This is a genomic window from Nocardia sp. GCM10030253 (genome assembly GCF_042675075.1).
Lineage (GTDB): Bacteria > Actinomycetota > Actinomycetes > Mycobacteriales > Mycobacteriaceae > Nocardia.
This window is the reverse complement of the sequence record NZ_JBHTDL010000012.1, coordinates 452,187-509,196: the sequence shown is the minus strand read 5'-3', so window position 1 is coordinate 509,196 and position 57,010 is coordinate 452,187. Positions and strand designations below refer to the sequence as shown.

The window sequence follows — 57,010 nt, the reverse complement described above, 5'->3', positions numbered from 1 at the left end:
TGAGCATTTTGCGTCGCACAAATGCATCATATCCACGCCGCAGAGTCTGTGGATCACATCACATTTCGAGAGCAAGCTGGCTACGCGTCCGGTTGAGAACCCTTTCCCTCTCGTCCCTGGCTCCACCGCAGACCGAACCAGGGCCGGGCGCACCTACTCCCCATCGATGCGACTCGAGGTTCCGCATGGACCGCATAGCTTTCGGCGACACACCCGTGTCCCGATGCCGGTACTACCGGCAGGTGTGCGACCTGCCCGCGATCGTGGATCCACCACAGCTCGGCCGGATCATCGTCAGAGCAGGACTTGTGTGGGCGTTGATGATGCCCACCGATCTCGGGCACGCCGTGCGGCTGGAACTACAACGCCGCCAACAAGATATCGGCCCGATCATGTCGCATCCCCGCTCGAGCAGATGGAGCTACCTGGTCCGCCCGGATCTTCCTAACGACGACAGCTTGTTCGCCGAGATGTTCCGGCTCAACGTCTCGATCGTGCGAGCGGGTGGCGCTATCGCGCTTCCATCCCCGAGCGATCGGTGCGCGCAGTTCCGGTGCTGGGTCGAGCCACCGCGCTGCGCATTCCGGCCTTCCGGGCTGATGGTCATCGCATCGATACGCGCGACTGCTCAGGCGCGCGAACAGTGACACTCAGTGAACCGCTGCCCGGGAAGAACCCGATGCTGGCCGCATGTCGTGGCGACGCGAACAACGACCATCCGCTACTGCGTTCGGCCAGAGAGCTGGCCGAACTACACGAACTACGACTCGGCGCCAGCCGAGAGCGAGCCGACGAGATAGACCACGAACGCACGCGCCTGGTCCGCGAAATCGACTGCTGGGTCACCGGGCAACTCCCGCCGTCCCTCGGCGCGGCACGCGTGCATACCGAAACCATCGGAGCGGTGGTCGATCGGCTCGGGCAGTTCACCGCGTGCGCCTTCGCGGCATTGGCAAGCGGTTCGAACTGGGAACTCGGCGACGCGTGGGAAAGGCTCGCGGAACTGGCGATCGGCTACGAAGATTTGAAAGATGAAGTGTCCGTTGGGCGCCGCCGCCTACCTGGCGGCCCGTAAGGCGCGGTGCGAGCAAGACACTCGGCATGACGCTGTCGACGGGTAACCGCCCACCCCTCGGATGATAGCCGCCGCAAGAACGAGAGTATGGTCCCTCGTCCGCGATACGCGCTCCTGGAGTCCCGCATCATTTCTCGGGATCCGCGCCTCTTCGGCACCCGCAGCTGGTGCGGATCCCGAGACAGGTGCGGCTCTGAGGTGACTCTGGACCGGTAGACAACTACCAACCGACGAGGTGCGGTTGCACCGCCCGTCTAGCGGCCAGTACCGTCAACGGGGAGCTGACAGGGGGCGGAGGAGCCGGTCCGGCCCCACCGACATGGCACGCCACCGGCGGTGAGGAACCGATGACAAGCAGGGGGAATGTGCTGCGCGGTCTTGCCGTCACGATCGGCACCGTGTTGGTCTTGGCCGGGTGTGAGGACTCCACCAGCCAAGTCTCGACCGCAACGGGCGTAGCGGGTACGACGTCGACGGCTGCGGTGACGACATCTGCGGATCGCGACGCGGCTCTGTGGAATCCATGCGATCTGCCAGATTCGGCGATATCGGCGACCGGGCTCGACCCAGCAAGTAAAACGAAGGACGTCGGGGGTGTGGATTTCGATGGCTGGCAGGTGTGCAGTTGGCGTGCATCCGCGCGGTGGTACGGCCTGACGATACTGTCGGGGACCGCAACGCTGGCGGAGGTCGAACAGCGTCGTGACTTCGAGGCATTCGCACCTCAAACCGTCGGGTCGCGCAAAGCGGTCGAGTTCCTCGATGTCGGGGATAAAGAGCGCCTCAAGTGCGCAATTGCGGTCGAAATGCCTTATGGCTCAGTTCTGTTCCGTGTCCTCACCCGCTATTCGGTGGGTAAGCAGGGTGAACCGTGTGTCGAGGTGCGTCGCCACGTCGACGATCTAGCCAAGTACCTTCCGGGTAGCTGAGGAGGTGACTATGGAGTTCGGTGTCGACCCGGCGGAGTGGCGCAAGGTACTCGATCTGGCCAATGCTGGCGAAGTGTCCCTGCATCCAGACGTCGGCCACGGGCTGGACAAGGTGTGCGATGACTATCTCGATCGGCTCGACCGTATTGCAGAAGTTGTCGATAACGTGAAGCTCATCACTGGGTTTGGGCCGTTCCCGTCGAGTAAGGCATTGGAAGAGAAGTTCAGTCTGAAGGCTACGGGTACCGACCAGTCGATAGACGCGGTGCTCAAGCAGCACGTTGAGACGGTCAAACTGGCGAAAGAAGTTGTCGCCAAAGCAATCTCGAACTTCGTCGAGCTCGACCAAACCCGCGCCGATCAGCTCGCCGGAACGGAAGTCCCCCAATGACCTCCTACGAGGACTACCGCAACCGGATCATCGCCGCCCAGGAGCAGTGGAACCGCGACCGGGAATCGATCTACACCAGCACGAACTCGTTGTCCGGCAACTTCGTCGGCGAGTTCGATCCGCCGAAAATCCCGGGTCCGGACAACTACGACAGCATGACGCTGGCGCAGATGGTCGAAGCCGTCGACGCGATGCGGCCGGCCGCCGCTCGGCAAGCCGGGGAAGCATGGCTGAATATCGGGGCACAGCTCACTGCTGCGACAACACTGTTCAACCTGCGCTTCGCTCGCACCGTCAACGGCGATGGCGGGCACGGTGGCTGGACAGGGCAGTCCGGTGCGGCGGCGGCCTCGGCAGTGAACAACTACGCCGAGAAGTCGGAAAACCTTTCCGGGGCAGCGGCATTGGTGAGCTACAAATTGCTCGAGCTGCAAACGGGGCTGGAGCAAACCCAAGCCCTGATGCCGCAGGCCACGCAACGCCCGGAACTACAGGGCAAGACGCTGCCGCAAGAAGGTGTGATGAAGAGCGGCGACTACACCGAGGAGGAGGCCACGCAGGAGGCGCGCAGGGTGCTGCGCACAGTCTTCGGCCAGGTGGTCAACCAGACCGACCACGGCGTACCTGTCTTGCCCGCCGCACCACCTATCGTCGACCCGACGCAGCCGCCCGTCTCACCACCCGGTGGCACATCCCCTGGTTCACAAGGGCCGACCGGTTCCGGCGAACCGGGAGAAGCGGGTGAAACCCCCGATGGCACCGAAGAACCTGGACCCGACGAGCAGGGCGTTAACCCTGGACAGCCAGCCGGTACCGATCCGGCCGCGACGACACCCCAGTCGGTAGAACCGGCGAGCGCGACCCAGCAACCCAATTCGCCTGCGAACACCCCTGGCAGCCCGGCGAACACGCCGAGCGGCACCGGCACCCCGAGTCCGACAACCCCGACTCCAACGATTCCGCCGCGCTCCACCGGCGCACCGAGTACACCCGGAAGGCCCACCAGCCCAGGCATTCCCAACACGCCGAGCACCCCAGCCCCGGGACGCAGCGTTTCCGGCGTGCCTCAGCAACCCGCCGCGAACCCACTCGCGGCATCCACAGGTACCAACAACCAGGCGAGGGGCGCTGCTGGCACGTCCGGCATGGCGCCAGGCGCGGCAGGCAAGGGCAAGGACGACGAACGTGAGACCTCCGGCGTCAAGGATTACCTGATCAACAAACAGAATGGCGAAGAGGTCACCGGCCTGGATTCGATGCCGAAATCGGTGCCGCCGGTCATCGGTGGGGACCATGGCTGATTGGCGCTTCACGGGCCAAGAGTTCGAGCTGCTCTGGGCCGCCTATGGTCGCGACAGGCTGCCCTACCCGCTCCAATTCCGGCCGGAGGAAATGGATTTCAGCGCGCTGAAACGGCAGCGGGAGGCCGCGGTAGACGCACTGCTCGGCAAGTACGCCGTTGATCTGGAACGAGCACTGGACGTGCTCTTGGAACCGGAAACCAGAATCGAGTTGAAGGGTTTCGACAACCGAGACCCCTTGGCCATCTATCGATTTCACGGTGCGGTGCGCGGCGGCGTGGGTGCCACGCTGGTCCAGTTGCCGGGCAGCGCCTCCGACACCGGCAGCGATGTGATCGTAAGCTACTGCACCGCAAGGCAAGTCGCGGAACGTGCGGTCGCCGCGCTGCCGAAGATGCCCGCCGGAACTCGCGATCCCCTAGAGGTGCGCCGCGAAGCACTCGCCGCCGATCGGGAACGCCCGGTCCGCGCCCCTTACGAAGTCGGCCTCGTCGAACAACTGGACCGCCTCTTCAAGCGCCCCCGCCTCGCTATCGGCGAGATCACCGTCTTCTCCGGCCCGGCCCTGGACGCCCGCCCCGGCTTCGGCCGCGGTTTCTGGTGGATGGACTACGAAGACGGCCGCTACTACGTCAAAACCGGCGACCCCATCATCGCCAAACCCCTTGCCGCCCCGGCCATGGCCGCCGAAATCCACCGCCTCGCCACCCTCGCCCAGCGCTACTACCGCGAAGACTTGGAACACGACGAATACCTGCGCACGCGGCGGTAAGGCTTATTGATCCCAGGGATCTGCCAGGCTGGACAATCACAAACCCGACTACACCACCGCTCAACCCGTCGCCGCATGACATCAGACGAACGTACGAGCGGGACCGCCTGGGATAAGCCCCAGCGATCCCGGCTACATGGGTGGCCAGCGGTGACCCTCGGGTGCCTATTGCGCAGCCCGACGGCGGCGCACGATTGTCCTATCAGCCCAATCGGGCCCCGAAAAACACCGGAGGCATTCCATCGTTCAAACCACCAAGACCCGTATCGCAATCGGCGCAATTGCCGCCCTCACGATCGCCATGGCCGGTGCAGCCGTCATTGTCTTTGCCAGCGGGGTAACCGATGGAACCCCGGCTCCTTCGGACAAGGGCACCACAGTGCAGGTCGTACCGGGTAGCGGTCCGATTCCCGAAGGTGGCACAAGCGGTTCCGGTTCCGGTGGCAACGGTGGTTCCGGCGTGAACTCCGGGGGCAACACGGGTGGCAAGGTGGACTCCGGCTCCAATACCCCCGATTCCGCCCCAGTGGCACCGCCAACGACCGCACCTCCGGTTGTCGAGCCTCCTGTCGTTCAGCCCCCGGTCGGCCCGAAGCCTCCTTTCGCGGGTCCGGGCAAGGTCGAACCGGGCGTTATCGGTCCGACCAGTCCCTACCCGGCCGGCGGCGGTCCGAAGACCCCGCCGAAGCCGCCTGTCGCGCCGGGCGGCGCGGTTCCCGGCGGCACCGGCGCTAGCGGTGCCGGTGCGAGCGTCGGCAAGTAGCACCGCGGCAGAAACAGGAATGCCCCCGCGCAGGCGGGGGTGTTTCCATGTGTGTGCGGAAATTCGCGGAACCCGAGTATGCCTACGGATGAGCCATTCCACGCCGGTGAGCGGTTGAACGTGCTCGCGCAGGAATGTCGGTCAGCCCGTGACTGTCGATGATCGGTATGCCGTAGCGGTGTTCGAACTTGGTCCGTTGTTCGACGTCGGCCCGCACCGCGCCGCTGATGGCGAACCGCACCGACGAGGTGTTCGGCCGTATCTGGGCGGGCAGATCGGACAGCGCTGTGTACATGGTCGGGTCCGCGGAGAAGTAGGTGGCATGGCTGCGTTCGATCCGGTCGAAGAACGACGTGGGGCTGAACCGGCCGGCCATGGTGGCGCGGCCACCGGCGAGCAGCGGCGACAAGGTGCCAACCACGATGCCGTTGATATGGAACAGCGGCATGATCAACAAGCTGTGGTCGGCGTCGGTGAGTGCGAATGCCTCGATCGCCAATCGGCACACGGCGTTGAGGTTCATGTGGTCGAGCATCACGCGGTTCGGCTTGATGGTGCCCCCGCTGGTGTGGATGATCAGCGCTAGTGCGTCGTCGCCTGGCTGCGCCGCTTCCAAGACAGCGTGGTCTGTCGCGGTGAGTTCGTCGGCAGATATGACGGCCTGGACCGGAGCGTCGAAGGCGGGCCGCTGCGCGGCAACCAGCACCTTGGCGCCCGCCTCGGCCATCTGGTTGCTGGCCTCCTTGGCGGTCAGCGACGGGTTGATCGGGGCGGCTGTGGCGCCCAAACGCCATGTGGCGAACAGGGATACGACGAGGGCGGCGGTATCGGGCAGCATGATCGCGACTACGTCGTCCGTCGAGACGCCCGCGGCGCGCAGGGAGGCGGCGGCCCGCCGCACGGCGGCCAGAAATTCGGTGTTGTTCAGGTCGATGTTGTCGTCGGTAACGGCGGGTGCGTCCGGGGCGGCGGCGGCGCGACGGTCTGGGAGGGTCGAAAGAATCAAGGGCGGTCCTCAGGAGGAGGTGTGGTGCGGGGAATGACAACAACGGTAGAAATAGCGGTGCGGCTCGACATCGTCGTGCATTGACGAAATTTGTCGCGTGCTTTGTCGCCGGAGAACAATGCCGACCTCGTATTCGTCGCCGCGGGTCACCGCGGGGTAACTACCATTGGGTGGTGACGACTTTTCGTCGCGACGGTGATGTCGATGTGAGCCGCTCTATCGCGAAGATCGCCGCCCGCATGAACGCGCGGGTGACGGATATCAACGTGAATATCTCGCGCGGAATCGAGGACGAGATACCCGAGTTGCGCGCCGACGTCCACACCGTCGAACTGCTCGGGGCCAGCGTGGGGGGCAATATCGACACACTGCTGCACGCGCTGCAGCACGACATCCCGGCGGCGCGGATCCACGCGCCCGTGGCGGCCATCGAGTACACCAGGCGCTTGGCCCAGCACGAGGTTCCGCTCAATGCCCTGGTTCGCGCTTACCACGTCGGCCAGCGGCGTTTAACCGAGCTGGTTTTCGCTGAACTGCGGGCCACTGATACCGCGCCGGTGGATCAGATCATCGTCATGGAGGCGATCACCACCAGGCTGTTCGAATACCTCGACCGGATCATCCAGCAGGTCGTCGTGGTCTACGAAGGCGAGCGCGAGCAGTGGCTGGACGACCGCAACAGCGCCCGTGCGCTTCGCGTCCGCGAAGTGCTGGCGGGGAAGGGGACCGTCGATATCGACGCCGCCACCGAATCGATCCATTACCCACTGCATTGGTTCCATCTGGCACTTATCGTTTGGTATCCGGACGCCCGCGCCTACGGTGACGAGCTGGCCGGGCTGCAACGATTCGTCCGCGAATTGGCCGAGGTGGCAGATACCGGCGCGCGCCCGCTGTTCGTCGCCGACGATCGGATGAGCGCCTGGGCGTGGCTGCCATATCGGTCGGCGCAGCCCGACGCTGTCGCCAGGGTCCGTGGGTTCGCGGCCGCGTGTCCGGATGCGCCGCGGGTGGCGATCGGCACGGTGGCCTCCGGAGTGCCGGGGTTCCGCCGGTCGCATCGGCTCGCCCAAGGTGCGCGCTCGGTCGCGCTGGCGCAGGGAGACGCGGAACCGAGCATTATCGCGGCCAGCGACCCGGGGTTGTCGGTGGCGGCCCTGCTCAGCGGCGGGATCGCGGAGGTCGGGGAATGGGTTTGCGAGGTGCTCGGCGACTTGGCCGCCGACAATGAGAACGACGCACGGCTGCGTGAGACGCTACGGGTGTTCCTGCACAGTGGGTCTAGCTACAAGGCGGCCGCCGCAGAACTCGATCTGCACTCCAATTCGGTGAAATACCGGGTCGAGCGGGCGGTATCGCGGCGCGGCAGGCCTATTACCGAGGACAGGCTCGATGTCGAGCTGGCGCTGCTGGTTTGCCACTGGTACGGGTTGCCGGTGCTGCGGCCGGATACGGCGTAACTGCCCAACCGGCCGTCCCGGGTTGAACTGGGCTCGATCGAGTGCGCCCAGGACGCGTTGGTCGGAGATGAATTCGGGGCGTCTTGTTCGCAGAGGTTGTCGCAAATCACGCAGACCAGCTTGGTGACACCCATCCGCCTGTAACTCCCGACCAGCTCCGCGTTGATCACAACTGGCGCACATTCCTGGCCTGCGATGACACGGCTGACGAGAATGGCGACGGCACGCCTCGGGTCAGGTCCGGGAATAGATCGCTGAGGGCCCAGGTTGAGCTGTTCGGCAATGTTGAGTATGACTGGCTCAAGTTTGAGTTGACTCCCGACCGCAAATCGGTGCAGGATTGAGCCGACCACGCTCAGCGTTGCTGGGACCGTGCTCCGTGAGGTGCTTGGGGCGAGGTCTCGCGGCACAGGAACAACTGGCCGCAGGGCGAGCGTTCGCCCAGCACCGACACAAGTAGTTACGTCAACTAGGAGGAAAACCATGGCTCGTGCGGTCGGAATCGACCTCGGGACCACGAACTCGGTCGTCGCCGTTCTCGAAGGCGGAGAGCCGGTCGTCGTCGCCAACTCGGAAGGATCGCGCACCACCCCCTCTGTCGTCGCATTCGCGAAAAACGGCGAGGTACTGGTCGGTCAGCCGGCCAAGAACCAGGCGGTCACGAACGTCGACCGCACCATCCGCTCGGTCAAGCGGCACATCGGCACCGACTGGTCCGTGGAGATCGACGGCAAGAAGTACACCCCGCAGGAGATCAGCGCGCGCACGCTGATGAAGCTGAAGCGCGACGCCGAGGCCTACCTCGGTGAGGAGATCACCGACGCGGTCATCACCGTCCCCGCGTACTTCGAGGACGCGCAGCGTCAGGCGACCAAGGAAGCCGGCCAGATCGCCGGTCTCAACGTGCTGCGCATCGTCAACGAGCCCACCGCGGCCGCGCTCGCGTACGGCCTGGACAAGGGCGACAAGGAACAGACCATCCTGGTCTTCGACCTCGGTGGCGGCACCTTCGACGTCTCGCTGCTGGAAATCGGCGAGGGCGTCGTCGAGGTTCGCGCCACGTCCGGCGACAACCACCTCGGTGGTGACGACTGGGACGAGCGCGTCGTCTCGTGGCTGGTCGACAAGTTCAAGGCCAGTGCGGGCATCGACCTGACCAAGGACAAGATGGCCATGCAGCGGCTGCGTGAAGCCTCCGAGAAGGCCAAGATCGAGCTGAGCTCCTCGCAGAGCACCTCGATCAACCTGCCCTACATCACTGTCGACGCGGACAAGAACCCGCTGTTCCTCGATGAGCAGCTGACTCGCGCCGAGTTCCAGAAGATCACCTCGGACCTGCTCGACCGCACCCGTGCGCCGTTCCAGTCCGTGATCAAGGACGCGGGCATCTCGGTCAAGGACATCGACCACGTCGTGCTCGTCGGCGGCTCCACCCGGATGCCGGCCGTCACCGAGCTGGTCAAGGAACTGACCGGTGGCCAGGAGCCCAACAAGGGCGTGAACCCGGACGAGGTCGTCGCCGTCGGCGCCGCCCTGCAGGCCGGTGTGCTCAAGGGCGAGGTCAAGGACGTCCTGCTGCTCGATGTCACCCCGCTGTCGCTGGGCATCGAGACCAAGGGCGGCGTGATGACCAAGCTCATCGAGCGCAACACCACCATCCCGACCAAGCGGTCGGAGACCTTCACCACGGCCGATGACAACCAGCCGTCGGTGCAGATCCAGGTGTTCCAGGGTGAGCGCGAAATCGCTTCGCACAACAAGCTGCTCGGCTCCTTCGAGCTGACCGGCATCCCGCCGGCCCCCCGTGGCGTGCCGCAGATCGAGGTCACCTTCGACATCGACGCCAACGGCATCGTGCACGTGACCGCGAAGGACAAGGGCACCGGCAAGGAAAACACGATCAAGATCCAGGACGGCTCCGGCCTGTCCAAGGAAGAGATCGACCGGATGGTCAAGGACGCCGAGGCGCACGCCGCCGAGGACAAGGCCCGCCGCGAGGAGGCCGAGACCCGCAACCAGGCCGAGTCGCTGGTGCACCAGACCGAGAAGTTCATCAAGGAGAACGAGGACAAGGTCCCCGGCGACGTCAAGGAGAAGGTCGAGGCGGCCATCGCCGAGGCCAACGAGGCGCTGAAGGGCACCGACATCGCCGCGGTCAAGTCGGCCGTCGAGAAGCTGGCTACGGAGTCGCAGGCGCTCGGCCAGGCCATCTACGAGGCGTCGGCGGCCGAGTCCGCGGCGTCGGGCAATGGCACCGGGGCTTCCAGCTCCGCCGACGACGACCAGGTCGTGGATGCCGAAGTTGTGGACGAGCCGGTCGACACGGAGAAGAAGTGACACAGGGCAACTCGGAACAAGAGCCGATCACTTTCGTCGACAACCGCAAGGTGGATCCGGAGACCGGCGAGATTCGGGAACCGGCCGCGGCAGACGCTGCCGCGGCCGGGCCGGATAAGGGCAACGGTGCGGACGCCGTGCTCGGCGCCGATGAGGGGGCTGCGATTCTGGCCGACAGCATCAGCAACGAGCTGGCCGAGCGCACTGCCGACCTGCAGCGGTTGACCGCGGAATACGCCAACTACCGGCGTCGGGTCGAGCGTGACCGCAAGGCCACCATCGATACGGCCAAGGCCTCGGTGGTCACCGAATTGCTCGGCGTGCTCGACGATCTCGATCGCGCACGGGCGCACGGTGACCTGGAGACCGGACCGCTCAAGTCGGTCGCGGACAAGCTGGCCGATGCGCTGCACAAGCAGGGCCTGGAGGAATTCGGTTCGGAGGGTGAGCCTTTCGACCCGACCCTGCACGAGGCCGTGCAGCACGAAGGATCCGGGCACGACCCGGTGATCGGTGTCGTCATGCGCAAGGGCTATCGCTTCGGCGATCGGGTGCTTCGGCACGCGCTGGTCGGGGTAACCGACGGCGTGAGCGATCTACCGGTGAGTGAAGCATCGAATGCTGGTTCTGATGCCGGCACACCCAACCAATAAGAACGCGAGAGGAGGAGATGCCCGGTGAGTCAACGGGAGTGGATCGAGAAGGACTTCTACAAGGAGCTGGGCGTTTCCTCCAGCGCCTCCCAGGACGAGATCAAGAAGGCGTATCGCAAGCTCGCTCGTGACCTGCACCCGGATGCCAATCCCGGTGACACCAAGGCCGAGGAGCGGTTCAAGACCGTCAGCGAGGCGCATGCCGTGCTGTCGGATCCGGCCAAGCGCAAGGAATACGACGAAACGCGAAAGCTGTTCGCCGGCGGCGGTGCGTATGGCCGGGGCGGGTTCACACCCGGTGCGGGCGGTGGGTTCTCCCAGGACTTCAATATCGGCGACATCTTCGGCCAGGCGAATGCGGGCGATGGTGGCCTCGGTGACCTCCTCGGTGGTCTGTTCAACCGGGGTGGCACCCGGACCGCGAGCAGTCGCCCGCGCCGTGGCGCTGATGTGGAGACCGAGACCACGCTCGGCTTCCGTGAGGCCGCACAGGGCGTCACCGTTCCGCTGCGGATGACGAGTCCGTCACCGTGTACGACGTGTCACGGCAGTGGTGCGAAGCCGGGGACAAGTCCCCGAGTGTGCCCTATCTGCAATGGAAACGGCGTCATCAGCCGTAACCAGGGCGCGTTCGGTTTCAGTGAACCCTGCGACGAATGTCGTGGCACCGGCTCGATCATCGACAACCCGTGCGTCGACTGCCACGGCAGCGGCATCCAGAACCGGACCCGCACCATCACGGTGCGTATCCCACCGGGTGTCAGTGACGGACAGAAGATTCGGCTGGCCGGTCAGGGCGAAGCGGGGCTGCGGGGCGCGCCGTCGGGCGACCTCTTCGTCACCGTGCACGTCAGCCAGGACAAGGTCTTCGGCCGCAACGGCGACGACCTGACCTTGGTGCTGCCGGTCAGTTACAGTGAATTGGTGTTGGGCACAACCGTTTCGGTGCCCACCCTGGAAGGGCGCGTCGGCGTCAAGGTGCCGCCGGGCACCGCGGACGGCCGCATCCTGCGGGTGCGTGGTCGTGGCGTGCCGAAGCGCGGCGCCGCAGGCGGTGCCGGTGATCTGCTGGTCACCGTCAAGGTCGCGGTGCCACAGAAGCTGGACGACAATGCCGCCGAGGCGCTACGGCGCTACGCGGAGGCGGAGAAGGCCAGCGGGTTCGATCCACGTGCGGGATGGGCAGGTGCGTGATGTCCGGTGATCCGAAGAATGCGTCAGGTGGGCCGAATAACGCGGGCCGCACCGAGGCTCAGGTCTTCATGATCTCGGTGGCTGCACAGTTGGCGGGCATGCACGCGCAGACACTGCGCACGTATGACCGCCTCGGACTGGTTACGCCACAACGGACTTCGGGTGGCGGTCGGCGCTACTCGGCCAGGGACGTCGAGCTGCTGCGCGAGGTGCAGCGGTTGTCCCAGGACGAGGGCGTCAATCTGGCCGGCATCAAGCGCATCATCGAACTCACCAATCAGGTTTCGGAATTGCAGCAGCACGTCGCCGAGTTGTCGGCCGAGGTGGAGCGGCTGCGAGCGGGCTATCGCCCGGATCTCTCACCGCCGCAACGCAGTACCGCATTGGTGGTGTGGAAGCCCCGGCATCGGCGCTGACACCTCCTGGCTACCATCGGGCCCCGGTGTTTCGGTTCATCACGAGTGAGCCGAAGCCCGGGGCCCGATGTCGTTGAGCCGCGACGGTAGCCAGAGATATGCCGGATCTGTCGGCGCGCCCGGCGGCCCGCCCTGCGGAGGTGGCGGCGAGTTGTCCTGCGGTTTCAGGCCGCTCGCCAGGTCGCGGGGTGCGAGACGGTTGCTGAGGTGAGGTAACTGGTTGCGGATTCGGAGTTGCCGCACGGTCGCTCCGATAGCTGGATCTGGACGAAACTTGCAAAAAGGATCATGCAAATTCAGTGAGCCTGTGACTGATTTCACCCAAATAATCGATCCCACAGTCGGTTTCTACGGCGTTTCGCATTTCGAATCCTCGTTTCAGGGGAATTACACGCTTGATGTTCCAACGGAGGATTCCGTTGCTGGCAAACCTCACCTACACTCGGTGGCATCGGCTGCTGTCGAGTGTCCCGCGGCACCTCACTCGCCGGCTCGGTTTGTGTTCGAGTGCGAAATGGGGTTGTGACACAAATGGATTCGCGGACTGTCGCTTTGATCAGAACGACGTTCAAGGCGGTTGCTGCGGAAGAAGGGGGGCCCGCGAGACTGGCCAGTTCGTTTTACGCGATCTTGTTCACCGATTACCCGCAAGCCCGCGATTTCTTCCCGGCAGCGATGGATGCGCAGCGTGACCGATTGGTCAAGGCCATCTCCTACGCGCTGGAACGGCTCGAGGAGCCGGACAAGTTACTACCGTTCCTAGCCCAGCTCGGCCGCGATCACCGCAAATACGGTGTGCAGCCTGAGCATTACACCGCGGTGGCCACCTCGCTGAAGACCGCGATGCGGGTGTTTGCCGGCACCGAGATGTGGACCGATGAGGTAGAGCGGGCCTGGGACGAAGGCCTGACCATCATCAGCGAAACCATGATCGGCGCGGCGGAAAAGGAGACCACGCCGGCTGCTTGGACCGGGACCGTGGTCGAGCGCCGCGACGTGCTGCGCAACCTGGCCGTCGTGCGGCTGCAACTGGATCAGCCCATGCAGTTCGCCGCGGGCCAGTACATCAGCGTGCAGGTCCCGTCCCGACCGAGGATGTGGCGCTACCTGTCGCCCGCCGTACCCGCAAACACCAACGGGGAGATCGAATTCCACATCCGCAGCGTGCTCGGCGGCTGGGTCAGTCCGGCCATCGTCGGCCACACGAATATCGGCGACAAGTGGCTACTCGGTTCACCCCTCGGTGGGCTGGGCATTCCACGCAACACCAAACGCAAGATGCTGATGGTCGGCTGCGGCACCGGCATCGCCCCACTGCGCGCCCAGCTCATGGCTATGGCGCAGCGGCGGGTCAATCCGCGAGTGCACCTGTTCGTCGGCGGCCACCACCCCTGCGACCTATATGACATGGCGACGCTCAGCGCGCTGGCCGTGGCCAACAAGTGGCTCACCGTGACACCGGTGACCGAGAGCGACGAAAACCCCTGGTGGTACCTGGAACCCGGCGAACCTCAACGGTCCTGGCCCGGCCTCGAGCAGCGGATGACCGGACAGATCGGCAAGGTCGTCGCCAGCTACGGGCCATGGGCCGACCGCGACGTGCAGATCGTCGGATCGCCATCCATGGTGCAGACCACCAAGTTCCGCCTGATGGCAGCGGGCACCCAGACCAAGAACATCCGCCACGACCCGCTGTTCTGAGTTCGGGTCAGATTCCTTCGAATTGGATTCTTGCGGTGGGGGTTCCGGTTGCGACGAGTCGATCTACCGTCGCGCGGGTCATGGCGGGGGAGCCGCAGACCAGGACCTGGTGGTTGGTGAACGCACCGTGCGAGCCGACCACATCGGCGAGAGTGCCGTAGAGCATTTCGTCCGGCGGGAAACCGATATCGACGCGGGAGTGCTCGTACCACTCGTCGACCCAGCCCGGATCGTCCGGGGTTTCCACCACCGGAATGACGGTGAGCCAGGGCAATTCGTCCGCCAGCAGGTAGAGCATGTCGGCCGCGTACAGGTCGCGTGGGGAACTGCCGCCGATGAACAGGTAGGTGGGTGGTGGGTCTTCGTGCCTGGCCAGGTCGAGGATCTGGGCGCGCAGCGGGGCAAGGCCGGTGCCGCCCGCGATCATCACCACCTCGTCGCCGTCGGGATCGACGGCGAAAGTGCCTGCCGGGGCGGTGATCTGCCATTCGTCGCCCGGTGCGGTGTCGGCGACGATGGAGCCGCTGCACCAGCCGCCGGGCACGGTCCGCACATGGAATTCGAGTTTGCCGTCCAGCGAGGGCGGCAAGGCGGGGGAGAACCTGCGCCGCATACTCGGCTGCTGTGGCACCCGCACCTCGACGGACTGGCCCGCCGTGAACGGCACGAATTCGCCGATCAGCCGGATCACCGCGAGATCGTGGCGCAGCCGATGGTGGCCGACGACGGTCGCTTTCCATTCAGGTGCGGTATGGATATCGGGCGCAGCACCGTTGCCGTGCAAGTCCCCCAACGGAGCCTCCTCGTTTCACACAGGGTCGGAGCTGATATTCCACTCCGGGGTGCCCACCGCTATCAGCGCGCGGCGGGTGTCGGCGATCATCCGCGCCGATCCGGCGATCTGGATCTGCCGATCCGCCCACGCACCGAAGCTGGCGACCACCGCACCGAGATTACCGATCAGCGTCCGGTGCATGCCGTAGGGCGCATCCGAAGGCGGATGCGGGTACCACCACGGGTTGGTCTTCTGTTCGCAGACCGGGACGATGGTCAGCCACGGATTGCTCTGCGAGAGCTGCCACATGTTCTCCACGTCGTACAGGTCGCAGGGGTAGCGGCCGCCGATGAAGAAGTGCACGCGCGGGTTGATGCCGCGCTGGCCCATTTCGATGAGCTGCGCGCGTAATGGGGCGATGCCGGTGCCCGCGCCGATCAACAGCACGTCGCGGCCGCTGTCGCGGTCGACGTGCAGTCCGCCGAGCGGGCTGGCGACCATCCACTTGTCGCCGACCCGGGTTTCGTTGACGATCGCGGGGCTCACCCAGCCGCCGCGGATCTTGCGGATGTGGAATTCGATCTCGCCATACGGGTTCGCCGGAATCGCGGGCGATAGGTAGCGCCACATCTTCGGTCGCTGCGGCACCGCGATCGGCACATACTGCCCGGCTTGATACGGGATCGGGCTCTCGGACTGCAGCCGCACGATCGCCAGGTCCTCCAGCACCCGGCGGTGGCCGACGACCGTCGCCTCCCAGAAGGGTCGTGACTTGTCGGAATTGGCGCCGATGGCCATGGACGCGGAGATCAGGATGGTGATGTCGCGCCAGCCCTCCTCGAGTGCCCGATTCCAGACGGCGCTGTTGTAGGTGCGGCAGGCGGCCAGCAGCGCGCGGCCCGCGGCATCGTAATGCCCGGGCAGTACGCCGTACTTGCGATGATCGCGAGCCAACTGCTCGAGAAACTTCTGCGCCCTTCCCCAGTCCTCCAGATGGTCGAGCACATACTGGATGGCCGTGACCAGCCGTTTCGCCTGCATATCCATCGCAGGCGGAAACAGCTCACGTAATTGGGGGTTTTCCGCGAAGAGGTGACCATAGAACGCACTGATCAACCGCTCGGGGCCGTTAGGTGACTCGATCACCGAACGGAAGTTGGCGCGGACCAGCGCAGCCGAACGCGCATCCACGACGTCGAGCTTCCTTTCCTTCTGTTTGCTGCCCGAGGACATACCCGTAACCGGCGGTCCTCCGCGGTCAAGTATCCCCGAAAATCCCGTGGTCGTGTGGGTAAAGCCCATCACGGTCCGGCCAACGGTAATCGGTGGGCAAACACCGGGGACCGCGGGCCTGTCTCACGGGTTGTAGCAGGCGATCAATCAGGGTTGGAAGGTGACAGTGTGGGTGCGCGTCACACGCTTCAGATGGTCAGCACGGTCTTGCCGCGTGCGCCCGCGGCGCCGATGACCGACGCGGCGTCGGCGAGTGGCACGGTCGCGGCGATCGGCACGACCACATCGCCCTCCGCCACGCGTTGCAGCAGTCGGCTCAATTCCCGCGCACCGCCAGAGGATTCGATATTGCCGCCCTTGATGCCGCGGTCGCGCAGCGCCGCCTCGTCGGCGGACCAGACGGTGGAATAGACGGTGCCGCCGCCGCGGACCAGCGTGGTCAGTTCGGCAAACGCTTCGGGCGTGCTCACCACGTCGAACAGCACATCGATGCCACCGGGATGGGCGGCCGCGACCTGACCGACTACCGGGCCCCTGGTGTAGTCCACCGTTTCGGCCGCGCCGAGGCGGGTCATCTGATCGGCGGCGTCGCCGCGCGCGGTGGCGATGACGTGTGCGCCTGCCATGTTCGCCAGTTGCACCAGGAACGAGCCCACACCGCCGGTGGCGCCGACCACCAGTACCGTCTGGCCTGGTTCGATCTTGGTGGCATCCACCATGTCCTGTGCGGTGACGCCCGCGGTCGGCAGCGCCGCGGCCGCGCCGGACGGGACCGCGTCCGGGATCCGCGTGAGCGCTCCGCTCTCGGGCAGCGCCGCGTACTCGGCGAAGCTACCGTGGCCTGCCGGCGGCGTGAGGAACTTGCCGACCACCCGGTCGCCGACGGCGAACCGGCTGACGCCGGGCCCGATCGATGACACGATGCCCGCGCCGTCGACGCCGAGGATCATCGGAAAGTCGTGCGGCATCTTCCCGTCCAGGAATCCGGTGGCCATCCGCTGGTCGAACGGGTTCACCCCGGCCGCCTCCAGCTGCACGCGGACGATGCCTGCGCCTAGTTCGGGCACCGGCATATCGGTCAACTCGGGTGTTGCTCCGAAACTCCGTACCACGATCGCGCGCATCTGTTCGCTCCTTGAAATTAGGGAGAAGAGTGACGCATCAGACGGCAACGGCCGTCGTAGGTATCCATACACCACCGACGTCGTGATTCATCGCATTCAGCGGTGTCGCGGCGTAGCGTTTGTCGAGATAGAAGACTTTCAAAGTTGAGCGGAACAGACTCAACCTTTCCAACGTTGAACAGTGAGGTACGGCACCGAGCCGCGCGGCATACCGTGCGGTCACGTGGAGTGCGATCTCTCGGTGCTGTGGAAATCGACTAGTAGGAAGGTGACCGTGGACTCGTTCAATCCCACCACCAAGACCCAGGCGGCGCTGACCGCCGCGCTGCAAGCGGCGTCCGCCGCGGGTAATCCGGAGATCCGTCCGGCGCATTTGCTGGTGGCGTTGCTGGATCAAACCGACGGCATCGCCGCCCCCCTGCTCAAGGCCGTGGCGGTAGACCCGGCGACGGTTCGTCGCGAGGCACAGGACATCGTCGACCGGCTGCCGAGGGCAACCGGCGCGACAACCACTCCGCAACTCGGCCGTGAAGCCTTGGCCGCGATCACGGCCGCCCAGCGCCTGGCCACTGAGCTGGGCGATGAATACGTCTCCACCGAACATGTCCTGGTCGGCCTGGCCAGCGGCGACTCGGACGTGACGATGTTGCTGGTCAAGTACGGCGCCACCGCCGACGCGCTGCGCGAGGCGTTCACCACGGTGCGCGGTAGCGCCCGGGTCACCAGCCCGGATCCCGAGGGCAGCTACCAGGCGCTGGAGAAGTACTCCACCGACCTCACCGAGGCGGCCCGCGCCGGCAAGCTCGATCCGGTGATCGGTCGCGACACCGAAATCCGTCGTGTCGTCCAGGTTTTGAGCCGCCGCACCAAGAACAACCCGGTGCTCATCGGCGAACCGGGCGTCGGCAAGACCGCGATCGTCGAGGGCCTTGCCCAGCGCATCGTTGCGGGTGACGTACCGGAGTCGTTGCGCGGCAAATCCGTTGTCTCGCTCGATCTCGGCGCGATGGTCGCCGGCGCGAAGTATCGCGGTGAGTTCGAAGAGCGGCTCAAGGCCGTGCTGGAGGACATCAAGAACAGCGCGGGACAGATCATCACGTTCATCGATGAGCTGCACACCATCGTCGGTGCCGGCGCGACCGGTGAATCCGCGATGGACGCGGGCAACATGATCAAGCCCATGCTCGCTCGCGGCGAGCTGCGCCTGGTCGGTGCGACCACGCTGGATGAATACCGCAAGCACATCGAAAAGGACGCCGCACTGGAGCGCCGCTTCCAGCAGGTGCTGGTCGGCGAGCCGTCGGTGGAGGACACCATCGGCATCCTGCGCGGTATCAAGGAGCGCTACGAGGTGCACCACGGTGTGCGCATCACCGACTCCGCGCTCGTCGCCGCGGCCACACTCAGCGACCGCTACATCACCTCCCGGTTCCTGCCGGACAAGGCGATCGACCTGGTCGACGAGTCGGCCTCGCGGCTGCGTATGGAAATCGACTCCCGCCCGGTGGAAATCGATGAGGTCGAGCGCGCGGTGCGGCGGCTCGAGATCGAGGAAGTCGCGCTGAGCAAGGAAACCGACGATGCCTCCAAGCAGCGTCTGGAGAAACTGCGCCAGGAGCTCGCCGACGATCGCGAGAAGCTCAACCAGCTGATGACCCGCTGGCAGAACGAGAAGAGCGCGATCGACCAGGTCCGGGTCCTCAAGGAGGAACTGGAGACCCTGCGCGGTGAATCCGAGCGCGCCGAGCGCGACGGTGACCTCGGCAAGGCGGCCGAACTGCGCTACGGCCGGATCCCGGCACTGGAGAAGCAGCTCGCCGAGGCCGAAAAGGCCTCAGCGGCGGCCGGTGACGGCGAGGTAATGCTCAAGGAAGAGGTCGGCCCCGATGACATCGCCGAGGTGGTGTCGGCGTGGACCGGCATCCCGGTCGGCAGGCTGATGGAGGGCGAAACCCAGAAGCTGCTCCGAATGGAGGACGAGCTCGGCAGACGCGTCGTCGGCCAGCTGGAGGCAGTGCAGGCAGTGTCCGACGCGGTGCGCCGGGCGCGGGCAGGCGTCGCCGATCCGAACCGCCCGACCGGCTCGTTCCTGTTCGTCGGCCCGACCGGCGTCGGTAAGACGGAGCTGGCAAAGGCGTTGGCGGACTTCCTGTTCGACGACGAACGCGCCATGGTCCGGATCGACATGAGCGAGTACAGCGAGAAGCACTCGGTGGCCCGGCTGGTCGGTGCGCCGCCCGGCTACGTCGGTTACGACCAGGGCGGCCAGCTCACCGAGGCGGTACGACGCAGGCCGTACACGGTGGTGCTGTTCGACGAGATCGAGAAGGCGCATCCGGATGTCTTCGACATCCTGCTCGCGGTGCTCGACGAGGGTCGGCTGACCGACGGCCAAGGCCGCACGGTCGACTTCCGCAACACCATCCTGATCCTCACCTCGAACCTCGGTGCGGGCGGCGATCGGGAATTCGTGATGAACGCGGTGCGCGCGGCCTTCAAGCCGGAATTCCTCAACCGCCTCGACGACGTGGTCATGTTCCACTCGCTCGACGAGGAGCAGCTGGAATCCATCGTCGACATCCAGCTCGACCAGCTGCAGAAGCGGCTGTCGCAGCGCAGGCTGAAGCTGGACGTCAGCGATTCGGCGCGGTTCTGGCTGGCGGTGCGCGGCTACGACCCGGTCTACGGTGCGCGGCCGCTGCGCAGGCTGATCCAGCAGGCCATCGGCGACACCCTGGCCAAGGAACTGCTGGCCGGTGAGATCACCGACGGCGACACGGTCGAGGTGAGCGTGACACCGAACGGTGAGAGCCTCATCGTCGGCAAATAAGCGAGGCGTCCCTCGCCGAGGATCACGCGACTCGTGCGGGTACCTCGGCGAGCGAGGCCTCGCGGCTGCGGCCGACGAGGCCACCGCCGATCGCGAGTACGAGCATGGCGCCGACCAGTGCCCACCCGGTGGTGGTGGTGCCGAGCGCGGTCAGCAGATAGCCCGCGAGCAGCGCACCGAGCGCGACGGCGCCGTCGGTCACGAGATTGCCGGCGCCGACTGCTCTGCCGAGCGTGTCTTCCGGGATGACGCGCACTCGGAAGAGTGTCAGCGCGACATTGACGACGGTGCCGACCGCACCGATGCCGCACCACGACACCGCCATGATCGCGGGGTTCGAGCTGAGCGCGATCGGCACCAATAGCGCCGTCCACGCCCACAACGATCCGCGGTACACGGCGTGGGCGCTGAATCGGGTGGTGAGTCCGGACGCCGCGAACGAGCCGAGAATGCCGCCGACACCCGCCGCGCCGAGTACGACGCCGACCGTCCACGCAGGCCGTCCGCTGGTGCCGATCTCGAAGATCAGCAGCAGGATGACGACCTGGATGACCATGTTCGACAACCCGCTGATCGCCGTCGAGGCACGCAGGAACGGCTCGGCCCATACGATCCGTACGCCCTCCCACGCGACGCTCCAGCGTCCGCCGCTGGGCCGGTCGCTTTCCGGCTTTCGCGCCGCGAAGTCGCCGCGAATCGCCGAAAGTGTCACCAGGCAGAACAGGTACGAGACGGCATTGATGACGAACGGCAGCCACCGTGCCATTCCATAGGCAGCCGCGCCGAGCGCGCGGCCGAGCACCGAGCCGATGGGCTGCTCCGCCTCGAAGAACGAGAACGCCGCAGGGCGCTGCTCGCTGTCGACGATGTCACGGATAGCGCCCAATTCGCTGAGGGTGAAGAAGACATAGGCGGTGCCCTCGACGAAGGCCGCGACGATGAGGAACGGCCCCGGGTTCGGCACCTGCAGAACGACAACCAGGGCGGCGACACAGGTCGCGGTCAATCCGGACAGTTGGCAGATCAGCAGGGTGCGCCGCCGATCCGAATAGTCCGCCGCGATGCCTGCCGGAATCTGAAAGATCAGGCTCGGCACCGTGATCACGAACCCCGCCCAGCCCATGAGCGTCACCGAACCGGTGACCGAAAGCACCAGCAGCGGGTAGGCGATGCGAATTCCGAAGAAGCCGGTCAGCGAAACAACATTGCCGGACCACAGCAATACGAACGCCCTGTTCGTGTGAATTCCCTTGCTGTTCAATCGAACACCATCATCCGACGGCCGCCGCCGTGATGTCGGCCCTGATGCGAGATTCGATGTGGCGGATCAATTTCACGAGATCGGCGCAATAGATCGAGGGATTCCGGAAGCCGGTGCCCTCGCGATAACGGTGCACGTAGTGTCCGCCGCCGCAGACATTGTGGAGGGGGCAGGCCCGGCAGGTGTCGCTCAATGCCTCGATCCCGATCTGCCGAGCGATCACATGCGGATCCCACAGCGCTTCATCGAGCGGGTTGCCGGTCACTGTCTGCTCGATCTTGGTGGCGCCCGCGAAAGCCGACTTCAACTCGTCGACCTGTTCGAGGGTCCCGTCCGTCTCGAACACCGCGAGGCGGACCGGTGCCAGACCGACTGCCTCCGTCGAGGCGTTGCCGCCGAGCAGCAGCTCGATCACCACATCGAAGAGCCGGACCCTGGTCTCCACTTCGGGGGCGTTGTACCAGCGGTCGAAGATCGGGATCAGCCAGTCGGCATACGGAGTGGTGGTGGGATCGGCGGTCTTGGCCGGTGGCGGCGTGGTCCAGTTGCCGTGGGGCAAAAGGAAATCGAGGGCGGGTGGGCCGAATTGTAGAAGCGCCTCATAGGTTTCGATCGGGTCGTTCTCGACATCGACCGTGCACAGGAGCCCGGAGTACAGATGTCGATGGTCGCCGCCGATGAGCAGCTCCAGCCCTTTCGCGACATCGTCGAAGCTGCCCGTGCCACGGCGATACTTCCGGTGGCGGTCATTGGCGTCGCGGTCGCCGTCGAGACTGACGCCGATTTGGATGCCCCAGCGGTCGCAGATCCGAAGGAACTCCTCGTCGATCAGGACGCCATTTGTCTGGATTCCCAGGCGCACCTTGGTGATCGGCTCCAGCAGCTCGCGCGCGGACCGGGCGAAGTACTCCAGCTTCTCGTGTCCGACGAGTAGCGGTTCGCCGCCGTGCATCACCAGATTCACCGCAGGCACCGCGAAGCGCCGCGCGTGCTCGGCGATTGTCTTGCAGGAGTCGGTGAATACCTGATCATCCATGTTCTTGGGTTGGTCGCGCCAGCTCTGGTCCGCCATTTCATAGACGTAGCAGTAGTCGCAGGCCAGGTTGCAGCGACTGTGGATCTTCATGACGTACTCGACGAAAGGGAGGGGCTGCCAACCGATTCGGCGCAACCCTTCGACGTCCAGTCCGACCGTAGGCCACGATGCGCCCTCGGGATTCATCTTCTTCGCCTCCTTGGAGATGTCCGGTCGACTCCTCCGGGTGGACCCCGGCGCGCCGGAAGGGACGCGCCGGGGCCACCCGGAGTTTCGGCCTGTTGCGTCGGACTACAGGTTCGGGCTGATGAAGGAGTTGAAGGCGTGGTCTTCGTTGCTGATGAAGGAGTTGAAGGCGTGGCCTTCGTTGGTGATGGCCGAGTTGAAGACGTAGCCTTCGTTGGCGATGGCCGAGTTGAAGGCGTAGTCCGCGTCGACGATGGCCGAGTTGAAGGCGAAGTCCTCGTTGGCGATGGCTGAGTTGAAGCCCTCGTTGGCGATGGCCGAGTTGAACGCGTGACCTTCGCCGTCGATGCGCGGAGTCAGATGACGCTGCAGCGCGGGATGCACAGCGGACCCGGTCGACAGCTTTCCGGCCAGCTCGGCAAGACCGATTCCGGCCGTGGCGCCGGTCGGAGCGGTGAGTGTTGTTGTCATGGCGATTCCTTACCAACAAAGGTGATCGGCCGACCTCGACTTGTAGTCGGCCGGCTTGGGGCCGAAGTCCGGATAGCGCGTGACAGCACGTTTCTCACGGACGTTCCGGCTGTTGCCGGTAGCCCCAGCAGGACGCTACGTGCGCGAAATCACTTGCGGTATCAGACAACTTTCGGACATCTGACGGATCAATGGCCGGTGGGCTCGTCAGGATTCGTCGGAACCGCCGTGCCCGAGATCGACTCGGGCGAGCCCGTTCCTGTTGGTGACACCCAGCTTGGGGAAGGCTCGATAGAGATGGTGGGCAACGGTTTTGGGGCTCAGTAGCAGCCGGGCGCCGATCTCCTTGTTCGTCGAGCCCGCGGCGGCGAGCCGCACCACCTGTAGCTCCTGTGGCGTGAGCAGCGCGGTCACATCAGACCCTTTCGACACGGTCGCCTCACCCGCCGCACGCAGCTCGGTGCGGGCCCGTTCGGCCCACGGCTCGGCATCGAGCCGCTCGAAGGTGCTCGCCGCGCCGCGCAGCACCGAACGCGCCTTGGTCTTGCACCGGTCGCGCCGCAGCCATTCGCCGTACAGCAGCGCGGTGCGGGCGTGGTCGAACCAGCGTCGCTCGGCGGCGTGCAGGTCGAGCGCGCGCGCATATGCCGCACCGTCACCGTCGAGCATCCCGCGGCAGCGCAGCAGATGCGCCTGGATCCATGGTGAATGCGTTGCCGCGAACCACTGTTCGAGCGCGGTTAACGGCTGCTGCGCGCGTTCCGGGCAGCGCAGCCGGACCGCCACCTCGACCCGGTCGCTCATGAGATGAACCCACTGGCCCAACGCCCGGTCCGGTCGTTCCCACAGCGCCTCGAACCGATCGAGCGACGCCTCGTAACGACCGTAGGCGAGGTCGAGCAGCCCGAGCGCCCACTCGGCGTGTGCGATATCAAAGGCGCTGAAATCGGTACTGGCTTGGCGCAAGCAGTGTTCGGTGAGTTCGCGACAGCGTTCTTCCTCGCCGCTGATCGCCGCGATGACGGCCAGGATCGACTCGGCTTGGCCGACCCGGTTCGGTTGGTCCACCTCGTGCGCGATCCGCAGTCCGTCGGTCAGCGCGGCCCGCGCCTCACGAAAGTGGCCGAGCAGCATCTCGACGGTTCCGAGGGCGCCGTTGACCGCGGGCAGCGAGCCGTCCATCGCCTGCTCCCGGCACATCCTGGCCAGCCCGACCAAGATGTCGCGCGCGTCATCGAGATCGCCCGCGGCGGTCGCCTGGTTTGCCACCGCGACCATTACCGACGGCTCACCGGAGTACCGCGCCCTGCTGCGCCGCACATTCGTCCGGATGAGCCGCACCCCCGCCGCGTGGTCACTGGAGTGCAGCGCGAGCGGTCCGTCCACCGCGGCGAGGAAGTTCGCTCGCTTCGGTCCGAGGTCGAGCTCGGCCATGGCCATCCGCGCGGTAGCCACCGCGCACAGCTTTCCGGTGGTCCATGCCGCGGTGGCGGCGCCGATCAGCATCTGCGCCGCACGATGTGGTTGCACGGACGCGAGGTCCGCGGCGCCATCGACCAGCAGCTGGTATCCGGCGCGCAGCGATCCACGCTCGAATTCGACACGGGCTCGGACAATGGCCAATCGGGCCCGATCGTCGGGCCCCACGTCCGTCGAACCGATCGACTCGTCGGCCAGGCCGAGAGCTCGCTGTGGTTGGCCTGCATCCATGGCGGCTTCGGTGGCGCGGACAAGGCGGCGGGTTCGGTCGGCCGGGTCGGGGCTGAGCCGGGCTGCTCGCTCCCACGCTGTTGCCGCGGTGGCGTACCCGGTGCGGGTGCATGCACGCAGCGCGACCGCCTCCAGTGCGGCGGCCGCCGGTTCGTCCGGTCCGATAGCGGCCGCGGCGAGATGCCAGGCCCGACGGTCCGGTTGATCGGTGAGTGCCGCGGCGAGCGCCGCATGCACCGCGAGCCGCTGGGTAAAAGGTGCGTTCCGGTATACGGCTGCGCGCTCGAGCGGATTCGGGAAACTTATCGACTGCTCCATCACGGTCACCACGCCGGACCTTTCGGCGGCCTCCAGCGCGTCGACCGTCAACCCGAGATCGGCGAGAACCCGCAACACCAGATCGAGGTCACCGGTTTCCTCGGTGGCCGCCACCAGCACCGCCATCCGCGCGATATCGGGCCTGTCGATGGACTGGCTCCGTCGACCGTTCCGCAGCGCACTTTCGTGCTGCTCGGTAGTCCTGACCACCGACAGGCCCCGCTGCGGCGCGGCATCCAGCGGCCGCAGGCGCACCACGGGCAAGCCGGGCGCGGTGAACTCCGTCCGCCCCGCGAACACGAGCGCGATCCGCTCGGCGCCGAGCCTTCGCGCGGTGAACAGCAGCACGTCGGCCGATGGCTGATCGAGCCATTGCGCGTCGTCGATCAGGCACAGCACCGGATGCGCGCCCGCGAGCTCCGCAAGTAGCGATACCGTGCCGACGGCGACCAGCGACTGATCAGCGACCTGTGGCCCGCCGAGCACTCCGAATACCGCCAGAAGCGCCGCACGTTGTTGCTCGGGCAGTCTGTCGATGTAGCCGAGTGCGGGCGATAACAGCACCCGCAGCGCGCCGAACGGCAGGTCCGCCGCGTCTTCGGTGCCCGCGCAGCGCAACACCAGCCAGGCAGAATCGACCATTTTTGCCGCGAGACCCAACACCGCGGACTTTCCGGCGCCCGGCTCGGCGACGATCAGCACAGCGGCACTCTGTCCCGCCGCCGCGCCGTTCAGCAGTGCCCGGATCCGTAACTGTTCTTCGACCCGGCCATATAACACGGCATCCAAAGTAGCTGGCCCGCAACCTTTCCGAACCCCCCAGCTCTGGTGGTAAACCTAAGAACGGGTAAAGGTTTCGGGTAGTGTCGCGGCTTCGACCCGACCGCCGGATGGCCACGTCCGACTGCTTGATGGGCTGACCCGGCTTACCCTGGACGCCATGACCAATCGGGACGACCCGTGGGCGCAGCGGCCGGAGGATGCTCCGACCGAGTATCTGGGTACGCCGGAGAAGTCCGGATTCGAGCAACCCGCGCACACGACGGAGTACACCGAGGCATACGGCCGCGGCACCGGTTCGGTGTACTCGTCAGAGCAACCCGAGCCGTGGACGCCGCCGCCGGTGAACGCCACCCGTGAGTTTCCGCCCTACGACAACCAGTGGGGCGCTTACGAGAGCACCCACGGTCAGCAGTGGGCCGACCCGACCGTGCAGGCCACAGGCGCTATGCCGGGCTACGGCGGCAGGGTCCCGCAGGGTCCGCACGATCAACCACCGCAACCACCCAAGCGCAATACCGGGTTGTGGGTCGCACTGACGATCGGCATCGTCGCGCTGGTCGCGATCGTCGGTGTCATCGCAGGACTTCTCCTCGGCGGCGAGGACTCGTCGTCGACGAGTGCCGCGAGTACCTCGACGCTGCCGAGCCCGGCCCGGGTGACCGGTATACCGAGGTCCGGCCAGTCCACGGCGACAATGCCGAGCATCCCCGGGCTCGGCAATATCGACGAACTCGGCGCGACCATGGGCACCATCAGCGCCAACAACGGCGGCACCCTGACCCTCGACACGATGACGGGCGGCTCGGTCACCGTGCACACCGACGCCAACACCCAGGTGATCTCGCTGAGCGCGGCCGAGGTCGCCGATCTGCCCATCGGTGACATGGTCGTGGTGCAAGGCGACAAGGCTCCGGACGGGACGATCCGGGCCAAAATCATCATCAGCACCTCGCTGCCGGGAGGACCGAGATGAGCGACCCGAATGACCTGTGCCCGGCCTTCTCTCGGCCCGGCGCGGGGCCAATGTCGGACTCCGTCCGGCCGGGACTATTAGGGTAGACGGCGATGACGGCAATGTGGTTCGGGTTGGCGGCGATCGCGCTGGTAGGTGCGATCGTGCTGCTCTATTTCGATCGGGTCCAACGACAGCGGACCGGTCATGCGCGCCAGGTCTGGGCGAAGTCCCAGGGATACACGTACGTGTCGGTGGAGCCGGCACTCGCGTCGACCTGGCGCCGCGGTGCGTTGGCCAAACTCGGCTACCTATCCGCGGTGGATGTGGTGTCCGGTATCCGCAAGGGCGAGAAGTTCGTCCTTTTCGATCTGGAGGACGCGGCGACGCTGGTCGCGGTGCGTAGGCAGATCGGCTCGGATATCGACGTCGACATGCGGCTCAAGACCGCGTCACCGCCCAAGGACGCTGATCTGGAACTACTCGGCGCCATCGGTGACCGCGTGGTCTTCGCGACCAATCCGGAGATCGCCAGGCACGCCGTCGACCAGCGGATGGTCGCCTTTATCGAGACTCTGCCCGACACGGTGCAAATGCTGTGGAGCGAGGGCAACTGGACACTCGGCATGCTGAATGTCGGTACCACCGCGCGGGATTGGGAGATCGCCATCGACGCGGTGCTGCGGCTTTCCGGTCTGCTGCACGTGTTGCCGCCGGTCAGCGATGTGCTCGGGATGGACTCGGGCGACCACGACCCGGGCCGCCCGCATCCGCGGACTCGGACGCGTCAGCACGACCCGGACGAGCACGGCGAGCCCGACGGCCCGATCGGCGCCGGTCGGACACCGCCGACCGACATGAAGAAGGACGGCGACTCTTACGGCGACTCGGGCTACGCGGCCTCTGCCTATCAGGAATCCGCGTACGAAGAATCCGCGTACGAGGAGTCCGAGTACGAAAAATCGGGCTTCGACAAATCCGGATACAAGAAGCCGCGCTACGACACCTACGACGATCCGGACTTGGACGAGGGACCCGAACAGCGTGCGCCGCTTGCGTCGGCCGCCCAGGAGCCGCCGCGCAGGCCTTCGCTCGCGGTGGTCCCCGACTCGCGTTCCCGTCCGCGCGACGAATGGCGCGAATCGAGCGACGAGTCCGACGACTGGCCCGCAAAGGATCGCCGCGACCAGTCACCGCATGTCAGCGCCGAGCCGGACGCCGAGTGGCCGCCGGTCGATGAAGCACAGGAGCCGCCAGGTGGCCCGTTCCATCCGGGATTCCGCCCGTACCAGGGACCTGTACCGCAGTGAGCGGTTGTAGAAGAATTGCGGAGACATGACCGATAGTCCTGTTCCCGCGCGCCTGCCCGGCGCAACGCGTCCGGTCGCATTGATTACCGGACCGACCTCCGGCATCGGGCACGGGTACGCCGTGCGACTTGCCTCACTCGGCTATGACCTGGTGCTCGTGGCCCGTGACGAACAGCGCCTTGCCGAGCTCGCCGCGGAGCTGGAACGGAAGTTCGCCACCCGCTCCGAGGTGCTCGCCGCCGATCTCGCCGATGCCGCCGATCGGGAGCGGGTCGCGGCGCGGGCTGCTGATGGCGTGGAATTCCTGGTCAACAACGCCGGATTCGCGTATTCGGGGGAGTTCTGGACATTGGCGCCGGAGCAACTGCAGGCGCAGCTGGATGTCAACGTCACCTCGGTGCTGCGGCTCACCAGGGCGGCGCTGCCGTCGATGGTCGCCGCGGCGAAGGGGTCGATTGTCAACGTGGCCAGCGTCGCCGGTCTGATCCCCGGACGCGGCTCGACGTATTCGGCGTCCAAGGCCTACGTCGTATCCTTCACGGAAGGGTTGGCGGGCGGACTGGCCGGAACCGGTGTTCGGGTCCAGGCCTTGTGCCCGGGTTTCGTCCGCACCGAATTCCATGAGCGAGCCGGCATCGAGATGTCTTCGCTGCCGAAACCGCTGTGGCTGAGTGTCGAGCAGGTTGTCGCCGGTTCGCTGCGTGATCTGGAGAAGGACCGGGTGCTCAGCGTGCCCGGTGTGCAGTACAAAGTGCTCACCACCGTCGCCGGAATGATCCCGCGAACCCTGGCGGCCCGAATGAATCGCGGCTTGTTCAACGCACGCGGAAGGACTTAGACATGATCGACCAGGCAACAAGCAATGACGCGGTTTCCCAGGACGCCGGGTCCGACCGAGACAGATTGGCGGCGCTGGTGCGCGAGCTGGCGGTCGTGCACGGCAGGGTGACGTTGTCTTCCGGCAAGGAGGCCGATTACTACGTCGACCTGCGTCGCGCCACACTGCACCACAGCGCGGGACCGCTGATCGGCAAGTTGCTGCGCGAGCTGGTTGCCGACTGGGACTTCGAATCCGTCGGCGGCCTGACCATGGGCGCCGACCCGGTCGCGCTGGCCGTCATGCACGCACCGGGGCGTCCGATCAACGCTTTCGTGGTGCGCAAGGCCGCCAAGACGCACGGTATGCAGCGTCAGATCGAGGGCCCGGATATCGTCGGCAAGCGGGTTCTCGTGGTCGAAGACACCACCACTACCGGAAATTCCCCGCTCACCGCCGTGCGCGCGCTGCGCGCTGCCGGTGCCACGGTGGTGGGGGTCGCGACGGTCGTCGACCGGGAGACCGGGGCCGACCAGATCATCGCCGCCGAGGGGCTGGAGTACCGGTCTATCCTCGGATTGAAGGATCTCGCCCTCGGTTAAGCTGCGTTTACGGGCCTGGGTCGGGGCCGGACTTCAGATGGGAGCGATGAGCGACCGAAACGGGAGAGCGGCGCGACCCGATATAAGGGACGTATGCCGAGCGCAGCGAGGCGGTCGGGAGACAGCGAAGGGTCGTGTGAGTTACCTGTGGTGAGCATTGCAGTCAACAAGAGCCGTGCGAACGTTGCGATGCTCGGGATCGGTGCTTATCGTCCGCAACGCCTGGTCAGTAATGAAGAGGTGTGCGAGGTCCTCGACTCCACCCCCGAGTGGATCTACGAGCGCACCGGCGTGCGCAACCGGCGCTGGATCAGCGGTGACGAGACGCTGCAGTCGATCGCGGCGGCGGCGGGCGAGCGCGCGATCGTCAACAGCGGTATCGATCGGTCGAAGATCGGCGCGCTGATCTTCGCCACCTCCAGCTGGCTGACGCTGACCCCGCACGGCGCTCCGAAGGTCGCCAACGACCTGGGGATGAACGGGATCGCGGCCTTCGACCTGACGTCCGGGTGCGGCGGTTTCGGCTACGGCCTGGGTGTCGCCGCCGACCTGATCCGCGCGGGTTCCGCCGACTACGTCCTGCTGATCGGCGCCGAGACGATGACAGTCGGACTCGATCCGACCGATCGCGGCACCGCGATGATCTTCGGTGACGGCGCGGGCGCGGTAGTGGTCGGTCCGAGCGAGGAGAACGGCATCTCCCCGACGGTGTGGGGCAGCGACGGCGAGAACGCCGCCGCGATCGCGCAGGATGTCGATTTCCTCGAGTACATGGAGCGGGCGCAGCGGCTGCAGGGCACCGACCCGGTCGTCGAGCCGGTCGGCCGGATGTCGCTGCGGATGGAGGGCCCGCGGGTATTCCGTTGGGCGGCGGTCACTTTGCCGCGTGCGCTGTCGGCCGCGTTGGAGGTGTCCGGGGTCGCCAAGGAGGACATCGAGGTGTTCATTCCGCACCAGGCCAACGCCCGCATCAACGAGCTGATGAAGAAGAACCTCGGGCTGGCCGACGACATCCCGGTGGCCAACGACATCGAGAACACGGGCAACACCTCCGCCGCGTCTATCCCGCTCGCGATGGAAGAGATGCTGGTGACAGGTAAGGCCAAGGGCGGCCAGACGGCCCTGCTGCTCGGCTTCGGCGCGGGCCTGAGCTATGCGGGTCAAGTGGTCACGCTGCCGCCCGCGCCGACCGAGCCGAGCTTCTGACCATGCGGCTGTTTCGGGCCGGGTTTCTCGTCGCGGCGGCCGTCACCGTATATGGGGCGGTCACTGGACGCGAGAAGCTCCAATGGATCGCCAAACCGCTGATGATGCCGCTGCTCGCGGCGGACGTGGTGGCCGAGGGCAAAAGGCTGGATTCCACCGACCGGACGCTGCTGCTCGGGTCGCTCGGTGCCGCGACGGTCGGGGACATCCTGTTGATCGATCCGGACGACGATCGTCGGCTGATTGCGGGCGCTTCGTCGTTCGCGGTGATGCAGACCGGGTATTCGACGCTGTGGTGGCGGCGCGGCGGGCGGCCCCGTGCCGCGGTGGCGGTGCCACGACTGGTTGCCTGGCTCGGCGCGGGTGCGCTGCTGTGGGCGAAGGCGCCCGGTGTCGCCGTACCGCTGACAGCCTATGGCGCCACATTGGGGACCGCGGCGGTGCTCGCCTCCGATCCCGGCGTGGCACCGAATGCGAAAGCTGTTGCGGGAGTGAATATCCCCGACGCCGACCCGCGCAGTCGACTCGGCGTCGGCGCGCTGCTTTTCACTGTTTCCGATGGGCTGATCGTGCTGCGCCGCCTCTTCGCGCGGGGTGAGCGATCTCGTCGTGTCACCGAGGGCGTCATCCTGTCCACCTATGCGGCCGCGCAATACCTGCTCGCGGACCCGAGGGCGCACGCGAAAGTCGCTGTCGCGGTAACGGAATGAGTCAGAGGACCAGGATGATGCGGTCCCGGTTCGCCGGATCGACCCGGATCGAGATGGTCTCGCCGACCGCGAGCCGCGGCTTGTCGGCCGGTGTCACATCGAAAACGATAGTCCCCCGGTAACTTTCGGACCCGGGCACGGTGAGTTCCAGATCGAATTCGGTCAGCTCGGTGTGGTGATCGGTGGGGCGAAGTGGGTGCGCTCCCTCGATCCTCGCCCAGCCCTCGAGGCCGTGGCGCCATAACCGCCGATCCGCCCGTGACGGGCGGACGGCCAGCATCATCCCGATACCGACACACGATCCGAACACGCCGACCAGCGCGATGATCTGATAGGGCTCCGTCCCGGGCGGGGTGTGCGGCAACAGCCACCCCAGCCACAGTCCGAGCAGGATCAGGTACGCGGCGGTCACTCCGAGCACCGTGCGGAAAATGCGCGCGTGGTCCATACCAGCCTCCACCCCGACTGTCCTGCTCTATCCAGGATAGGACGACACGATCGGATGTGAATACACCTTGACGAGACTCCAGAAGACGCCGGAATCGGTCCCGATTTCTCCGGCAATCACCCTTTCAAGCGCAATACGGCAAGTACGCGACGATGATGTGTTTCCGAAGGCGGCAGGTCGAGTTTGGTGAAGATATTGCCGATGTGCTTTTCCACGGCACGTTCGGTGACCGTCAGCGCCGCGGCGATCGCATTGTTGGACAGACCCTGCGCCATCAATTCGAGAACCTCGCGTTCCCGTGGGGTGAGCCTGGCCAGCGAATCCTGTTGCCGGGAGGCGCCCATCAACTGACTCACCACCTCCGGGTCGAGGGCGGTACCGCCGGTTGCCACCCGGTTCAGTGCGTCGATGAAGTCGCGGACGTCGGCGACCCGATCCTTGAGCAGATAGCCGACGCCGCTGGCGCCGCCGGCGAGAAGTTCGGTGGCGTACCGGGTTTCGATCCACTGGGAGAAAACGAGGACGCCGGTCATCGGATATTTCCTGCGCAGCTCGATCGCGGCGAGCAGGCCCTCGTCGGTGAAGGACGGCGGCATGCGCACATCCACCACGGCGACGTCGGGATTGTGCGTGCCGACTACGTCGCTCAGAGTGCTCGCGTCGCCGACCATGGCGACCACCTCGTGGCCGCGCTCGGTGAGCAGGCCCGCGAGTCCGTCGCGCAGGATCACGCTGTCTTCGGCGATCACGATGCGCAGTGGCGTGCTCGACGGTGGGATGGTCATTGCGGCCCGGCTTTCGGTAGCAGGATGGTCACCACGGTGGGTCCGCCCGTCGGGCTCTGCACGGTCAGGGTGCCGTCGACGGCACGCGCTCGTGCCGACAGCCCCGCGAGTCCGCTGCCCGCGAAGTGGTTACCGTCGGTGGGTGGCAGCACGCCGCCGATTCCGTTGTCGCGCACGGTGACCACGATGGTTCGGATGTCGGTCGGCACCACCGACACCCAGATACGGTCCGCATGGGCGTGTTTGACCACATTGGTGAGCAGTTCGGCGACGGAGAAGTACGCGATCGCTTCGATGGCAGGGTGCGGTCGCTCCGGCAGATGCACCCGCAGCTCCACCGGAACCGCGCAGCGTGCCGCCAGGGTCTCCAGTGCGGGCGCCAATCCGAGTTCCAGTGCGGGTGGATGGATTCCGCGCACGAGTTCGCGCAATTCGGTCAGCGCCTCCTTGGAGCTGGCGTGCGCGTCGGCGATCAGATCGCGGGGGTCGCCGCCAACGGCCAGCCGCTCCTCGGCCCGGCCGAGCGCCATGGCGATGGTGACCAGTCGTGCCTGGGTGCCGTCGTGCAGATCCCGCTCCACGCGGCGCAGTGTGTCCGCCGCATTCTCGACCGCGGCCTTTCTGCTCGCCTGCAGTTCGGCCACTTGGGTATCGCGGGCCGTTGCGGCGAGCAACGTGATCGTGAGCGCCCGGTGCAGCCAGCAGGTGCCACGCAGCAGCCACGGCAGGGCGAAGCAGCAGATGATGCCGATCGCCGAGGTGAGCAGCACCTTGGGCCAGCTGTCGATGTAGAGCGAACCGAACTGGAAAAGCGAATGATGCTCGACGCCGTTTTCGTCGACGTTCGTCGGATGCAACAGCGCCCACGGAATGGGCGAGATCGCCGTGAACAGCACCACCGCGATCGCGACGAGCACGAAATAGCCGACGACCACACCGAGCACGGCCTGAGCGAAGAGGAAGAGGATGGCCCGCCAGCTCGCCCGATCGGTGAACGCGCTCCGCAAGAATCCGAAGGGACCCGGCCTCGGCGCGAAGCGCGGCGGTGCGACCACCGGCATACCGAGCAGGTCCCGGCACAACGCCCGATAGATTCGGCCCCAGGTCCGCCCGCCCAGGATCACCAGCGCGAGCACCCACAGTCCGATGATGAAGATCGAGGCGTACAGCCCGCCGAGAAAGCCGAAGAACAGGTAGGCGATGGCGACGCAGCCGAGCGCGAAAACCGTGAAGACGTAGACGAATTCCTTCCAGGTCCGTGCCTCGATCGGCGCCCGTAGCACCGCGCGAAGTACTTCCTTGGCAGCGGATCGGCCGGGTGGTCCGGTCGGCACGTCCAGCACGAGGGTCGGATCGGCGTCTGTCTCGGTCATGAGCTCCATGGTTGTCGTGGCGGCGGCGGGATTCGATGGAGCTGTCCGCCGAATACATGGTGTAGCCAGCCACACCCACTACCATCCAGCGAATGAGCTATCCGCCTCCGCCACCGCAGTACGGCTATTCACCCTATGGGTATGGTCCGCCGCAAGATCACCCGCAAGCCACCACTGTCATGATTCTCGGCATCCTCGGTCTGGTGTTCTGCCAGATTCTCGGACCGTTCGCGTGGGTGATGGGCAAGAAGGCGCTCAACGAGATCGACGCGTCCGGCGGCACGATCGGCGGGCGCAGCAATGTCATGGTCGGCTACGTCTGCGGCATCATCAGCTCGGTGCTGATCATCGTCAGCCTGCTGTTCGTGGTGTTCTTCGTGATTCTCGGCGTCACCGGTGTCTTGGACTCGAACTCCTCCTACTGAGACGCGGCGCGAGTCCGCCTCGTGTGAGGCGGTGGCGCGACCGGAATTAGCATCATCCGAGTGAATGACCCAGTGCCCGACACCTCGGAGCAGGAGCCGACAGGACCCACCGAGTGGGGCGAGCATCCGCATGGTGTCGGTCCATGGGTTGCCGAGCACCGTGAACCGCCGCCGGACGATCCGCGGCTCGACCAGGAACTGCTGGCGGGCGGTGACCGCCGCAATGTGGTCGATGCCTACCGGTATTGGACGCGCGAGGCCATCATCGCCGACATCGATCGGCGCAGGCATCCCTTCCACGTGGCCATCGAAAACTTCGGGCACGACGCGAATATCGGCACCGTGGTGCGCACCGCGAACGCTTTCGCGGCGGCGGCCGTGCACATCGTCGGCAGGCGGCGGTGGAATCGTCGCGGCGCCATGGTCACCGACCGCTACCAGCACATCGAGCATCACACCGACCTCGCCGAGCTGCTCGCCTATGCCGCGCAGGCGGATCTCACGGTGGTCGCGGTGGACAACACCCCCGGTTCGGTACCGCTGGAAACTGTTGCGCTGCCACGCCGCTGCCTGCTGCTGTTCGGGCAGGAGGGCCCCGGTGTCACCGCGCACGCGAAGGACGCGGCGGCCATGACGGTCTCGATCGCCCAGTTCGGTTCGACCCGCAGTATCAACGCGGGCGTCGCGGCGGGTATTGCCATGCACGCGTGGATCCGTCAGCATGCCGATTTGGACTCAGCTTGGTAACGAAAACAGGCGTGTAAATCGCGGTCCAACTGGCACCATTGACCTATGACTTCGCGGAGCCCGCAAACAGGGCAGGGCACGGGTGGGGACAGGGCTGGAGCGAATTCGGCAGCGACGCCGGCCCTGTGGTCGGAGCGGGCCGATATGGCGGAGTCGGCGATCGTCTCTCGCCATCTGCGAGCGCTATGGGCTTGTCCGGGAACGGAATTGGGCGTCGTCGGCTGGCCTGCCACCAAACGCGAGCGCACCTTCGCCTCCTGGCACTACTGGTGGCAGGCACATCTGATCGACTGCGCCACCGACGCGGCCAACCGGGTGCCGACCCCGGCACGCCGTAAGCGCATCGGCGCGATCACCCGCTCACACCGCATCCGCAACATCACCGGCTGGACCAACAACTATTACGACGACATGGCCTGGCTCGCCATAGCTTTGGAACGCGCCGAGCGAACCCAGGACATTACCGAGGCGCGTAGCGCGCTGATCGCGCTGGAGAAGGAGTTGTACGGCGCGTGGGAGCCCGCGCGCGGCGGCGGAATTCCGTGGCGCAAGCGATCGGACTACTTCAATGCACCGGCCAACGGTCCTGCCGGTATCGCGCTGTTGCGACTCGGCAGGCATGCGCGCGCCCAGGAGATGGCCGACTGGCTCGACGAGACGCTGCGCGATCCGGAGACCGGCCTGATCCTCGACGGAATCCATTTGCCCTCAGGCGAAATCGAGCGCCCGGTGTTCAGCTACTGCCAGGGCGTTGTGCTCGGCTTGGAGACCGAGCTCGCGGTGCACACCGGCGAGCCGAGGCATACCGAACGGGTGCACAGACTGCTCACCGCGGTCGAGGAGCACCTGACCACCCGCGGCGTGATCAACGGCGGCGGTGGTGGCGACGGCGGACTGTTCAACGGGATTCTGGCCCGCTACCTCGCGGTGGTCGCGGTGATGCTGCCCGGCGAGGATCGCGAACAGGTCGCGGATCGGCGCAACGCTGCCGCGATCGTGCGTGCCTCGGCCACCGCGGCCTGGGCGAACCGGCTCGATGTCGAGGGCGAGCCGCTTTTCGGTCACGACTGGAGCAAACCGGCGCAGTTGCCCGGCGGCAGATCCGGCGCCGGACATTTCACCACGGGTGGTTCGGTGACCTCGTCGCGGGTTCCGGAGCGCGACCTATCGGTGCAGCTGTCGGGGTGGCTGCTGATGGAGGCCGCCTACCAGGTCAGCGCCGCCGGATTGTAGGCGCCTTCCCTCGGCCGAGCGCAGGGCTGTAGACGGACTCCGTCCGACTGCGCCGTGTGGGCGACAGCGCCGATTGGGCTCAGCCCTCGGAAGCTCAGCCCTCGGACTCGCGCATGCCAGCGGGCGTGGATTCGAGATCGAAGTCCTCGGCGGGCTTGCGCATCTCCTGACGGTAGTGACGGATACCGAGCACGGTCCCGATGATCAGCCCGATCACCAGCGTGCCGATCACGCCGGGCATCAACCATGGCACCCGCTCCAGGAAGCTGCCCGCGTAATAGCCGATGAGCAGCAGCACCGGCGCCCAGATGATCGCGCCGATCGTGCTGGCCACGGTGTATTTGCGGTGATCCATTCCGGCCGCGCCCGCGACCATCGGGCACAGCGTGCGCACCCACGGAATCCAGCGGGCGATCAGCACCGCGAGGAACCCGTGCTTCTGCAGCAGTTCGGTGACCCGTTGCAGATTGCGGGTATTGATGTACCGGCCGTTTTTCCGGGCGACCAGATGATGGCCGGTGCGGTGCCCGATGACGTAACCCACCTGGTTACCGGCGATGGCGGCGAGCATGGTGCCCACCGCCAGCGCCCACACCTGGGTCTCGCCGGTGGCGTGCCCTGCCATCACGATGCCCGCCGTGATCAGCATCGAGTCGCCGGGCAGGAACAGCCCGATGATCACTGCGCACTCGATGAAGACGAAGGTCAGCACCACCGTCCAGACGAGCGCGGGGCCCGCCGAGGTCAGCGGATCGAAATTGCCCACTGCTAGGGGCAACGGTGCAGTCGACACCACCGGCTCAGTGGGTGGGCTCGTTCGCCGAGGCGGCCAGCTCGGCCTCGGGCCGGGCAGCCTCGTTCTTGTTCGCGTTCTTGTTCAGCACCTTCTTCGCCACCGCGAAGATGCCGGGCAGCACCGAGATCAGCACGATGAGCAGGAAGATCGCCTCGACGTGGTCTTTGATGAAGGCGACATTGCCGAGGAAGTAGCCGAGCACCGTCACGCCGCCGCCCCACAGGACCGCACCGACGATGTCGAAGGCCACGAACTTGCGGTAGTTCATCTTGGAAACACCCGCGAGCACCGGCATGAAGGTGCGCACGATCGGCACGAACCGGGCCAGGATGATCGTCTTCGGTCCGTGCTTCTCGAAGAACTCGTGGGTCTCCGTGACGTAGTGCTTCTTGAAGAACCTGCTGTCTTCCTTCTGGAACAGCGCGGGACCGATCGCCCTGCCTATCCAGTAGGCGCATTGGTCGCCCGCGAACGCGACGACGACGACCGCGGGCACCAGAACCCAGATCGATACCGGATTCGGCGTCTGCGCGGCGAGCAGACCGCCGGTGAACAGCAACGAATCGCCGGGCAGGATCGGGAACAGTAGACCGGTCTCGATGAAGACGATGACCAGGATTGCCGGAAGAACCGCGTTCTTCAGCCACGTCTCGGTGAGCAGATGCATCGGATCCAACAGCTGGGTCAGCGCAACATTGCTTACCGATTCTGTCGCTGCGAGCAGAATCACGCGGCCTCCTGTCCGGGTACGGCTGGCCAACTTGCTAATCGTTACGCGGGGGGTGTGTCACCGCGTCGGTAGCTGCCAGCGCAATTACGCGGCCCACAGTACCGGGTTCAGCTGAGAATGCAGTGTTGGATTCGCAGCGCCTGCGGCGCTGCGTGTTCGCGGCCCCTTGGTTTTCGCGTCCGAGCAGCCGAGACTCGCGCCTGCGGCGCATGCGCTTCGGCTGCTCGGACGCGAAACGGGCCGCGAACGGTCGCTCGTAAGACTCGCTGCGTGGTGGGTGGGTGAGGAGGGGCGCTTGCGACTTTGTCGGATGCGCTGGGTCGCGGACGATTGGTCGTGGAGCCGTGTGAGGCATTGTCTTGCCCGTCGAACATGGCGAAAGGCCGCTGGCCTACTCTGTGGCCTGTCAGAATTGTCTATTGCCGCACAACACGGAGGTCTTCACAGTGCCCATCGCGACTCCGGAGGTCTACGCCGAGATGCTCGGTCGGGCCAAAGCGAACTCCTTTGCCTTCCCGGCCATCAACTGCACCTCCTCGGAGACCGTCAACGCGGCCATCAAGGGCTTTGCCGATGCGGGTAGTGACGGCATCATCCAGTTCTCCACCGGTGGTGCGGAATTCGCCTCCGGCCAGGGTGTCAAGGACATGGTCGTCGGCGCGGTCGCGCTGGCCGAGTTCGCGCACGTGATCGCCGCGCGTTATGACGTGACCATCGCGCTGCACACCGACCACTGCCCCAAGGACAAGCTGGACACCTTCGTGCGCCCGCTGATCGCCATCTCCCAGGAGCGGGTGAACGCCGGGCAGAACCCGCTGTTCCAGTCGCATATGTGGGACGGCTCCGCGATCCCGATCGACGAGAACCTAGAGATCGCCAAGGAACTGCTCAAGGCGTGCGCCCAGGCGAACATCATCCTCGAGGTGGAGATCGGCGTCGTCGGCGGCGAAGAGGACGGCGTCGAGGCCGAGATCAACGACAAGCTCTACACCTCGCCCGAGGACTTCCAGAAGACCATCGATGCACTCGGTGCAGGTGAGAACGGCAAGTACCTGCTCGCCGCCACCTTCGGCAACGTGCACGGTGTCTACAAGCCGGGCAACGTGGTGCTCAAGCCCGAGGTGCTGGCCGAGGGCCAGCGGGTGGCCGCCGCCAAGCTCGGTCTTGCCGCCGACGCGCAGCCCTTCGACTTCGTCTTCCACGGTGGGTCGGGCTCGCTGAAGTCGGAGATCGACGACTCGCTGCGGTTCGGCGTCGTGAAGATGAACGTCGACACCGACACCCAGTACGCCTTCACCCGCCCGGTCGCGGGCCACATGTTCACCAACTACGACGGTGTGCTCAAGATCGACGGCGAGGTCGGCAACAAGAAGGTGTACGACCCGCGCAGCTACCTGAAGAAGGCCGAGTCCGCCATGGCGGCGCGTGTCCTCGAGGCGTGCAATGATCTGAAGTCCGCGGGACGGTCGATCAGCGCCTGACCCTTTCAACCCCCCGGGGGCTCCGAGCTCATGAGTCTTGATGTGCGCGTGCTCGGGCCCGTCCGGCTGCTCGTCGGTGGTGAGCCGGTGGCGGTCGGCGGGCCCAAGCCTCGGGCCTTGCTTGCCGCGCTTACCGTGAATCGGCGGCGTGCGGTGGCTTCGGCCGCGCTGGCCGACATGGTGTGGAACGAGGATCCGCCCGATTCCTACGCCGCGAGTCTGCAGGTGTTCGTCTCGAATATTCGTAAGGCGCTGCGCAATTCGGGTGTGGATCCGGCGATGGTGCTGCGCACCGAATCATCGGGCTATCGACTCGAAATCGCTGAGGAAGCCTGCGATCTGGGCCGTTTCGAGGCGGCCCGTGATGCGGGTGCGCGCTGTGCCGAGGTCGGCGATCACCCGGGTGCCGCGCAGTTATTCGGAAATGCACTGCGCGAGTGGAGTGGTCGCGCGTTGGCCGATCTGGCCGGGTTGCAGTTCGCCGACGGCTTCGCGACCGCGATGGATGAGGAGCGGCTGCAGGCCGCCTCCGCCCGTATTGATGCTGAAATCGCCTGCGGACGCGCCCCTTCGGTGATCAGCGAGCTGGTGTCCATGACGGCCGAGCATCCGCTGCGGGAGCCGCTGTGGGGGCAGCTGATCACCGCGCTGTATCTGTCCGGCCGTCAGGCCGACGCGCTCGAAGCCTGCCGCAGGGTGCGCGCGGTGCTCGCCGATGAGCTCGGCATCGATCCCGGTCCCGTCCTCGTCGACCTCGAGCAGCGGGTGCTGCGTCAGGAACCGCTCAGCACGGTCGAACTCAAGCGCACCGAGCGGATGGCCGCGGCGATGACCGAGACAGTCACCGAGATGCCGCGTGCGGTGCGCAGCGGCCAGCTGCGGATGGCCGACGGCCGCGTGCTCGTGATCGGGCACGGCGGGCTGCGGATCGGCCGGATGACCGACAACGACCTGGTCCTCGAGGACCCCAAGGCCAGCCGGTATCACGCGCATATCATGCCGAGCCGGGCCGGCCTGCTGATCAAGGACCTGCATTCGGCCAACGGCGTCTATGTCAATGACGAGCCGATCGAGACCGGCGCCCTACTCGCCGACGGAGACGTCATCCGAATCGGTACCACCGCCCTGACCTTCCAGGCCGTTCAGTAGTCGCAGGCGACCCCGTCCCCATCCGGGTCGAGATACGGCGCGTACCCAGGCTGCCCCCGATACAACGGCAACTTGCCTTCGGCCCGCACCTGATCGCAGTTCGAATAGAACGCCGGTTCCTCCGCCGTCGGCTCCTTCGGCGGCGGCACATTATTTCCCTTCGGCCCCGGCCGGTAACTCGGTATGGGCAGCGAATCATCAGGACCGGATATTGCCGCGGCCTGTGGTGGATCGGCGGCGGCGGTCGGCATCAGCGCCGAGCCGCCCGCCATCAGACAGGCGACGCCGAGCACGGCGAGCCCGTGGCGGTGGATCAGTGAAATGTTCACGCCATCCATCCTCCGCCCAACCATGCGCGTGCGGCCACGCCGAAATCGATGTCGGCGCGGCGTAAATCGCTGCCCGCGAATCGGAAAGTCTCGCGTGCCGAATCGAGTGAGGCGGGTATGGTCGTTCGCTGGTGCGAGTACTCCGAGGGATGTCGAGGGGTTGGCTATGGCGGGGCGACTAGTGGCCGTGCTCGGTGCCGTCGTTTTCTGGTCAGGGGCGTTGGTCTGCGCCGAGCGGCCTGCCGTCGCGGTGCCCGCGGACAGTGCGGTGGGGGCCGGTCCGTGCGCGAGTGATCCGGTGGCGAAGCATGAGTCGCTGGTGCCGAAGACACTCGACGTGCCCATACCGTATCCGGTGCTGACCGTGCTTCCGCCACAGCCACCCGTATCGGAGCCGACACGGATCACGATGGAGCTGCCACCCGATCCGTGCGTCAATCCGTGTCCGGATCTCACCGACGGGCCGGTGCCGCCGCCGAGTCTGGCCAGTCGGCTGGGGATTCCGGAAGTTCTATTGAGCCCCAAGCCTTTCTACTTCGGGATTCCCGGACCAGGACCGGATCCGGGTACGGTGCCGCCGCCGCCCGCGCGGGTCGATCCGCCGACCGAACCCGCCGCGCAGTCACCGGCGCGCCGTGCCCCGCGCGTCGGTGCGGTGCGCGAGGTGGCCAAGCAGACCGGCGCGAATTCGGTCAACCGCACCGATAAGCGGTGGCAGGTGGACGGGACCGACCTCGGCATCATGTGGGAAAGCGCGCCGGGGGAGATCGCGACCGTCTTCGGTGACACCGTCGGGCGCGGCTTCCACCCTCCGGGCGGCATGGGCACCGACTGGCGCAGCAATGTGCTGGCCTTCAGCACCGATCGTGATCTCTCCGACGGGATGACCTACGACCGGATGGTGACCGACGATCGTTGCCACGCCGCGGAAGTGCTGTCCAGCCGCAAGCTCGACAATATCGAGGTGACCACGATTCCGACCTCCGGATTCGCGATCGGTGACCGGCAGTACCTCAGCTACATGGCGATTCGCACCTGGAACAGCATTCCTGGCACCTTCTTCACCAACTACGGCGGCATCGCCTACTCCGACGACCACGGCCAAACCTGGACCAAGGACCCGCACGCGCGCTGGGACAACATCTTCGGCCTCGCGAATTTCCAAGTCAGCGCGATGGTTCCGAACGGCGATTACGTCTATATGTTCGGCACCCCCAACACTCGGCTTGCCGCTGTCGGCCTGGCCAGGGTGCCGAAGGATCAGATCCTCAACACCACCGCCTATCAGTACTGGCGGGACGGACATTGGACGCCGACCGGCGGATTCGCCGCCGCGACTCCGATTGTCGACGCGCCGGCCGGTGAGTTGTCGGTCCGCTTCGACAGCGCCCGAAACGTCTGGCAGATGAGCTATCTCGACACGGCCAAGGCGGCTATCGTTGTCCGCGAGTCGGATTCACCACAGGGCGTGTGGTCCGAGGGGACGCCGACGGTGTCGGTCTTGAATTACCCAGAGCTCTACGGTGGATTCATCCACCCCTGGTCCTCGGGCTCTGACCTGTACCTCAACATCTCGACCTGGAATGACTACAACGTCTACCTGATGCACGCGACGGTGGACTGAGCCGCGCGACAACCCCTCGTTGCCGCCCGGTAGTCCATGAGCCGAGAAGTCCGGTGTCTCAGGCGAAACGGATCTCGGCGATGGCCCGACCGAAGAGCTTGCGCCCGTCCGAGGTACCCGCCATCATGACCGTCGCGATCCGTCGGGACGGATCCAACGACTTGATCTTGCCGGTGAATTCGATCGTGCTCGGCGCGTCGGTCGCCACCGGGACGAAACCGGAGAACCGCACGCTGAACTTCTCGATCGCGGTCGGATCGCCGACCCACGAGGTCAGGTAGCCGGAGGCAAGGCCCATGGTCAGCATCCCGTGCGCCACCACGGTCGGCAGTCCGGCCAGCGTCGCGGCCTGCTCGCTGAAGTGAATCGGGTTGGGATCACCCGAGACTCCCGCGTAGTTGGCCAGGTCGCCGCGGGTCACCTCGGCGGTACCGGCCGGGAGCTGTTCGCCGACCGACAGCCGGTCGAAGTCGGGCAGGCTGTGCACGAGCGGGTTCGGCTGCGGCAGTCGCGCCGATCCCGCGGCGTCGGCGTCGGTGTCGACGGCGACGAGCGCGCCCGCGGCTGCCGCGGCCTGGGCCGACGGGCGGGGGTGCATCATGATGTTCTCGACCGTGTCGGCGATATTCGCGTCGACCTCGGCGCCGCGGCGGGCGACGATCGTCGTCGAACCGGTCTGCACGACCGCACCGCGCTGGTCGGTCAGCGAGAAGCCGACCAGGATGAAATCGTTGTCGCCGAACTGCCGGATCGATTCGATCACGACCTCGGTGGTGAGCTGGTCGCCCGCGAGAATCGGCCGGACGATCTCGAAGACCTGATCGGTCTGCAGGATCTGGGACAGGTCATAGTCGGTGAGCACCGAATCCAGCAGCGCCCGCGTCGCGGTGATGCCGATGACCGAGGAGAAGGTCGGCGGCGCGATGATGCCCTCGTACCCGAGCTTGCGCGCATCGGGTTCGCGCAGATGTGCACCGTGCTGAGCTTGCACGGCGCGCGCGAACTCGCGGACCTTCTCCCGGCCTACTACGTAGTGGTCGCGGCTCCGGAATCGTCGTCCAGCCAGCGTCGGTGTCTGCACCACAGCATCCGATTCCGGCTGTGCGATTGTCTGTTCCGTGCTCATGATCCGGGCCATGCTACTGGTGAACCGGTCCGTTGACCAGGTGGATGTGACGCTCGCTACCTTATAATGCTGACCTGCTATTGCGTCGCGGTCGGCGGATCGCAGACCTTCCAGCCGTCATCGGTGTGTTCCAGATCGAAGGTCCGTGCCGATCGCTTCGACGGGTCCGCCTCGGTGTAGACGGTGGCCTGCGCGATCGCGGTATTGTCGGTGATCCGGATCGCGTCGACGCTGTCCACCACTGGAATGTTCTTGCGCTCCACCGACAATTGGTGCACGCCCGCGAACTGATCCGTTGGGATGTTCTTATAGAACTCGTGCAGCGGACCGCACGTGGAGTTGCGCAGCGTCGTCAGGTCGCCGGTCTGCAGCGCTCGGGTGTAATCGGTGATCGCGCCGCGGACCTTGGCCTCGGGCGAGTTGTCGGAACCGCCGATGAGCACCACCGCCGACGTGACGAGCGCCACGACGACCAGTGCCGCCGCGGCGAGTACCGCGGCAAGCCAGCGCTTCGAGCGCCCCGCCGATTCCCGCGGTTCGGCAGCCGCTGGAGTTTGGCTGGGTGGCGCGATGCGCTGCGGTTGGGCGATCTGCCGCGGCTGCGGTGGGCGCGGGGCCGCGGGCGGGCCCGACAGCGACTGCGCGGGGCTGGTCGCCTGCATGTCCGCAGGCGACGGCGCCGAGTTGACCTGTCGCGGTTTGGCGGGCGGACGTTGCGGCGACGGCCGGGTCTGCTCGGTCAGCGGCGTACCTGGTCCGTTCTGCGGCGGTGCGGAAGGACCTTGTGGTGCGGGCTGTTTCGGGCCGGGCGCGGGTCGAGGGGTGTTCGGCGGCCTGGTGATCGGTGCCGGACGGGCCGACGGCGAGACGACCCGATCGGTGCCGGGTTTGGTGCCGGCACCGGGGGTCCGCATCCTCTCGGTCGCGTCCCGATCAGCGGGCTTCTGGATGGGTATCGCCGTGGTTTTGGCGTCGTCGACCGGGTTCGGGACCACCCGCATCGCGACGGTCTCCGCGTCAGCGCCCGCGATATTCGGCTGCTCGTCGGGAGCGGCGTCCCGCGGTTTTTCGGGCGCGGGGGTCGCGGTCGGCAGTGAGACGGTCTTCGCGTCGGGGCTCGCGAGATCCGGGTCGGCGGCGGACGCCGCAGCGTCCTTCGCGGGTTCGGCCGCGGGACTCGCTCTTCGCATCACCACGGTCGCCGCGCTGGAATCGGCTGGTTCACTCGCGGCGGACGTGCGCTCCGCGTCGGGTGACTCGGCATCGGACCCGGATCGGTTCGCTGGGGCGTCGCGCCTGATCACGGCGGTTTCCGCGTCGGGTCCCGTGGCTTGCGCGGTCGCGGACGTGCCGGGTGCCGTCCGATTCGGTGGATTGTCGCGGCGGATGACGGTGGTTCGGGCATCAGCCGCCGCAGCGGCGGATGCGGCACTGCCTGCCGCGCCACCGGAAGCTGCGGCGTCGGAGGTGGATGTCACCTCAGCCGACTCGGTACCGTTTGCGGTCGCAGCGGAAGCCGTTGCGCCGGAAGCGGATTGAATGGTATTGCCGGGAACCGTCGCCGCGTCGGCTGCCGCTGTGTCCGCGTCGTCTGCGGCGGGAGTCGCTGTGCCGGAAGCGGATTCGCTCGCGGCGTTGCCGGACTTGATCGGTGTCGCCTCCGGAGCGGATCCGGGTTTCGCGTCGGCAGGCTTACCGGTGGTCGATTCGCTCGTGGTGTTGCCGGACTTGATGGGGGTCGTTTCCGGAGCGGATCCGGGTTTCGCGTCGGCAGAAGATTCGTTCGTGGTGTTGCCGGGTTTGATGGGAGTTGTTTCGGCAGCGGATCCCGGGTTCGCGTCGACGGGTTTGCCTGCGGCCGACGGGATAGGTGTGGTTTCTGGAGTGGTGTCAGCAGGCGTGCCGGATGCGGTCGATGTCGGGGCGTCGGATCGGCCGGATGTCGCGGCGGTCGGCACGGACGGTGTCGTCGCGCCGGAGGGGACACTGGCACCGACGTCGGCGGGTTTGTCGGATGCCGCGGCGGCAGCGCCCGGCGTTGCTCCGGAAGCCGATGGCGCTGCGTCGCCCGACTGTTTCTCGGCGGCTGCGGTGGAAAGGGGTTGGGTGGGCGCCGCGGCGGGTGCGCCGCTCTGCGCGGTATCCGAGGCGGATGTCCGTTCCGCGGGCGCGGCCTGGCGCGCGTCGTTCGCGGCCTGGTCGGCGGCACCGGCGCTACCTTGCGCCGGGTTCTTCTCGTCGTTCGGGTCGGACAACTGATACCCCTCGCTCGAGCAAACATTTGAAACTCGACGGCCAGCCTAATAGGCACAGCCGGACGTAGTCCGTCTTTACCTGTCCGGTCGCCGCTTCTGCCCGTCGGTGGTGATTCCCCCGACGCCGCGGTTCTCCTTGCCGGGTGCACAATGATCCGCATGACCTCGTTCGGTGACCTGCTCGGACCGCAACCGGTACTTCTACCCGAAAACTCCGAAGCGGAGGAGGCCTTGCTCGACAAGGTCGACCCCGTACAGGTCGCGGCCGCGCACCCCGCGGCCTCGATCGCCTGGGCTTATCTCGCGGAGGCCGCGCTGGCCCGCGGTGGCAGCGATGGCGCGGAGGCGGTGGTCAACCACGATATCGTCGCCGCCTACGCTTTCGCCCGCACCGGATACCACCGCGGGCTCGATCTCTTGCGCCGCAATGGGTGGAAGGGTTTCGGGCCGGTGCCGTGGAGCCACGAACCCAACCAGGGCTTCCTGCGTTGCGTCGGCGCGCTCGCCAAGGCGGCGCGCGCGATCGGCGAGACCGAGGAATATGCCCGCTGCCTGGATCTGCTGGAGGATTGTGACCCCCGTGCCGCATCCGAGCTCGGCCTCAACTGAGCCATAGTTGATCGCAGCATCGCGTAGCGATTCGATGAGGGGTGGTGGTCGGGTGACGGGTGGGCTCGACCTGAACTCCCGCGTGGATGTCGCGCGGACGAGCAGTATGGACCGGCTGCGCAAGTCCTGGCGGCGGTTGCGCCTGTCCGCCCTTCCGATCGTCCAGTGCGCCGTCGGCGCCGCGCTTGCCTGGTTCATCGCGCACAACATCGTCGGCCACGCACTGCCGTTCTTCGCGCCGACCGCGGCCGTGGTGTCGATCGGCATCTCCTTCGGCGCCCGGCTGCGCAGGTCGGTGGAACTGGTGGTCGGCGTCGCGATCGGCATCGGCATCGGCGATCTGTTCATCACCCGGGCGGGCACCGGGGTGTGGCAGATCGCCTTGGTGGTCGCTGTCGCCATGGCGGCCACGGTCTTCCTCGACGGTGGCTCGATCATCTCGATGCAGGCCGCCAGTTCCGCCGTGCTGGTCGCCACGCTGTTGCCGCCCTCGGCGGGTGGCGGCTTCTCCCGCATGCTCGATGCGTTGATCGGCGGGCTGGTCGGCGTGGTTGTTGTCGCATCGATCCCGTTGCATCCGGTGCGCAGGGCACGCGAGCAGGCCGCGGAAGTCCTTGCGGTGATGGGCAGGTCGCTCACCGGCTGCGCGGACGGTCTGCTCGAGCAGGACCAGGACAAGATCCGTGTGGCACTGGACGCGGCCCGCGCGACGCAGCCGCAGATCGATGGCTTGCGGTCGACGCTGGAAGGCGGCAGGGAGATCAGCAGGATCTCTCCGCTGTACTGGAATTCGCGCGACCGCCTCGAGCGCATCCGGGCTACCGCCGACCCGCTGGACAATGCGATCCGCAACACCAGGGTGCTGTTGCGCCGTTCGCTCACGCTGGTGCAGGACGACGAGATCCTCGATCCGCGGCTGATCGACGTGGTCGAACGGCTTGCGGATGCCGTCGACGTGGTGCGCAGGATGATGCTCGCCGATCCAGGCGATCAGCCCGACCAGGCCGAGGCGTCTCGGGTGCTGCGCTCGGTCGCCAAGAGCGCGCGCCCGGAACTCGTTGAGGGCGCTGGGCTTTCGGCGCACGTAGTGTTCGCGCAGGTGCGTTCCATGGTGGTCGACCTCATGCAGGTGTGCGGTATGCAGCGCATTTCCGCCATGGCGCTGCTGCCGCCGACGGTGCCGCATCCGCACGTGCCGCCGGAGGAATGACCCGACTACTCAGCGGATTTCGGACATTCGATCGAGCTGCGAGCATGTCGCCGCCGTTGCGGCTGTCCGGATGCTGACCTTGGGGTAGTCCGCTACTCGTGTCCCCGCGCCGAACCGGCCATAGCTTGTAGTGGTAGCCGCAGTGCGAGGGGTATTGCGGTGAGTCACTTCGCAGGACGGTGCACGCTCAATCGGCCATATTGGTGTGGTGGCCGGGCGGGTCGGGCGGTCGCGGTCGGCGGAGATCGGTCGCCCGGTCCTGATATTCGGACCGGGCGACCTGCGCGTTCAGTCGCCGATGCCGAGTCAGGCCCAGAAGCGGGTCAGGCCCAGAAGCGGGTCAGGAAGCTGCCGTAGCGCGACCAGTTGGACGGCACGCCGGACAAGTCGTACAGCGCGTAGACCGTGTCGAAGAACACGCTGTTGATGGCAGGCGTGAACAGCAGCGCGAACAGGATCAACATGCCGAACGGCTTGAACTGATCGAGCGAGCGTCGAGTCTGATAGCTCAGCGACGGCTCGAGCACCCCGTAGCCGTCGAGGCCGGGGATCGGCAAGATGTTCAAAAGCGCTGCGGTGACTTGCAAGAACGCCAGGAAGCTGAGTCCGAACCAGAACGCGGGGTGGGAGTCCGAGCTTCCGAGCAGCCGGACGATCACCAGCAACACGATCGCGCACACCGCGTTCACCGCGGGCCCCGCGCCGCTGATGAGCCGCTGGGTGCGCGGGCTGAAGTTGTGTGCGTGCACGTAGACCGCGCCACCGGGCAGGCCGATGCCGCCGAGCGCGATGAACACCATCGGCAGCACGATCGACAGCAGTGGGTGGCTGTACTTGAGCGGATTCAGCGTGAGGTAGCCACGCAGCTCGACCTCGTTGTCGCCAGCCCGCCATGCGGTGAAGGCGTGCGCGAACTCGTGCAGGCAGAGCGTGATGATCCAGCCGAACACCACCAACACGAACACGCCGACCTTCGCCATGGTCGAATCGAGCTCGGCGTTCCAGGCCAGTACGCCGCCGACGGCCGTGAGCGCGACGACGAGCAGGAAGATCGGGCTCGGTCGGACGGCGCCGAGGCCGGAGCGCCGGTTCTTCGGGAACGGGAGATTCATCGGACCAGCAGCCAGGGTTCGTGATGCCGATAGAACGTCGAGCGCGGCACGACGCGGTCGTTGGCGATGCCGTCGCGGGTCACCACCGCACCCGGGGTGCCGAGCTGCGCGGCGCGGCCCTCGACCCAGCGGCGCTTACGCATGATGCTCCTCTGGGCGGAGGCGCGAACGCCGGGCATCTCCAGCATCGGGGAGATCTGCATGGCGGTCACCTTGCCGGAGAACAGCAGGGTGTCGTCCACATAGGCCTCGCCTTCCAGCTTTTCGCCGCCGGGGCCGGTGATTGTCGCGCGGCCGATGAGCACGGTGCCGGTGTCGTCGCGGATGAGTGGTGTCTCCGTGGCGCGGCCCTCCAGCGCCCGTTTGGCCGCGGCATTGCCGGTACCGGTCTGGTAGGCGCGGGAACCGTAGGTCTTGTCGACTGGCACGTAACCGATCTCGACATGCAACCGTTCGGTCCGCATCAGGTGAGTCAGCACCGCGGCGAGCGCGGCGTCCGTGCCGAGCACGATCAGCCGGGGCAGGCTGTCGGCGGCGAGCACGGGCAGCAGCTCATCGATGTGGCCGGTATCCGGAATGGCAGAGGTGGGGGAGTTCGGTAACGACGCGAGGGCAATTGGTACCGGTGCGCCGTCGCAACGGAGAACATGGGTACTCAAACTGCCGTACACCCTCCTCGATCCGGCCGACGCTCGTCGGTGTCCGCGGACCCCCTGCTGGTCCGCTTCGGTGTCACCATAGCCGCGCTCGGCTCCGGTCACACGGTTGCCAAGCCTACGGGCTGAACCGGTTCGCTGCCGCTGCTGATGCTTCGGCTAGACTGTGCTTCCGGCCACCGCCTCGATACGGCAGGTAGCTGCAACACTGGGCTTAACCCGCCCCGCCGACTCCGTCGGCTGCCATCCCCCGGGGTGTTGCGCGTCGAACCGTAGGAGACGAGACAATGCCGGCAATCGTCCTGATCGGCGCCCAATGGGGCGACGAGGGTAAGGGCAAAGCAACCGATCTGCTCGGTGGCAGGTTGCAATGGGTGGTCCGCTACCAAGGCGGCAATAACGCCGGCCATACCGTGGTACTGCCCAACGGTGACAAGTTCGCGCTGCACCTGATCCCCTCCGGCATCCTCACCCCTGGCGTGACCAACGTCATCGGCAACGGCGTCGTGGTCGATCCCGGCGTGCTGCTCGCGGAGCTGGCCGGACTGGAGGAGCGCGGCGTCGATACCTCGGGTCTGCTGCTCTCGGCCGATGCGCACCTGATCATGCCGTACCACGTGGCCATCGATAAGGTCACCGAGCGCTTCCTCGGCAACAAGAAAATCGGCACAACCGGTCGTGGTATCGGCCCGTGCTACCAGGACAAAGTCGCCCGTGTCGGCGTCCGAGTCGCCGATGTGCTCGACGAGAAGATCCTCACCCAGAAGGTCGAAGCGGCCCTGGAGTTCAAGAACCAGGTTCTTGTGAAGATCTACAACCGCCGCGCGCTGGATCCGCAGCAGGTTGTCGACGAGGTGCTGGAGAAGGCCGAGAGCTTCAAACACCGCATCGCCGACACCCGATTGCAGCTGAATCTGGCCCTGGAGCGCGGCGAGACCGTGCTGCTCGAGGGTTCGCAGGGCACCCTGCTCGACGTGGACCACGGCACCTACCCGTACGTGACCTCGTCCAACCCGACCTCGGGCGGCGCGGCCGTCGGCGCGGGCGTCGGGCCCAACAAAATCAATACGGTGCTCGGCATCCTCAAGTGCTACACCACCCGCGTCGGCTCGGGCCCGTTCCCGACCGAGCTGTTCGACAACTACGGTGAATTCCTGGCCAAGCAGGGCGGCGAGGTCGGCGTGACCACCGGCCGGGCCCGGCGTTGCGGCTGGTTCGACGCGGTCATCGCCCGCTACGCCACCCGGGTCAACGGCGTCACCGACTACTTCCTCACCAAGCTCGACGTGCTCTCCAGCCTGGACACGGTGCCGATCTGTGTCGCCTACGAGATCGACGGCGAGCGGGTCGAGCAGATGCCGACCACCCAGACCGAATTCCATCATGCCAAGCCGATTTACGAAGAAATGCCCGGCTGGTGGGAAGACATCTCGCAGGCCAAAACTTTCGAAGAACTGCCCGCCAACGCACAGGCCTACGTGCTGCGGCTGGAGCAGCTCTCCGGTGCACGTATTTCGTGCATCGGTGTCGGTCCAGGCCGTGACCAGACCATTGTCCGGCACGACGTGCTCGCTTAGAAGTGCCTTCGGGCCAATCGCGGCTGTGGGCGGACTTTGTCCGGCTGCGCCCCCTAGGGGCCAAAACCGTCTGAATTGCTGTGGCAGTTCATCGTTCGTTGGCTTAGATCATGATCGGTGAAGAACTACAGTTAGAGCATGGCTCGGAATTGGCCGATGATCGAGCGCGAGACCGAGTTCGAGGCGATCCGCGCAGCGCTCAGTGGCACTCAATATGTCGGCACGGTGCTCACCGGCGACGCCGGAGTGGGCAAGACGACTCTGGCGAGACAGGCGACGGCCGCCATCGGCGGCAATATCCGGTGGGTTGCGGGCACCGAATCGGCCCGCAGCATCCCGCTGGGCGTCTTCGCGCACATGGTCGGGGTGTACACAGCCCATGATCCGGTGACGTTCATGTCCGCGGCGCGCGAAGCGCTGCTCGCGGACGGGCACACCATCATCGGTGTCGACGACGCGCACCTGCTCGACCAACTGTCGGCCACGCTGCTGCTGCAGCTGGCCATCGATAAGGCCGCCCACATCGTGGCCACGGTGCGTAGCGGAGTGCAGGTTCCCGACGCGGTCACCTCGCTGTGGAAAGACGGTCACCTGCTGCGCATCGACCTGAATCCGTTCACCCAGCGGCAGAGCGTCGACCTGGTGGAGTCGATGCTCGGCGGACAGCTCGAGGGCTTCACCGCCAACCTCATGTGGGAGTCGTCCGGCGGAAATGCGCTGTTCCTCAGGCATTTGGTGGAGGGCGCCCTGGAGGCGGGCACGCTGCGCCAGGTCAACGGCGTGTGGCAGCTGCGCGGGCGCGCGGCGGTCACCTCGGAATTGGCCGCGCTGCTGGAGGACCGGGTCGAGCAACTGCCCGAGCCGGTGCTGCGGGTGCTCGAGCTACTCACCTTCTGTGAACCGATCGACCTCGACGTGCTTGCCGAGCTGGCAGGCGAGGAAGCCGTGGAGGCCGCCGAAAACCGTGGTGTGATCAGGGTTGTCGAGAATTCACACCAGTTGATCGTGCGCTACAACCACCCGCTTTTCGGTGAGGTGATCCGGCGCAGGCTCGGTATCGCCTCGGCCCGGCGGCTGCGTGGACGGCTGTATTCCTCGCTCAAGGAGCGCCGGATCAACTCGGCGGCCGACCGCATCCGACTGGCCGAATTGGCGTTGGACAGCGACAAATCCGCTGATCTCGAGCTGTTCGAGGCGGCCGCCGCGGACGCGATCGGGCTGGCGAACCTGCCGCTCGGTGAGCGTTTCGCCAGGGCGGCGGTGGAACGTCAGGGCGGCGTCGAGGCGGCGGATCTGCTCGCGCGCGCACTGCTCTGGCAGGGCCACCGCATCGAGGCCGAACGCACCCTGGCCACTTTCGACCCCGATCAACTCAACGAAGTGCAGCTGGCGCGCTGGGGTAGTACCCGGGTCTCGAATCTGTTGTGGGCCATGGGCGATGCCGATCGCGCCGACGAGGTGCTCGCGTCGATCCGTGCCAGGGCGAAGCATCCGAAGATCGTGGCGACGCTCACCGGGCTTGCCTCGGCATGCGCGGTCAACGAGAACCGACTCGACGATGCGTTCTCCGAGGCCGAATCCGTGATGTCGGCCGAAGGATCGCCCCCGTGGGCGGTGTGGTGGGCATCGTTCGGCGGTGGACTGGCACTGGCCCTGATGGGCAAAGGTGACGCCGCTCGGCAATATGCGGCCCGCGGGCATCAGGTGGAATCCCACATCGATGGGCTCAACCGATTCATTTCGACGCACGCCGAGGTGCTCGCACTGACCTACACCGGCGATCTGGAAGCTGCCCGGCGTTGCGCCGCGGCATATTTCGGCTACTCCGCGCCCGGTCAGTATCTGGCGTGGGGCATGTCCAAGATCCTGCAGGGCACCGTCGACGTGGCCAAAGGTCAATTCGTGGACGGGATCGAGCATCTGGAGCAAGCGCTGGCCGCGCTCGCCATGGAGGGTGCGGCGGCCTGGATGATCCCCGCGAGAATCCGCTTGGCGGAAGCATATTCGGCGCTCGGGCGCACCGCCGAGGCCGCCGATACCATTGCCGAGGCCACCGCGCGCGGTGGCAGGCACAGCGCGGTATACGACCCGCAGCTGGAGATCGCCAAGGCCTGTATGGCCGCCGCCGAAGGCACCGTCACCCCGGCCATCCGCCTGGCGATGGGCGCGGCCGACGCCGCGGCCCGCTCGCACCAGCACGCCATCGAGGCAATGGCATTGCATGTGGCCGCCCGCTTCGGCGATCACTCGGTCGCGGGCAGGCTCGCCGATCTCGCGGCCAAGATCGACGGCGGCCTGGTACAGGCCCAAGCCAGGCACGCGGTCGCGCTCGCCGCCCACGACGGTCAGGGACTCGATGCGGCTTCGACCGAATTCGAGCAGATCGGCGCGCTGCTTTCGGCCGCCGACGCCGCCGCCCAAGCCGCCTCCGCGCACGAACGCGCGGGCGACCGCCGCCGACTGCTGGAGTCCGCCGCGGCGGCAAACCGACTGGCGGTCGCCTGCGGTGGGGCGAGCACCCCGGCTTTGCGCCAAGCTGCCCAGCCGCTGCCGCTGACCGCTCGGGAACGGGAAATTGCGAATCTCGTTGCGGCAGGGCTGTCCAACCGGCAAATCGCCGACCGCCTCACCGTCTCGGTTCGCACCGTGGAAGGCCATCTCTATCGCGCCTGCATCAAGATGGACGTCACCGACCGGGAGTCACTCGGTGCGTTGATGCGAGGGGAGTCGTCCTCCGGCTGACCCGCCGCGATGGCGGTGCCGTCGGCCGAGGTGACAGTCTCTATGGTCGGTGGGGATTCAGAACAGGGTCGGCTCGCCGAAGCCAGGGGTGCGTTCGATCTCCAGCAGATGCTGCTTGGTGGTGATCCCGCCGGGGGCCGAGAAACCGGTCAGCGCATTGTCGGCGGCCAGCACGCGGTGGCAGGGGATGATGAGCGGAATCGGGTTGCGGCCAAGGGCTTGTCCGACGGCCTGGGCCGCGCCGGGGGCATTGATGCGGTCGGCCACCTGTCCATAGGTGAGGGTGTGGCCCGGGTCGATGGCGCGGGTCACCTCATACACGGCGCGATGAAAGCTGGGAATCGTGCTGGTGTCCAAGGGGATCCAGCGCAGGTCGTCGAGTCCGCCGTCGAGATGGGCGCGAATGCCTGCGATCGCTTCGGCGATCGGGCCGGTCGGTGTTTGCTCGAGAATCTCCGCGCTGTCGGCAATGCCGCTGCGGCGCCGGGTGATGCGTGCTCGGGTTGCCGCCGGACTCGACTCCGGCAGTTGGAACCGGATGACGGCGCCCTCGCTCCAGGCGATCGCGCATATCCCGATCGCGGTGTCGAAGAGCGCCGCCCCGGTGGACGCGCGAGCGGATTCACTCATCCCGCCAGTGTGCCTCCCGCGGCCGACAAGTTTCCGCAGCCAAGTCCAGTTTTGCGCAACTGGACTGGACCGGCCGCACGGGTCGGACCGGATTCCGCTCGCTGCGAGGTAACAGGTGGCAGGGTGGCGCCGCGCAGGTCAGGATCCGGCACGTCGCTGCGCCCGTAGATCGCCGCGAGATCCGAGTATCTGCGCTGGTCTTCGTAGTAGGTCAGCGAGCGGTCGGCCAGTAGGCCCGGCGCGTGGAAGCGTTCGAGCCGAAAGATCTCCTCCGACCGCTTCGGCGCATAGTGATGCACGAGGTAAGTCAAAAATGCGATGGCGAGCACCGTCACGATTGCGGTCATAACGGACAGCGTGCGCCGACTGGCCTTGCCAACAAATATCCACTTGGTCGATACTGGACTTTATGTCGACGAGAGTGATCGGTGCTGCCAGCTTGGCTCGGGACCTGGGCCACTGGCGCAGTGCGGACGAAAACGGGGAAACAGGTGAGTCCCGCAGGTCCGCGCGCCCGGCGTATCTGGCCCTTGCCGAGGGCATCCGGCTGCTCATCCACGACGGCAGGGCGCCACTGGGTGTCGCGCTGCCGAGCGAACGCGACCTCGCCGCCACCATCGGCGTCAGTCGCACGACCATCACGTCCACCTATGCGCTGTTGCGCGAGCACGGCTACCTGATCAGCCGCCAGGGCTCACGCAGCACCGTGGCCCTGCCGCCCGCCATCCAGCACGACGGCACCAAACCGGCGCGGAGCATTCTGGCGCTGATGGCGCCGCCGGAGCTGCCGACCATCGACATGACCTACGCCGCGATGGCCGCGCCGCTGGAAATGCAGGAGGCGTATTCGGTCGCGCTGCACGGCATCCCGGCCTACTTGAATACGCACGGCATGGATCCGATCGGGGTGCTCGGGTTGCGCGAGGCACTGGCCCGCCGCTACACCGAGCGTGGCCTGCCCACCGATCCCGACCAGATCCTGGTGACGCTCGGCGCTCAGCACGGCTTGCGGCTGCTGCTCAACGTCCTTACCGCGCCCGCGGCCCGGGTGCTGATCGATCACCCGACCTATCCGAACGCCATCGAGGCGATTCGGGACGTCGGCGCCCGCCCGGTGCCGGTGCCGCTGCGCCCCGAAACCCCGGAGGCAGGCTGGGATCTGGATGGGCTCCGCAGTGCCGCAAGGCAAACCGCGGCAACCCTGGCCTACCTGGTGCCGGACTACAACAATCCGACCGGCCTGCTGCTCGATGCCGAAGGACGCGCCGAACTGGCCGCCATCGCCCGCGAGACCCGGATGACCGTGGTGATCGACGAATCGATGGTCGACCTCAATCTGACCGAGGATGCCGCGCCTGCGCCCGTCGCAGCGTTCGCCAAGGGCACCGAGATCGTCAGCATCGGCTCGGCTTCGAAGTCCTTCTGGGGCGGCCTGCGCGTCGGCTGGATCCGCACCAACCAGACGCTGATCACCAAGCTGCTCGGCATCCGCTCCACCGTCGACCTCGGTACCCCCGTCATGGACCAGCTGGCCACCATCCACCTGCTGGAAAACGCTGACACCATCCTCGCCCGCCGCCGTGGCCAACTCCGCTCCCAACGCGCCGCCCTGCTCGATGCGTTGGCCGAGGAACTGCCGGACTGGCGGGTCTCGCTCGGCGCGGGCGGCATGTCGCTCTGGGCTCAGCTGCCTGCCCCCGTCTCAACCGCCCTCGCCGCCACCGCCCCCAACCAGGGCGTATTACTGGCCGCAGGACCGAGATTCGGCGTCCAGGGCGCGTTCGAACGCTTCCTCCGCCTGCCCTTCACTCACCAGGAACCCGAACTCCGTCTCGCGGTCAAGTCGATCGCCGCCGCCTATCAGGCCTTGACGCCCCGCGCCGCCGACCCGCTCCAGCCACTCACCTGCTACTGAGCCCCCGCTACCGAGACCACCTTTGCCCGAGCGGGTTTCGGGGTCGAGCAGCCACCCACACGACAGGGTCCTCCCGTGTAGCGTCTGGTCCCCGCAGAAGATCTTCGGTTTATCGTTCGACTACCAGGGCCGTTCGGTTCAAGATCACCCAGTACCGGTCGTCCATATTCAGCATTGAGCCATGTGTTGGGTACGCATCGTAGCCCTGGGCGGCGGCGAATCGACCCTTGTCGATATATACGTGCCAGGCATCCCGCAACTCCTGAATCCGTGCGGCGATCTCTGGTGTCTGGTCCATTTGCCGCAGCCGCGGCAGCTCGTCCGAGATGAAGCCGATTGCGTGCTGGTTTTCCAGAAATAGCTGGTCGAAATCGATGATCCGCGCGTCGGGTCGCAGCGCCATCCGAATGACGCCTTCGGGGTTTCCACCTGCGTAGTGCAGCGCCGATTCTCGCATGGTTGTCGCATAGGTCCCGTTTCCTGTTGCCCTACCTTCAGCCGCCAGGCCCGGAAAATGGCGTCGTCCTGTCCTGAATTCCTGGGCATGGCGCGGGTCGGTCACACCTCGAAATAACTCACGACCGCCCGCGGCAATGACCTCGTCCACACCTCTGGAGCCGGTCAGGGTCGGAAGTCCATCGAAACCCTGGAGGAGATAGATCTCGCCGAGCGCCGGATCGCCGGGACCATCGACGGAAGAAGGCAGCCTACTGCGGATAAACCCCATGTCTAGATC

General features: G+C 66.3%; 52 protein-coding genes (2 of these 52 only partly in view). 30 read left to right on the top strand and 22 right to left on the bottom strand.

What is annotated here, in order from left to right; translation table 11 throughout:
- A protein-coding gene (locus tag ACFQZZ_RS28685) for a Scr1 family TA system antitoxin-like transcriptional regulator (protein ID WP_378686923.1) crosses the window boundary here: on the bottom strand, positions 1-19 show its 5' end (the start). The gene continues 776 nt to the left of window position 1, outside the view; the window shows 19 of its 795 coding nt (coding positions 1-19); its start codon is at positions 17-19; its stop codon lies beyond the left edge, outside the window.
- A 166-nt stretch (positions 20-185) separates the two neighbouring features.
- Here ACFQZZ_RS28685 and ACFQZZ_RS28680 point away from each other — a divergent pair, with 166 nt between their 5' ends.
- The 6 genes from ACFQZZ_RS28680 to ACFQZZ_RS28655 all read left to right on the top strand — a co-directional run bounded on the left by ACFQZZ_RS28680 (position 186) and on the right by ACFQZZ_RS28655 (position 4,468).
- Positions 186-647, top strand: coding sequence for a DNA-directed RNA polymerase subunit beta (locus ACFQZZ_RS28680; RefSeq protein WP_378686921.1), 462 nt, complete (start codon positions 186-188; stop codon positions 645-647).
- Complete coding sequence (locus tag ACFQZZ_RS28675) at positions 644-1,075, top strand: DUF4254 domain-containing protein (RefSeq protein WP_378686919.1); 432 nt, start codon at positions 644-646, stop codon at positions 1,073-1,075. Before ACFQZZ_RS28680 ends, ACFQZZ_RS28675 begins: the two co-directional genes overlap by 4 nt.
- A gap of 347 nt (positions 1,076-1,422) precedes the next feature.
- Positions 1,423-2,004 (top strand): DUF3558 domain-containing protein, encoded by a 582-nt coding sequence (locus ACFQZZ_RS28670; RefSeq protein ID WP_378686918.1) that lies wholly within the window; start codon positions 1,423-1,425, stop codon positions 2,002-2,004.
- 10 nt (positions 2,005-2,014) lie between these two features.
- A complete protein-coding gene (locus ACFQZZ_RS28665; RefSeq protein WP_378686917.1) occupies positions 2,015-2,395 on the top strand; it encodes a hypothetical protein in 381 nt (126 codons plus the stop codon).
- On the top strand, positions 2,392-3,696 hold the full coding sequence (locus ACFQZZ_RS28660) for a hypothetical protein (protein ID WP_378686916.1): 1,305 nt from the start codon (positions 2,392-2,394) through the stop codon (positions 3,694-3,696). The genes ACFQZZ_RS28665 and ACFQZZ_RS28660 overlap by 4 nt, the downstream gene beginning before the upstream one ends.
- Positions 3,689-4,468: an ESX secretion-associated protein EspG gene (locus tag ACFQZZ_RS28655; protein ID WP_378686914.1), complete on the top strand. Its 780-nt coding sequence runs from the start codon at positions 3,689-3,691 to the stop codon at positions 4,466-4,468. The genes ACFQZZ_RS28660 and ACFQZZ_RS28655 overlap by 8 nt, the downstream gene beginning before the upstream one ends.
- 845 nt (positions 4,469-5,313) lie before the next feature.
- On the opposite strand, the gene ACFQZZ_RS28650 is transcribed toward ACFQZZ_RS28655, so the two are convergent.
- Positions 5,314-6,237 (bottom strand): AMP-binding protein, encoded by a 924-nt coding sequence (locus ACFQZZ_RS28650; RefSeq protein ID WP_378686912.1) that lies wholly within the window; start codon positions 6,235-6,237, stop codon positions 5,314-5,316.
- 173 nt (positions 6,238-6,410) lie between these two features.
- On the opposite strand from ACFQZZ_RS28650, the gene ACFQZZ_RS28645 reads away from it, so the two are divergent.
- The 6 genes from ACFQZZ_RS28645 to ACFQZZ_RS28620 all read left to right on the top strand — a co-directional run bounded on the left by ACFQZZ_RS28645 (position 6,411) and on the right by ACFQZZ_RS28620 (position 13,998).
- Complete coding sequence (locus tag ACFQZZ_RS28645) at positions 6,411-7,697, top strand: PucR family transcriptional regulator (protein ID WP_378686910.1); 1,287 nt, start codon at positions 6,411-6,413, stop codon at positions 7,695-7,697.
- A gap of 483 nt (positions 7,698-8,180) precedes the next feature.
- Positions 8,181-10,034, top strand: a complete 1,854-nt coding sequence (gene dnaK / locus ACFQZZ_RS28640; protein WP_378686909.1) for a molecular chaperone DnaK — start codon at positions 8,181-8,183, stop codon at positions 10,032-10,034.
- Positions 10,031-10,687, top strand: coding sequence for a nucleotide exchange factor GrpE (gene grpE, locus ACFQZZ_RS28635; RefSeq protein WP_378686907.1), 657 nt, complete (start codon positions 10,031-10,033; stop codon positions 10,685-10,687). Before dnaK ends, grpE begins: the two co-directional genes overlap by 4 nt.
- A gap of 24 nt (positions 10,688-10,711) precedes the next feature.
- A complete protein-coding gene (gene dnaJ / locus ACFQZZ_RS28630) occupies positions 10,712-11,881 on the top strand; it encodes a molecular chaperone DnaJ (protein WP_378686905.1) in 1,170 nt (389 codons plus the stop codon).
- A complete protein-coding gene (locus tag ACFQZZ_RS28625) occupies positions 11,881-12,297 on the top strand; it encodes a heat shock protein transcriptional repressor HspR (protein ID WP_378686903.1) in 417 nt (138 codons plus the stop codon). Before dnaJ ends, ACFQZZ_RS28625 begins: the two co-directional genes overlap by 1 nt.
- A 531-nt stretch (positions 12,298-12,828) precedes the next feature.
- Entirely contained in the window at positions 12,829-13,998 is a 1,170-nt protein-coding gene (locus ACFQZZ_RS28620; RefSeq protein ID WP_378686901.1) for a globin domain-containing protein, read from the top strand.
- A gap of 7 nt (positions 13,999-14,005) precedes the next feature.
- On the opposite strand, the gene ACFQZZ_RS28615 is transcribed toward ACFQZZ_RS28620, so the two are convergent.
- The 3 genes from ACFQZZ_RS28615 to ACFQZZ_RS28605 all read right to left on the bottom strand — a co-directional run bounded on the left by ACFQZZ_RS28615 (position 14,006) and on the right by ACFQZZ_RS28605 (position 17,130).
- Positions 14,006-14,791, bottom strand: coding sequence for an FAD-binding oxidoreductase (locus ACFQZZ_RS28615; RefSeq protein ID WP_378686900.1), 786 nt, complete (start codon positions 14,789-14,791; stop codon positions 14,006-14,008).
- A 15-nt stretch (positions 14,792-14,806) separates the two neighbouring features.
- Positions 14,807-15,964 carry an FAD-binding oxidoreductase gene (locus ACFQZZ_RS28610; RefSeq protein ID WP_378687163.1) on the bottom strand — a complete coding sequence of 386 codons (1,158 nt, stop codon included), beginning with the start codon at positions 15,962-15,964 and terminating at the stop codon, positions 14,807-14,809.
- Positions 15,965-16,194: 230 nt separating this feature from the next.
- On the bottom strand, positions 16,195-17,130 hold the full coding sequence (locus ACFQZZ_RS28605; protein WP_378686898.1) for an NADP-dependent oxidoreductase: 936 nt from the start codon (positions 17,128-17,130) through the stop codon (positions 16,195-16,197).
- 274 nt (positions 17,131-17,404) lie between these two features.
- Between ACFQZZ_RS28605 and clpB the strand changes: the two genes are divergently transcribed.
- On the top strand, positions 17,405-19,960 hold the full coding sequence (clpB, locus tag ACFQZZ_RS28600) for an ATP-dependent chaperone ClpB (RefSeq protein ID WP_378687161.1): 2,556 nt from the start codon (positions 17,405-17,407) through the stop codon (positions 19,958-19,960).
- 22 nt (positions 19,961-19,982) lie between these two features.
- Here the strand turns inward: clpB and ACFQZZ_RS28595 are convergent, their stop codons facing one another.
- From ACFQZZ_RS28595 to ACFQZZ_RS28580, 4 genes are all read right to left on the bottom strand, one after another.
- Positions 19,983-21,221, bottom strand: coding sequence for an MFS transporter (locus tag ACFQZZ_RS28595; protein ID WP_378686896.1), 1,239 nt, complete (start codon positions 21,219-21,221; stop codon positions 19,983-19,985).
- Positions 21,222-21,231: 10 nt separating this feature from the next.
- The gene (locus tag ACFQZZ_RS28590) at positions 21,232-22,443 is read right to left on the bottom strand and encodes an FxsB family cyclophane-forming radical SAM/SPASM peptide maturase (protein WP_378686894.1); all 1,212 of its coding nucleotides are present in this window, start codon (positions 22,441-22,443) and stop codon (positions 21,232-21,234) included.
- Positions 22,444-22,548: 105 nt separating this feature from the next.
- A complete protein-coding gene (locus ACFQZZ_RS28585) occupies positions 22,549-22,914 on the bottom strand; it encodes a hypothetical protein (protein WP_378686893.1) in 366 nt (121 codons plus the stop codon).
- 207 nt (positions 22,915-23,121) lie between these two features.
- Positions 23,122-25,722 (bottom strand): AAA family ATPase, encoded by a 2,601-nt coding sequence (locus tag ACFQZZ_RS28580; protein WP_378686891.1) that lies wholly within the window; start codon positions 25,720-25,722, stop codon positions 23,122-23,124.
- Between the two features lie 160 nt (positions 25,723-25,882).
- Between ACFQZZ_RS28580 and ACFQZZ_RS28575 the strand changes: the two genes are divergently transcribed.
- From ACFQZZ_RS28575 to ACFQZZ_RS28550, 6 genes are all read left to right on the top strand, one after another.
- A complete protein-coding gene (locus ACFQZZ_RS28575; RefSeq protein ID WP_378686890.1) occupies positions 25,883-26,698 on the top strand; it encodes a DUF5666 domain-containing protein in 816 nt (271 codons plus the stop codon).
- A 92-nt stretch (positions 26,699-26,790) separates the two neighbouring features.
- On the top strand, positions 26,791-27,987 hold the full coding sequence (locus ACFQZZ_RS28570) for a hypothetical protein (RefSeq protein WP_378686888.1): 1,197 nt from the start codon (positions 26,791-26,793) through the stop codon (positions 27,985-27,987).
- 25 nt (positions 27,988-28,012) lie between these two features.
- Positions 28,013-28,825, top strand: coding sequence for an SDR family NAD(P)-dependent oxidoreductase (locus tag ACFQZZ_RS28565; RefSeq protein WP_378686886.1), 813 nt, complete (start codon positions 28,013-28,015; stop codon positions 28,823-28,825).
- Between the two features lie 2 nt (positions 28,826-28,827).
- Entirely contained in the window at positions 28,828-29,406 is a 579-nt protein-coding gene (gene pyrE, locus ACFQZZ_RS28560; RefSeq protein ID WP_378686884.1) for an orotate phosphoribosyltransferase, read from the top strand.
- Positions 29,407-29,553: 147 nt separating this feature from the next.
- Positions 29,554-30,612 (top strand): beta-ketoacyl-ACP synthase 3, encoded by a 1,059-nt coding sequence (locus ACFQZZ_RS28555; protein WP_378686883.1) that lies wholly within the window; start codon positions 29,554-29,556, stop codon positions 30,610-30,612.
- 2 nt (positions 30,613-30,614) lie between these two features.
- The gene (locus tag ACFQZZ_RS28550) at positions 30,615-31,322 is read left to right on the top strand and encodes a lysoplasmalogenase family protein (RefSeq protein ID WP_378686881.1); all 708 of its coding nucleotides are present in this window, start codon (positions 30,615-30,617) and stop codon (positions 31,320-31,322) included.
- 1 nt (position 31,323) lies between these two features.
- On the opposite strand, the gene ACFQZZ_RS28545 is transcribed toward ACFQZZ_RS28550, so the two are convergent.
- The 3 genes from ACFQZZ_RS28545 to ACFQZZ_RS28535 form a co-directional block, all read right to left on the bottom strand.
- Positions 31,324-31,770 carry a hypothetical protein gene (locus ACFQZZ_RS28545; protein WP_378686879.1) on the bottom strand — a complete coding sequence of 149 codons (447 nt, stop codon included), beginning with the start codon at positions 31,768-31,770 and terminating at the stop codon, positions 31,324-31,326.
- A gap of 116 nt (positions 31,771-31,886) precedes the next feature.
- A complete protein-coding gene (locus tag ACFQZZ_RS28540; protein WP_378686877.1) occupies positions 31,887-32,555 on the bottom strand; it encodes a LuxR C-terminal-related transcriptional regulator in 669 nt (222 codons plus the stop codon).
- On the bottom strand, positions 32,552-33,928 hold the full coding sequence (locus ACFQZZ_RS28535) for a sensor histidine kinase (protein WP_378686876.1): 1,377 nt from the start codon (positions 33,926-33,928) through the stop codon (positions 32,552-32,554). Before ACFQZZ_RS28535 ends, ACFQZZ_RS28540 begins: the two co-directional genes overlap by 4 nt.
- 92 nt (positions 33,929-34,020) lie before the next feature.
- Between ACFQZZ_RS28535 and ACFQZZ_RS28530 the strand changes: the two genes are divergently transcribed.
- The 3 genes from ACFQZZ_RS28530 to ACFQZZ_RS28520 all read left to right on the top strand — a co-directional run bounded on the left by ACFQZZ_RS28530 (position 34,021) and on the right by ACFQZZ_RS28520 (position 36,333).
- Positions 34,021-34,353 carry a DUF4190 domain-containing protein gene (locus ACFQZZ_RS28530; protein WP_378686874.1) on the top strand — a complete coding sequence of 111 codons (333 nt, stop codon included), beginning with the start codon at positions 34,021-34,023 and terminating at the stop codon, positions 34,351-34,353.
- Between the two features lie 60 nt (positions 34,354-34,413).
- Positions 34,414-35,100, top strand: coding sequence for a TrmH family RNA methyltransferase (locus ACFQZZ_RS28525; RefSeq protein ID WP_378686873.1), 687 nt, complete (start codon positions 34,414-34,416; stop codon positions 35,098-35,100).
- A 144-nt stretch (positions 35,101-35,244) separates the two neighbouring features.
- Positions 35,245-36,333: a glycoside hydrolase family 76 protein gene (locus ACFQZZ_RS28520; RefSeq protein WP_378687159.1), complete on the top strand. Its 1,089-nt coding sequence runs from the start codon at positions 35,245-35,247 to the stop codon at positions 36,331-36,333.
- 94 nt (positions 36,334-36,427) lie between these two features.
- Here the strand turns inward: ACFQZZ_RS28520 and ACFQZZ_RS28515 are convergent, their stop codons facing one another.
- Positions 36,428-37,111: a DedA family protein gene (locus ACFQZZ_RS28515; protein ID WP_378686872.1), complete on the bottom strand. Its 684-nt coding sequence runs from the start codon at positions 37,109-37,111 to the stop codon at positions 36,428-36,430.
- A gap of 22 nt (positions 37,112-37,133) precedes the next feature.
- Complete coding sequence (locus ACFQZZ_RS28510) at positions 37,134-37,796, bottom strand: DedA family protein (RefSeq protein ID WP_378687157.1); 663 nt, start codon at positions 37,794-37,796, stop codon at positions 37,134-37,136.
- Positions 37,797-38,305: 509 nt separating this feature from the next.
- Here ACFQZZ_RS28510 and fbaA point away from each other — a divergent pair.
- Positions 38,306-39,340 carry a class II fructose-bisphosphate aldolase gene (gene fbaA, locus ACFQZZ_RS28505; RefSeq protein WP_378687155.1) on the top strand — a complete coding sequence of 345 codons (1,035 nt, stop codon included), beginning with the start codon at positions 38,306-38,308 and terminating at the stop codon, positions 39,338-39,340.
- A 30-nt stretch (positions 39,341-39,370) separates the two neighbouring features.
- A complete protein-coding gene (locus tag ACFQZZ_RS28500; protein WP_378686870.1) occupies positions 39,371-40,489 on the top strand; it encodes a BTAD domain-containing putative transcriptional regulator in 1,119 nt (372 codons plus the stop codon).
- Here ACFQZZ_RS28500 and ACFQZZ_RS28495 read toward each other — a convergent pair.
- Positions 40,483-40,818 carry an excalibur calcium-binding domain-containing protein gene (locus ACFQZZ_RS28495; RefSeq protein WP_378686868.1) on the bottom strand — a complete coding sequence of 112 codons (336 nt, stop codon included), beginning with the start codon at positions 40,816-40,818 and terminating at the stop codon, positions 40,483-40,485. The genes ACFQZZ_RS28500 and ACFQZZ_RS28495 overlap by 7 nt on opposite strands.
- A 166-nt stretch (positions 40,819-40,984) precedes the next feature.
- Here ACFQZZ_RS28495 and ACFQZZ_RS28490 point away from each other — a divergent pair, with 166 nt between their 5' ends.
- Complete coding sequence (locus ACFQZZ_RS28490; protein WP_378686866.1) at positions 40,985-42,442, top strand: DUF4185 domain-containing protein; 1,458 nt, start codon at positions 40,985-40,987, stop codon at positions 42,440-42,442.
- A 58-nt stretch (positions 42,443-42,500) separates the two neighbouring features.
- Here the strand turns inward: ACFQZZ_RS28490 and ACFQZZ_RS28485 are convergent, their stop codons facing one another.
- Together ACFQZZ_RS28485 and ACFQZZ_RS28480 are read right to left on the bottom strand one after the other, a co-directional pair.
- Positions 42,501-43,568, bottom strand: a complete 1,068-nt coding sequence (locus ACFQZZ_RS28485; RefSeq protein ID WP_378686865.1) for a fused (3R)-hydroxyacyl-ACP dehydratase subunits HadA/HadB — start codon at positions 43,566-43,568, stop codon at positions 42,501-42,503.
- Between the two features lie 77 nt (positions 43,569-43,645).
- Complete coding sequence (locus ACFQZZ_RS28480; protein ID WP_378686863.1) at positions 43,646-45,823, bottom strand: hypothetical protein; 2,178 nt, start codon at positions 45,821-45,823, stop codon at positions 43,646-43,648.
- Positions 45,824-45,982: 159 nt separating this feature from the next.
- Between ACFQZZ_RS28480 and ACFQZZ_RS28475 the strand changes: the two genes are divergently transcribed.
- Both ACFQZZ_RS28475 and ACFQZZ_RS28470 read left to right on the top strand, forming a co-directional pair.
- A complete protein-coding gene (locus ACFQZZ_RS28475; protein ID WP_378686862.1) occupies positions 45,983-46,432 on the top strand; it encodes a DUF3151 domain-containing protein in 450 nt (149 codons plus the stop codon).
- 106 nt (positions 46,433-46,538) lie between these two features.
- Positions 46,539-47,642, top strand: a complete 1,104-nt coding sequence (locus tag ACFQZZ_RS28470; RefSeq protein ID WP_378687153.1) for an aromatic acid exporter family protein — start codon at positions 46,539-46,541, stop codon at positions 47,640-47,642.
- A gap of 323 nt (positions 47,643-47,965) precedes the next feature.
- Here the strand turns inward: ACFQZZ_RS28470 and ACFQZZ_RS28465 are convergent, their stop codons facing one another.
- Both ACFQZZ_RS28465 and ACFQZZ_RS28460 read right to left on the bottom strand, forming a co-directional pair.
- Positions 47,966-48,754 carry a site-2 protease family protein gene (locus ACFQZZ_RS28465; RefSeq protein WP_378686861.1) on the bottom strand — a complete coding sequence of 263 codons (789 nt, stop codon included), beginning with the start codon at positions 48,752-48,754 and terminating at the stop codon, positions 47,966-47,968.
- Entirely contained in the window at positions 48,751-49,413 is a 663-nt protein-coding gene (locus ACFQZZ_RS28460; protein ID WP_378686859.1) for a hypothetical protein, read from the bottom strand. Before ACFQZZ_RS28460 ends, ACFQZZ_RS28465 begins: the two co-directional genes overlap by 4 nt.
- A 284-nt stretch (positions 49,414-49,697) precedes the next feature.
- Here ACFQZZ_RS28460 and ACFQZZ_RS28455 point away from each other — a divergent pair, with 284 nt between their 5' ends.
- Together ACFQZZ_RS28455 and ACFQZZ_RS28450 are read left to right on the top strand one after the other, a co-directional pair.
- Positions 49,698-50,987 carry an adenylosuccinate synthase gene (locus tag ACFQZZ_RS28455; protein WP_378686857.1) on the top strand — a complete coding sequence of 430 codons (1,290 nt, stop codon included), beginning with the start codon at positions 49,698-49,700 and terminating at the stop codon, positions 50,985-50,987.
- 138 nt (positions 50,988-51,125) lie between these two features.
- Positions 51,126-53,729 carry a LuxR C-terminal-related transcriptional regulator gene (locus ACFQZZ_RS28450; protein WP_378686855.1) on the top strand — a complete coding sequence of 868 codons (2,604 nt, stop codon included), beginning with the start codon at positions 51,126-51,128 and terminating at the stop codon, positions 53,727-53,729.
- Between the two features lie 57 nt (positions 53,730-53,786).
- Here the strand turns inward: ACFQZZ_RS28450 and ACFQZZ_RS28445 are convergent, their stop codons facing one another.
- Both ACFQZZ_RS28445 and ACFQZZ_RS28440 read right to left on the bottom strand, forming a co-directional pair.
- Complete coding sequence (locus ACFQZZ_RS28445; RefSeq protein ID WP_378686853.1) at positions 53,787-54,359, bottom strand: methylated-DNA--[protein]-cysteine S-methyltransferase; 573 nt, start codon at positions 54,357-54,359, stop codon at positions 53,787-53,789.
- Positions 54,356-54,706 carry a hypothetical protein gene (locus tag ACFQZZ_RS28440; protein WP_378686852.1) on the bottom strand — a complete coding sequence of 117 codons (351 nt, stop codon included), beginning with the start codon at positions 54,704-54,706 and terminating at the stop codon, positions 54,356-54,358. Before ACFQZZ_RS28440 ends, ACFQZZ_RS28445 begins: the two co-directional genes overlap by 4 nt.
- Positions 54,707-54,768: 62 nt before the next feature.
- Between ACFQZZ_RS28440 and ACFQZZ_RS28435 the strand changes: the two genes are divergently transcribed.
- A complete protein-coding gene (locus tag ACFQZZ_RS28435; RefSeq protein ID WP_378686851.1) occupies positions 54,769-56,274 on the top strand; it encodes a PLP-dependent aminotransferase family protein in 1,506 nt (501 codons plus the stop codon).
- 109 nt (positions 56,275-56,383) lie between these two features.
- Here ACFQZZ_RS28435 and ACFQZZ_RS28430 read toward each other — a convergent pair whose 3' ends face one another.
- A protein-coding gene (locus tag ACFQZZ_RS28430) for a hypothetical protein (protein ID WP_378686849.1) crosses the window boundary here: on the bottom strand, positions 56,384-57,010 show its 3' portion. It continues 261 nt past the right edge of the window; 627 of the gene's 888 nt are visible here — the last part of the coding sequence; its start codon lies off the right edge, out of view; it ends in the stop codon at positions 56,384-56,386.

Bases quoted from the DNA above. Each gene is read 5' to 3' on its own strand.
- ACFQZZ_RS28530 (WP_378686874.1), top strand. From the start codon at position 34,021: ATGAGCTATCCGCCTCCGCCACCGCAGTACGGCTATTCACCCTATGGG.
- ACFQZZ_RS28455 (WP_378686857.1), top strand. From the start codon at position 49,698: ATGCCGGCAATCGTCCTGATCGGCGCCCAATGGGGCGACGAGGGTAAG.
- ACFQZZ_RS28435 (WP_378686851.1), top strand. From the start codon at position 54,769: ATGTCGACGAGAGTGATCGGTGCTGCCAGCTTGGCTCGGGACCTGGGC.
- ACFQZZ_RS28575 (WP_378686890.1), top strand. From the start codon at position 25,883: ATGACCAATCGGGACGACCCGTGGGCGCAGCGGCCGGAGGATGCTCCG.
- ACFQZZ_RS28440 (WP_378686852.1), bottom strand. From the start codon at position 54,706: ATGACCGCAATCGTGACGGTGCTCGCCATCGCATTTTTGACTTACCTC.
- ACFQZZ_RS28535 (WP_378686876.1), bottom strand. From the start codon at position 33,928: ATGACCGAGACAGACGCCGATCCGACCCTCGTGCTGGACGTGCCGACC.
- ACFQZZ_RS28540 (WP_378686877.1), bottom strand. From the start codon at position 32,555: ATGACCATCCCACCGTCGAGCACGCCACTGCGCATCGTGATCGCCGAA.
- ACFQZZ_RS28620 (WP_378686901.1), top strand. From the start codon at position 12,829: ATGGATTCGCGGACTGTCGCTTTGATCAGAACGACGTTCAAGGCGGTT.
- ACFQZZ_RS28665 (WP_378686917.1), top strand. From the start codon at position 2,015: ATGGAGTTCGGTGTCGACCCGGCGGAGTGGCGCAAGGTACTCGATCTG.
- ACFQZZ_RS28465 (WP_378686861.1), bottom strand. From the start codon at position 48,754: ATGAATCTCCCGTTCCCGAAGAACCGGCGCTCCGGCCTCGGCGCCGTC.
- ACFQZZ_RS28500 (WP_378686870.1), top strand. From the start codon at position 39,371: ATGAGTCTTGATGTGCGCGTGCTCGGGCCCGTCCGGCTGCTCGTCGGT.
- dnaK (WP_378686909.1), top strand. From the start codon at position 8,181: ATGGCTCGTGCGGTCGGAATCGACCTCGGGACCACGAACTCGGTCGTC.
- ACFQZZ_RS28585 (WP_378686893.1), bottom strand. From the start codon at position 22,914: ATGACAACAACACTCACCGCTCCGACCGGCGCCACGGCCGGAATCGGT.
- ACFQZZ_RS28550 (WP_378686881.1), top strand. From the start codon at position 30,615: ATGCGGCTGTTTCGGGCCGGGTTTCTCGTCGCGGCGGCCGTCACCGTA.
- ACFQZZ_RS28510 (WP_378687157.1), bottom strand. From the start codon at position 37,796: ATGCATCTGCTCACCGAGACGTGGCTGAAGAACGCGGTTCTTCCGGCA.
- ACFQZZ_RS28625 (WP_378686903.1), top strand. From the start codon at position 11,881: ATGTCCGGTGATCCGAAGAATGCGTCAGGTGGGCCGAATAACGCGGGC.
- ACFQZZ_RS28590 (WP_378686894.1), bottom strand. From the start codon at position 22,443: ATGAATCCCGAGGGCGCATCGTGGCCTACGGTCGGACTGGACGTCGAA.
- ACFQZZ_RS28680 (WP_378686921.1), top strand. From the start codon at position 186: ATGGACCGCATAGCTTTCGGCGACACACCCGTGTCCCGATGCCGGTAC.
- ACFQZZ_RS28520 (WP_378687159.1), top strand. From the start codon at position 35,245: ATGGCGGAGTCGGCGATCGTCTCTCGCCATCTGCGAGCGCTATGGGCT.
- pyrE (WP_378686884.1), top strand. From the start codon at position 28,828: ATGATCGACCAGGCAACAAGCAATGACGCGGTTTCCCAGGACGCCGGG.
- ACFQZZ_RS28490 (WP_378686866.1), top strand. From the start codon at position 40,985: ATGGCGGGGCGACTAGTGGCCGTGCTCGGTGCCGTCGTTTTCTGGTCA.
- ACFQZZ_RS28565 (WP_378686886.1), top strand. From the start codon at position 28,013: ATGACCGATAGTCCTGTTCCCGCGCGCCTGCCCGGCGCAACGCGTCCG.
- ACFQZZ_RS28655 (WP_378686914.1), top strand. From the start codon at position 3,689: ATGGCTGATTGGCGCTTCACGGGCCAAGAGTTCGAGCTGCTCTGGGCC.
- ACFQZZ_RS28450 (WP_378686855.1), top strand. From the start codon at position 51,126: ATGGCTCGGAATTGGCCGATGATCGAGCGCGAGACCGAGTTCGAGGCG.
- ACFQZZ_RS28485 (WP_378686865.1), bottom strand. From the start codon at position 43,568: ATGAGCACGGAACAGACAATCGCACAGCCGGAATCGGATGCTGTGGTG.
- ACFQZZ_RS28545 (WP_378686879.1), bottom strand. From the start codon at position 31,770: ATGGACCACGCGCGCATTTTCCGCACGGTGCTCGGAGTGACCGCCGCG.
- ACFQZZ_RS28445 (WP_378686853.1), bottom strand. From the start codon at position 54,359: ATGAGTGAATCCGCTCGCGCGTCCACCGGGGCGGCGCTCTTCGACACC.
- ACFQZZ_RS28670 (WP_378686918.1), top strand. From the start codon at position 1,423: ATGACAAGCAGGGGGAATGTGCTGCGCGGTCTTGCCGTCACGATCGGC.
- ACFQZZ_RS28470 (WP_378687153.1), top strand. From the start codon at position 46,539: ATGGACCGGCTGCGCAAGTCCTGGCGGCGGTTGCGCCTGTCCGCCCTT.
- ACFQZZ_RS28570 (WP_378686888.1), top strand. From the start codon at position 26,791: ATGACGGCAATGTGGTTCGGGTTGGCGGCGATCGCGCTGGTAGGTGCG.
- ACFQZZ_RS28660 (WP_378686916.1), top strand. From the start codon at position 2,392: ATGACCTCCTACGAGGACTACCGCAACCGGATCATCGCCGCCCAGGAG.
- ACFQZZ_RS28605 (WP_378686898.1), bottom strand. From the start codon at position 17,130: ATGCGCGCGATCGTGGTACGGAGTTTCGGAGCAACACCCGAGTTGACC.
- ACFQZZ_RS28475 (WP_378686862.1), top strand. From the start codon at position 45,983: ATGACCTCGTTCGGTGACCTGCTCGGACCGCAACCGGTACTTCTACCC.